General features: G+C 70.3%; 38 protein-coding genes and 2 pseudogenes (2 of these 40 running past the window's edge). 27 read left to right on the forward strand and 13 right to left on the reverse strand.

From position 1 onward, the window contains the following. The 3 genes from ACFONC_RS09495 to radC all read right to left on the reverse strand — a co-directional run. Positions 1-10: the 5' end (the start) of an SPOR domain-containing protein gene (locus tag ACFONC_RS09495; protein ID WP_386743497.1), read on the reverse strand. 716 nt of this gene lie to the left of the window's left edge; the window shows 10 of its 726 coding nt (coding positions 1-10); the start codon lies at positions 8-10; the stop codon falls past the left edge of the window. Further along, a complete protein-coding gene (argS, locus tag ACFONC_RS09500; protein WP_386743499.1) occupies positions 11-1699 on the reverse strand; it encodes an arginine--tRNA ligase in 1689 nt (562 codons plus the stop codon). A 180-nt stretch (positions 1700-1879) separates the two neighbouring features. Continuing rightward, entirely contained in the window at positions 1880-2554 is a 675-nt protein-coding gene (gene radC / locus ACFONC_RS09505; protein ID WP_386743501.1) for a RadC family protein, read from the reverse strand. A gap of 183 nt (positions 2555-2737) precedes the next feature. Here radC and coaBC point away from each other — a divergent pair. The 3 genes and pseudogenes from coaBC to ACFONC_RS09520 all read left to right on the forward strand — a co-directional run bounded on the left by coaBC (position 2738) and on the right by ACFONC_RS09520 (position 6980). After that, positions 2738-3954: pseudogene (gene coaBC / locus ACFONC_RS09510) on the forward strand (bifunctional phosphopantothenoylcysteine decarboxylase/phosphopantothenate--cysteine ligase CoaBC). Between the two features lie 220 nt (positions 3955-4174). Next, positions 4175-4633 carry a dUTP diphosphatase gene (gene dut / locus ACFONC_RS09515; protein WP_386743503.1) on the forward strand — a complete coding sequence of 153 codons (459 nt, stop codon included), beginning with the start codon at positions 4175-4177 and terminating at the stop codon, positions 4631-4633. 25 nt (positions 4634-4658) lie between these two features. Next, complete coding sequence (locus tag ACFONC_RS09520; RefSeq protein WP_386743505.1) at positions 4659-6980, forward strand: phosphomannomutase/phosphoglucomutase; 2322 nt, start codon at positions 4659-4661, stop codon at positions 6978-6980. A gap of 207 nt (positions 6981-7187) precedes the next feature. Here ACFONC_RS09520 and ACFONC_RS09525 read toward each other — a convergent pair whose 3' ends face one another. Then, complete coding sequence (locus ACFONC_RS09525; protein ID WP_386743507.1) at positions 7188-8978, reverse strand: DUF885 domain-containing protein; 1791 nt, start codon at positions 8976-8978, stop codon at positions 7188-7190. Positions 8979-9151: 173 nt separating this feature from the next. On the opposite strand from ACFONC_RS09525, the gene ACFONC_RS09530 reads away from it, so the two are divergent. The 5 genes from ACFONC_RS09530 to uvrD all read left to right on the forward strand — a co-directional run bounded on the left by ACFONC_RS09530 (position 9152) and on the right by uvrD (position 15589). Next, entirely contained in the window at positions 9152-11467 is a 2316-nt protein-coding gene (locus ACFONC_RS09530) for a S9 family peptidase (RefSeq protein ID WP_386744629.1), read from the forward strand. A gap of 18 nt (positions 11468-11485) precedes the next feature. Continuing rightward, positions 11486-12142 (forward strand): alpha/beta hydrolase, encoded by a 657-nt coding sequence (locus ACFONC_RS09535; protein WP_386743509.1) that lies wholly within the window; start codon positions 11486-11488, stop codon positions 12140-12142. Between the two features lie 34 nt (positions 12143-12176). After that, the gene (locus tag ACFONC_RS09540) at positions 12177-12605 is read left to right on the forward strand and encodes a hypothetical protein (RefSeq protein ID WP_386743511.1); all 429 of its coding nucleotides are present in this window, start codon (positions 12177-12179) and stop codon (positions 12603-12605) included. Positions 12606-12694: 89 nt separating this feature from the next. Further along, complete coding sequence (locus ACFONC_RS09545; RefSeq protein ID WP_386743513.1) at positions 12695-13297, forward strand: TIGR00645 family protein; 603 nt, start codon at positions 12695-12697, stop codon at positions 13295-13297. A 111-nt stretch (positions 13298-13408) separates the two neighbouring features. After that, on the forward strand, positions 13409-15589 hold the full coding sequence (gene uvrD / locus ACFONC_RS09550) for a DNA helicase II (RefSeq protein WP_386743515.1): 2181 nt from the start codon (positions 13409-13411) through the stop codon (positions 15587-15589). A gap of 144 nt (positions 15590-15733) precedes the next feature. Here uvrD and chaB read toward each other — a convergent pair whose 3' ends face one another. Then, a complete protein-coding gene (chaB, locus tag ACFONC_RS09555) occupies positions 15734-15961 on the reverse strand; it encodes a putative cation transport regulator ChaB (RefSeq protein ID WP_386743517.1) in 228 nt (75 codons plus the stop codon). A gap of 100 nt (positions 15962-16061) precedes the next feature. Beyond that, complete coding sequence (locus tag ACFONC_RS09560; protein ID WP_386743519.1) at positions 16062-16307, reverse strand: hypothetical protein; 246 nt, start codon at positions 16305-16307, stop codon at positions 16062-16064. Between the two features lie 279 nt (positions 16308-16586). Here ACFONC_RS09560 and ligD point away from each other — a divergent pair. Continuing rightward, a pseudogene (gene ligD / locus ACFONC_RS09565) lies at positions 16587-17468 on the forward strand (non-homologous end-joining DNA ligase); the annotation flags it as partial. Between the two features lie 146 nt (positions 17469-17614). Here the strand turns inward: ligD and ACFONC_RS09570 are convergent. Then, the gene (locus tag ACFONC_RS09570; protein ID WP_386743521.1) at positions 17615-17956 is read right to left on the reverse strand and encodes a DUF2782 domain-containing protein; all 342 of its coding nucleotides are present in this window, start codon (positions 17954-17956) and stop codon (positions 17615-17617) included. 2 nt (positions 17957-17958) lie between these two features. Then, positions 17959-19809: an ABC transporter ATP-binding protein gene (locus ACFONC_RS09575; RefSeq protein WP_386743523.1), complete on the reverse strand. Its 1851-nt coding sequence runs from the start codon at positions 19807-19809 to the stop codon at positions 17959-17961. Between the two features lie 82 nt (positions 19810-19891). On the opposite strand from ACFONC_RS09575, the gene polA reads away from it, so the two are divergent. Next, complete coding sequence (gene polA / locus ACFONC_RS09580) at positions 19892-22654, forward strand: DNA polymerase I (protein ID WP_386743525.1); 2763 nt, start codon at positions 19892-19894, stop codon at positions 22652-22654. Between the two features lie 380 nt (positions 22655-23034). Here the strand turns inward: polA and hemF are convergent, their stop codons facing one another. Further along, positions 23035-23946, reverse strand: a complete 912-nt coding sequence (hemF, locus tag ACFONC_RS09585; protein ID WP_386743527.1) for an oxygen-dependent coproporphyrinogen oxidase — start codon at positions 23944-23946, stop codon at positions 23035-23037. Positions 23947-24547: 601 nt separating this feature from the next. Here hemF and ACFONC_RS09590 point away from each other — a divergent pair. After that, the gene (locus ACFONC_RS09590; RefSeq protein WP_386743529.1) at positions 24548-25099 is read left to right on the forward strand and encodes a hypothetical protein; all 552 of its coding nucleotides are present in this window, start codon (positions 24548-24550) and stop codon (positions 25097-25099) included. A 186-nt stretch (positions 25100-25285) separates the two neighbouring features. Here ACFONC_RS09590 and ACFONC_RS09595 read toward each other — a convergent pair whose 3' ends face one another. Continuing rightward, the gene (locus ACFONC_RS09595; protein ID WP_386744631.1) at positions 25286-27652 is read right to left on the reverse strand and encodes a S9 family peptidase; all 2367 of its coding nucleotides are present in this window, start codon (positions 27650-27652) and stop codon (positions 25286-25288) included. Between the two features lie 340 nt (positions 27653-27992). Here ACFONC_RS09595 and ACFONC_RS09600 point away from each other — a divergent pair, with 340 nt between their 5' ends. From ACFONC_RS09600 to ACFONC_RS09615, 4 genes are all read left to right on the forward strand, one after another. After that, the gene (locus ACFONC_RS09600) at positions 27993-29429 is read left to right on the forward strand and encodes a cytochrome ubiquinol oxidase subunit I (protein ID WP_386744633.1); all 1437 of its coding nucleotides are present in this window, start codon (positions 27993-27995) and stop codon (positions 29427-29429) included. An 87-nt stretch (positions 29430-29516) separates the two neighbouring features. Further along, entirely contained in the window at positions 29517-30530 is a 1014-nt protein-coding gene (gene cydB / locus ACFONC_RS09605; RefSeq protein WP_386743531.1) for a cytochrome d ubiquinol oxidase subunit II, read from the forward strand. A gap of 146 nt (positions 30531-30676) precedes the next feature. After that, a complete protein-coding gene (locus tag ACFONC_RS09610) occupies positions 30677-30949 on the forward strand; it encodes a YcgL domain-containing protein (RefSeq protein ID WP_386743533.1) in 273 nt (90 codons plus the stop codon). Continuing rightward, positions 30942-34217 carry an ankyrin repeat domain-containing protein gene (locus ACFONC_RS09615; RefSeq protein WP_386743535.1) on the forward strand — a complete coding sequence of 1092 codons (3276 nt, stop codon included), beginning with the start codon at positions 30942-30944 and terminating at the stop codon, positions 34215-34217. The genes ACFONC_RS09610 and ACFONC_RS09615 overlap by 8 nt, the downstream gene beginning before the upstream one ends. 222 nt (positions 34218-34439) lie before the next feature. Here ACFONC_RS09615 and ACFONC_RS09620 read toward each other — a convergent pair whose 3' ends face one another. Further along, a complete protein-coding gene (locus tag ACFONC_RS09620; protein ID WP_386743537.1) occupies positions 34440-36269 on the reverse strand; it encodes a monovalent cation:proton antiporter-2 (CPA2) family protein in 1830 nt (609 codons plus the stop codon). Positions 36270-36438: 169 nt separating this feature from the next. Here ACFONC_RS09620 and ACFONC_RS09625 point away from each other — a divergent pair, with 169 nt between their 5' ends. From ACFONC_RS09625 to ACFONC_RS09635, 3 genes are all read left to right on the forward strand, one after another. After that, complete coding sequence (locus tag ACFONC_RS09625) at positions 36439-37251, forward strand: hypothetical protein (RefSeq protein WP_386743539.1); 813 nt, start codon at positions 36439-36441, stop codon at positions 37249-37251. Positions 37252-37379: 128 nt separating this feature from the next. Further along, positions 37380-38606, forward strand: a complete 1227-nt coding sequence (locus tag ACFONC_RS09630; RefSeq protein ID WP_386743540.1) for a hypothetical protein — start codon at positions 37380-37382, stop codon at positions 38604-38606. A 110-nt stretch (positions 38607-38716) separates the two neighbouring features. After that, on the forward strand, positions 38717-39574 hold the full coding sequence (locus ACFONC_RS09635; protein WP_386743542.1) for a protein tonB: 858 nt from the start codon (positions 38717-38719) through the stop codon (positions 39572-39574). Between the two features lie 72 nt (positions 39575-39646). Here the strand turns inward: ACFONC_RS09635 and rho are convergent, their stop codons facing one another. Both rho and trxA read right to left on the reverse strand, forming a co-directional pair. Beyond that, positions 39647-41329 (reverse strand): transcription termination factor Rho, encoded by a 1683-nt coding sequence (rho, locus tag ACFONC_RS09640; RefSeq protein ID WP_386743544.1) that lies wholly within the window; start codon positions 41327-41329, stop codon positions 39647-39649. A 250-nt stretch (positions 41330-41579) separates the two neighbouring features. Then, positions 41580-41906, reverse strand: coding sequence for a thioredoxin TrxA (gene trxA, locus ACFONC_RS09645; RefSeq protein WP_386743546.1), 327 nt, complete (start codon positions 41904-41906; stop codon positions 41580-41582). Between the two features lie 225 nt (positions 41907-42131). Here trxA and rhlB point away from each other — a divergent pair, with 225 nt between their 5' ends. The 9 genes from rhlB to ACFONC_RS09690 all read left to right on the forward strand — a co-directional run. After that, positions 42132-43868, forward strand: coding sequence for an ATP-dependent RNA helicase RhlB (gene rhlB, locus ACFONC_RS09650; protein WP_386743548.1), 1737 nt, complete (start codon positions 42132-42134; stop codon positions 43866-43868). Positions 43869-44066: 198 nt separating this feature from the next. Beyond that, a complete protein-coding gene (ftsE, locus tag ACFONC_RS09655) occupies positions 44067-44756 on the forward strand; it encodes a cell division ATP-binding protein FtsE (RefSeq protein WP_386743550.1) in 690 nt (229 codons plus the stop codon). Next, complete coding sequence (gene ftsX, locus ACFONC_RS09660; protein ID WP_386743552.1) at positions 44749-45678, forward strand: permease-like cell division protein FtsX; 930 nt, start codon at positions 44749-44751, stop codon at positions 45676-45678. The genes ftsE and ftsX overlap by 8 nt, the downstream gene beginning before the upstream one ends. After that, positions 45675-46532: a response regulator gene (locus ACFONC_RS09665; RefSeq protein ID WP_386743554.1), complete on the forward strand. Its 858-nt coding sequence runs from the start codon at positions 45675-45677 to the stop codon at positions 46530-46532. Before ftsX ends, ACFONC_RS09665 begins: the two co-directional genes overlap by 4 nt. A gap of 211 nt (positions 46533-46743) precedes the next feature. Further along, on the forward strand, positions 46744-47454 hold the full coding sequence (gene ung, locus ACFONC_RS09670) for a uracil-DNA glycosylase (protein WP_386743556.1): 711 nt from the start codon (positions 46744-46746) through the stop codon (positions 47452-47454). After that, entirely contained in the window at positions 47451-48224 is a 774-nt protein-coding gene (locus ACFONC_RS09675) for a HipA family kinase (RefSeq protein ID WP_386743558.1), read from the forward strand. Before ung ends, ACFONC_RS09675 begins: the two co-directional genes overlap by 4 nt. After that, complete coding sequence (locus ACFONC_RS09680) at positions 48205-48615, forward strand: DUF3037 domain-containing protein (protein ID WP_386743560.1); 411 nt, start codon at positions 48205-48207, stop codon at positions 48613-48615. The genes ACFONC_RS09675 and ACFONC_RS09680 overlap by 20 nt, the downstream gene beginning before the upstream one ends. Before the next feature lie 135 nt (positions 48616-48750). Beyond that, complete coding sequence (locus tag ACFONC_RS09685; RefSeq protein ID WP_386743562.1) at positions 48751-51138, forward strand: winged helix-turn-helix domain-containing protein; 2388 nt, start codon at positions 48751-48753, stop codon at positions 51136-51138. A gap of 156 nt (positions 51139-51294) precedes the next feature. Next, on the forward strand, positions 51295-57671 hold the 5' portion of the coding sequence (locus ACFONC_RS09690) for a YadA-like family protein (protein ID WP_386743564.1). Its footprint extends 94 nt past the window's final position; the window shows 6377 of its 6471 coding nt (coding positions 1-6377); the start codon lies at positions 51295-51297; its stop codon lies off the right edge, out of view.

Consider the following 57671-nt stretch of genomic DNA (forward strand, 5'->3'; position numbering starts at 1 on the left):
GTGCAGCCACTTACATCTTCTCCGGAGCTTGGACACCAACCAGGTCCAGGCCGTTGGCCAGCACCTGGCGCACCGCCAGGGCCAGCGCCAGGCGCGCGTCGCGCGTGCCGGCGTCTTCGACCAGGAACTGGTGGTCGTTGTAGTACGTCTGGAACGCCTGCGCCAGTTCGAGCAGGTACGTCGTCACCTGGTGCGGCTCGAGTTGCTCGCCGGCGGCTTCCACCACGTCCGGCCAGCGCGCCAGGTCCGTGAGCAGGTCGCGGCCGGCGGAGTCGCCCATGTCGAGCGGCTGCGCCAGGCCGTTGTCCAGGTCGAACGCCAGCCCGCGCTCGTCCACCTGCCGCAGCAGGCCGCAGATGCGCGCGTGCGAGAGCTGCACGTAGTAGACCGGGTTGTCGAGCGACTGCGAGCGGGCAAGGTCGATGTCGAACACCAGCTGCGAATCGGGCCGCCGCGCGACCAGGAACCAGCGCGTCGCATCGCGTCCGGCCTCGTCGACCAGGTCGCGCAGGGTCAGGTAGCTGCCGGCGCGCTTGGACAGCTTCACTTCCTCGCCGCCGCGCATCACCGTGACCATCTGGTGCAGCACGTATTCGGGGTAACCGGCGGGGATGCCGGCATCGAGCGCCTGCAGCCCGGCCTTCACCCGCGCCAGCGAGCCGTGGTGGTCGGCGCCCAGTTCGGTGATCGCGCGCTCGTAGCCGCGCTGCCACTTGCTCATGTGATAGGCGACGTCCGGCACGAAATACGTGTAGGTGCCGTCGGACTTGCGCATCACGCGGTCCTTGTCGTCGCCGAAATCGGTGGTGCGCAGCCACAGCGCGCCGCCTTCCTCGTAGGTGTGGCCGTGGGCGACGAGCTCGCGCACGGTTTCCTCGACCTTGTCGTCGGCGTACAGCGACGACTCGAGGAAATACACGTCGAAGGCCACGCCGAACGCGGCCAGGTCGCCGTTCTGTTCGTTGCGCAGCCAGGCCACGGCGAAGCGGCGGATCGCGTCGAGGTCGTCCGCGTCGCCGTTGCCGGTCACCACCTGGCCCTCGACCTCGACGCTGGCGCCGTCGAGGAACGCACGCGCCACGTCGGCGATGTAGTCGCCGCGGTAGCCGTCCTCGGGCCAGCCGGCGTCGTCGGGCGTCAGGCCCCTGGCGCGCGCCTGCACCGAGCGGGCGAGGTTCTCGATCTGCACGCCGGCGTCGTTGTAGTAGAACTCGCGGCGCACCTGCCAGCCGTTGGCGTCGAGCACGCGCGCGATGCAGTCGCCGATCACCGCCGCGCGGCCGTGGCCGACGTGCAGCGGGCCGGTGGGATTGGCCGAGACGTATTCGACGCCGGCCATGCGGCCGCTGCCGCTGTCGTTGCGCCCGTAGGCCGCGCCCTGTGCATGCACTTCGCGCAGCTGGCGCTGCCACGCCACGGGTGCGAGGCGGAAATTCAGGAACCCGGGGCCGGCGATCTCGACCGCTGCGATGTCCTCGCTGGGCGGCAGCGCGTCGACCAGCGCCTGCGCCAGCGCGCGCGGATTCGATTTCGCCGGCCGGGCGAGCAGCATCGCGGCGTTGGTGGAGAAGTCGCCGTGGCCACGGTCCTTCGGCCGCTCGACGACGAAGTCGGGCGTGGCGAGGTCGGCGGGCAGGGTTCCGGCGGCGCGGAGGGCATCGATGCCCTGTGCGATCAGGGCGCGGAGCTGGGATTTCACGGTGACGTGGTGTCGCGGTTCAACGGCCCCGCATTGTACGTGAGCGCGATGAAGGCACGCGTCGCGGGCGCCGGGGCAAGGGGTGGCACATCCTTGTGCCGCACGTCCGTGTGCTTTCGTCCGTGAGCCAAAAAGGTTGCCGTGCGCGGGCTTCAGGCCAGGCCGCCCGCGCCCGCCCGCTCAGACCCAGCCGCGCGCGGCCAGCGAGACCGGCGCGCCGTCGCCGATCACGAAGTGGTCCAGCAGGCGCACGTCCACCAGCGCCAGCGATTGCTTGAGCCGGGCGGTGACGGCGCGGTCGGCGGCGCTGGGTTCGGCGCTGCCGCTGGGATGGTTGTGGCCGACGATCAGCGCCGCGGCGTTGTGCGCCAGCGCCCTGCGCACGACTTCGCGCGGGTGCACCTCGGCGCCGTCGACGGTGCCGCGGAACAGTTCCTCGAAGGCCAGCGCGCGGTGGCGGGTGTCGAGGAACAGCGCGGCGAAGATCTCGCTGGGGTGGCCGCGCAGGCGCTGGGCGAAGTAGCGGCCGGCGGCGGACGGGTCGGTCAGCGCCTCGCCGCGCTCCAGTCCGGCGGCCAGGTAGCGGTTGCACAGTTCCAGCGCCGCCGATAGCTGGCAGGCGCGTGCAGGGCCGAGCCCGGGCAGTTTCGCCAGTTCCGGCGGGCTGTGCTCCAGCAGCCGGCGCAGCGGGCCGTGTTCGGCCAACAGCTGGCGGGCGGTGGCCACCGCGTCCAGGCCACGCAGGCCGGAACCGAGGAAGATCGCCAGCAGCTCGGCGTCGGACAGCACCGTGGCGCCGCGCTTGAGCAGTTTTTCGCGGGGACGTTCGCCGGCGGGCCAGTCGCGGATGTGCATGGGAGGGCTCCAGGGGAGGGGTTCGCCGGCGACGGCAACGGATGCACCGCATCAGGGAAAGATGCCTCCGCCGCTGCCGCCGGCGATGGATGTATTGCAGCGCGGCGCGCGGCCCGGCGCAGTCGGGCGGCGACACCCGTTCGGGTAAGCTGTTGCCCCGATCGCGCGTAGGGTTTTCCTGACATGGCCGAGGCCGGCGACAAACTCCGGGGGCGCAAGATCCTGCTGTGCGTGTGCGGCGGGATCGCCGCCTACAAGGCGGCCGAACTGGTGCGGCGGCTGCGCGATGCCGGCGCCACGGTGCAGGTGGCGATGACCGAAGGCGCGCTGCATTTCGTCGGCACCGCCACCTTCCAGGCCGTGTCCGGACTGCCGGTGCGCACCAGCCTGTGGGACGCCGCCGCCGAGGCCGCGATGGGCCACATCGAACTCGCCCGCTGGGCCGACCGCATCGTGGTCGCACCGGCCACCGCCGACACCCTGGCCAGGCTCGCGCACGGCTTCGCCGACGACCTGGTCACCACCCTGTGCCTGGCCACCACCGCGCCGATCACGGTCGCCCCGGCGATGAACCACCGCATGTGGCTGCACCCGGCCACCCAGGCCAACATCGCCACCCTGCGCGAGCGCGGGGTGCAGGTGGTCGGCCCCGATGACGGTCCGCTGGCCGAGGGCGAGTCCGGTCCCGGTCGCCTGCGCGAGCCCGGGGCGATCGTGGCCGAACTGGCCGCGGCGATGCCGTGATGGCCGGAGGCGATCTCGCCGGCCTGCGCATCGTGGTCAGCGCCGGGCCCACGTACGAAGACATCGATCCGGTCCGCTTCATCGGCAACCGCAGCAGCGGCAAGACGGGTTTCGCCATTGCCGCGTCCGCCGCGAAGCGCGGCGCGGACGTGGTGCTTGTCGCGGGGCCGGTTTCGCTGGCCACGCCCGATGGCGCGCGGCGCATCGACGTGCGCTCGGCCGCGCAGATGCACGACGCGGTCCTGTCGCAGCTGCCGGCCGACGCCTACGTCGCCGCAGCCGCCGTGGCCGACTTCACCCCGCGTACGGTTGCCGCCGGCAAGATCAAGAAGCGTGACGGCGAAGACGGGCTCACGCTCGAACTGGTGCGCACGCGCGACATCCTCGCCGACGTCGCCGGCCATGCGCGGCGGCCGCGGCTGGTGGTCGGCTTCGCCGCCGAAACCGGCGACGTGGAAGCCAACGCGCGCGCCAAGCTGGCGAAGAAGAAGCTCGACCTGATCGCCGCCAACCGCGTCGGTGTCGAAGGCAGCGGCTTCGAGAGCGACGACAACGCGCTGGTCGTGTACTGGAACGACGGCCAGCGCGCGCTGGGGCCCGCGCCGAAGACCGAACTGGCCGACCAACTGCTCGACCTGGTCGCCGAACGCCTGTAGGTCGGGGCTACGCCCCCGACGGCTTCGATGCGGCGCGTGGTTTCGGAGGTCGAGGATCAAAGCTTCGGATCTTCGCCATTGATTCCGGGTTCCGAACGCATGCACAGCGGCACCGGAAAGCCGTCGGGGGCGTAGCCCCGACCCACGGCCGCCACCCCGGCCCGGCCGCTTGCGTTACCCTCGCACGCTGCGCCGGCCGGCGGCTGTTCCGGGACGTTCGATGCACCACACCCTGCAACTGAAGATCCTCGACCCGCGCATGGGCAGCGAGTGGCCGCTGCCGGCCTACGCCACGCAGGCCAGCGCCGGGCTGGACCTGCGCGCCGCGCTGGATTCGACGCTCGTGCTGGAGCCCGGCGACGCTGCGCTGGTGCCGTCGGGGCTTGCGATCCACATCGACGACCCGACGCTGTGCGCGCTGGTGCTGCCGCGCTCGGGGCTTGGCCACAAGCACGGCATCGTGCTCGGCAACGGCACCGGCCTGATCGACGCCGACTACCAGGGGCCGCTGATGATCAGCGTCTTCAACCGCGGCCGCGAGGCCTACACGATCGAACCGGGCGACCGGATCGCGCAGCTTGTTGTGACGCCGATCGTGCGGGCGACGCTGCAAGTAGTGGATACTTTCACCCAGAGCGCGCGCGGGGCGGGTGGCTTCGGCCACACCGGCGTGCGTTGAACTTGTGGCAGTCGGGGGGCAGGCCATGAACACTGAACAAGAACCGGGCAAGGCGCGCGTTGCGCTGGCGCACGCGCGGCCGTACCTGCCGGTCGTGGCAGCCATCCTCGCGCTGCTGGCGCTGTGGCTAGGCTGGAGCGGCTGGCAGCAGATGCAGGACGACAGCCGGCGCGCGACCCTGGAGCAGGGCCGCGACATGGCCGCGCAGTCCACGCAGCGCGTGCTCAAGGGCGACCTGGACAAGCTCGTCGAACGCCTGGCGTCGGATGACGTGCAGGCAGCGCTGGCCGCCGGCGACCTGGCGGCGGCCGGCACCGCGCTGGGCGAAGGCTGGAACGGCGTGCAGGAGTCGTCGGTGTTTCCGCCCGACCTGCAGCACGCATACGAAGGCTTGCCGAAGACCGGCTTCGGGCGCATCGCCGTGCTCGAGGCGGCGGTGACGGAAGACAAGCCGGTGCTGTGGGCGATCCGCGCCGACGGCAAGCCGGCAATCGCGCTGGCCGCCCCGGCCAGGGCCGGCGACACGGTGGCCGGGATCGCACTGGTGCGCCTGCCGCTGGCGCGCGCCACGCTGGGGCTGCAGAACGCCACCCTGCCCGACGACAGCTACCTGGCGCTGCGCCAGGGCAGCTTCACCCTGTTCGAGCGCGGCGACGCCTCGCTGTCGCAGGGCGCCGAGCGCCGTGCGGTGCCGATCATGGGCACCGGCCTGCGCGTCGCCGCCGCGGTTCCCGCGCCGGTGATCAGCCCGTTCGGACTCGGCGTGCTCGGTTCGTTCATCGCCGCGCTGGTGCTGTTGCTGCTGGGCTACATCCTGTGGCGCCTGCCGAGCCGGATCGGCGACCTGCACGTGGCCGACGACGGCACCGCGCCGACGCTGTCGCAGGTGCTGGTCGACGGCCCGCCGCCGGAGGAAGACGCGGGCAAGGCCCAGGTGGCGGTGCGCGACGCGCCCAAGCCCGCGCCGGTACGCATCGACCGCGGCATCTTCCGCGCCTACGACATCCGCGGCGTGGTCGGGCAGACGCTCGACACCGGCGTGGCGGAGCTGATCGGGCAGTCGATCGGTTCACTGATGCAGGAGAAGGGCCTGGAGGACATCGTCGTCGGCCGCGATGGCCGGCTGTCCGGGCCGGACCTGGTCGAAGGCCTCTCGCGCGGCCTGCGCAAGGCCGGCCGCAACGTCATCGACATCGGGATGGTGCCGACGCCAGTGGTGTACTTCGGCGCCTTCCACCTCAAGACCGGCTGCTGCATTTCGGTCACCGGCAGCCACAACCCGCCCGACTACAACGGCTTCAAGATCGTGGTCGGCGGCGAGACACTGCACGGCGACGCCATCACCGACCTGCACTCGCGCGTTGCCGAGAACCGCATGCACGAGTCGCTGTCGCCGGGTGGCCACAGCGAACGCGACATCTCCGAGGACTACGTGCAGCGCATCGCAGAGGACGTGCAGATCGCGCGGCCGCTCAAGGTCGTCGTCGATGCCGGCAACGGCGTGGCCGGCGACATTGGCCCGCGCGTGCTCGAGGCGATCGGCGCGGAAGTCATCCCCCTGTTCTGCGAGATCGACGGCAACTTCCCCAACCACCATCCCGACCCGAGCGAGCCGCACAACCTCAAGGACCTGATCGACACGGTCGCGCGCTTCGAGGCCGACCTGGGCATCGCGTTCGACGGCGACGGCGACCGCCTCGGCGTGGTCACGCGCGACGGCCAGAACATCTTCGCCGACCGCCTGCTGATGCTGTTCGCCGCCGACGTGCTCGAACGCAACCCGGGCGCGGTGATCCTGTTCGACGTCAAGTGCACCGGGCGCCTGCCGGGACACATCCTGCGCCACGGCGGCAGCCCGCTGATGTGGAAGACCGGGCACTCGCTGGTCAAGGCCAAGATGCGCGAGACCGAAGCCGAGCTTGCCGGCGAGATGAGCGGCCACTTCTTCTTCGGCGAGCGCTGGTACGGCTTCGACGACGGCATCTATGCCGCCGCGCGGCTGCTGGAAATCCTCGCCACCGAACAGCAGACGCCCAGCGAAGTACTCAACGCGCTGCCCAACGGCGTGTCGACGCCGGAAATCAAGGTCGACGCGCCCGACGGCGACCCGCATACGTTCGTCGAACGCTTCGTCGCCCGGTCGCACTTCGACGGCGCGCGACTGTCGACCATCGATGGCCTGCGCGTGGACTGGCCCGACGGCTGGGGCCTGGTGCGCGCGTCCAACACCACGCCGGTGCTGGTGCTGCGCTTCGACGGTGATTCCGAGGAGGCGCTCGCGCGCATCCAGCAGGCGTTCCGTGAGCAGCTGCTGGCGCTGGATCCGGAGCTGTCGCTGCCGTTCTGATCGCCTTGGCTCTGGCTCCCTCCCCTGCGAAGGCAGGGGGTGAGGAGGCGCGCTTGCGAGCCATTGGCTCGCGCGCCGACAAACGCACGCCAGCTGTGCTGGCGGGCCGGACGGGTTGGGGAGGGGTGTCTTTCGGATCAACCCGAACCGTGGGCACCCCCTCCCAGCCTCCCCCTGCCGCCGCAGGGGGAGGAGCAAGAGCCGCGGCTACTTGTGCGCCGGAATGAACTCCTCCTCCACCGCTTTCGCCAGCAGGTCCGGCGGCAGCAGCCCCTGGTCGAGCAGGAAGTTGTTGAACGCCAGGCGGTCGAACTTCGGCCCCAGCGCCAGCTCGGTATCCATGCGCAGCTGCAGGATCCGGCTGTAGCCGTAGAAATAGCTGCCGGCCTGCCCCGGCGCGTTGAACATGTAGCGGTCCAGTTCCTGCTTGGCCATCGCCGGCGACACGCCGACTTCCTCTTCCAGCACCCGGCGCGCGCTTTCGCGGTCGATCAGGCCCAGGTTGAGCATCGGGTCGAGCACCGCGCGCGCGCCGCGCAGCAGGCGCAGCTGCAGGGCGATCATCTGCCCGTCGATCGGTTCGTACGGCAGCATCTGCGCCTCGGCGTACAGCGCCCAGCCTTCGACGTTGACCGAGTTGAACGCGAACAGCGTGCGCGCCAGCGAGATGCCGCGCTCGACCATGGCGGTGAACTGCAGCTCGTGGCCGGGACGGCCTTCGTGCGCCGACAGCGTCCACGCCGCGGATTCGAAGTTGAAGTCGTCGTACTGCAGCGACGAACCGTCCGGGTTGGGCACAGACACCGGCAGCACGAACTGGCCCTGCTGTCCGGTGTTGCCCACCAGCGGTGCCGGCAGGAAGTGCGGCGCGGGCGAGGCCGCCGATTCGGCTTCGGTGCCCAGGCGCATCACCATCGGCCGGTTCGGCACGTCGACGATGCCCTGCTTGCGGATGATCGGGTCGATCGCGTCGATCACCGTGCGGTAGCGCGCCTCGAGCTGGTCGTTGGGGATCGTGTCCTGCTTCAGCGCGCGGATCACGGCGATGTAGTCGCCCTCGTCGATGCCCTCCAGTCCCTTCGCCTTCGCCACCAGCGGCGCGAGCTGCGTCATCGCCGCGCGCGTCTCCATGAACTCGACCTGGGCGCGGTCGATCAGCAACTGCGGGTCGATGTCGATGCCGAACTGCTTGAGTTGGAACGCATACAGCTCCGGCGGCAGCGTCGCGTCGGTGCGCGCCTCTGGCAGCACCGTGGCGCGCGCCCAGGCTTCGTAATCCTCCAGCTGCTTCGCCAGCGCGTCGAGCGCCGGCTGGGCGCCTTCGATGTCGTACTTGGCGAACAGCTTGCCGATGCCGGCGATGTAGGTGTCGACGTTGCCCAGCGCCTGTTCGACCTCCAGCTTCGTCGGCCGCAGCAGGGCCTTGTCGCCGGCGCGCTCCTCGTAGCGCTCGCGCGCCAGCCGGGTGATCGGCGTGGTGCCCGGCGCCATGCCGACGTAGGCCTCGAGCCGGTCGAGTGCCTTTGCGCGGCGCTCCGGCGGCGTCTGGTCGGACAGCAGGCCCTGCAGGCCGGAGAACACCAGCTGCGGCGCGTCGGTCCACGGCAGCATCAGGCGCTCGCGCAGCGCGCTGCCCTCGATGGCCTCGTCGGCGGCCTTGATCATGATCTGCAGGTCCTGGCGCACGTTGGGGTCGCGCTCGGCCTGCAGCTTCTGTTCCAGCGTCGCCTTCGCATCGGCCATCGCCGCGCGGAAGCGCTTGCCGTTGCCGGGCCCCAGGTCGGACACCTTGTCGTCGTAGCCGGGGATGCCGAAGAACGAGAAGCCTTCGGGCTGGAACTTCGCCTGCGCCGCGATCAGCACCTGCGCGTCGGCGTTGCTCTTCTCCACCCACGCCGGGCTGGCGGGCGTCGCCGATGCGGTCGGTGTCGCGGGGGCCTGCGCGAGCGCGGCGGGCGTGGCGAGTGCGAGGACGATGGCGAGCACGAGCGGTTTCATGGCGAAGTCCGTTGTGGTGATGTCCGCGTGACCCTACGCCGCGGGCCGCGGGTGGGCAATCGGCCGCAAGTCACGTCGGCAGTCCCGGTCGGCGCGGGTTAGCATGGCCTGCGACGGCGCGCGGCGGTCGCGGGCGCGTCACTTTCGACAAGGGACGGGGCTGCATGCATTCGATGATTGTTGGCAAGGGCGCGCGAGCGCTGGTGCTGGCCTGCGGGCTGGCGGCGGGGCTGGCGGGCACGGCATTCGCGCAGGCGCCGGCGGTGACGGGGGATGACTACGCGCGCGCGGAGAAATTCCTGCCGCACAACACCGCGCCGCTGGTGGACCACGTGCCGGCGATGCTGGCTTGGATCGACGACGGCCAGTTCACCTACCGCGACCACGACGCCGGCGGCGACCGATTCCTGCGCGTGGGCGCGGCCCACGGCGGCGTGGTGCCCGCCTTCGACCATGTCAAGCTCGCCCGAGCGCTGGGCGATGCCGCCGGCAAGCCGGTGAAGGCGGAGAACCTGCCGATCAAGCGCTGGTCGATCGAAGACGATGGCCGCATCGCGCTGTCCGCGTTCGGCAAGGACTGGCGCTGCGACTTGTCCGGCGGCGGCGAGTGCATGGAGAAGACCGGCGAGCCGGGTGTGGCGTCGCCCGACGGCAAGCTCGAAGCCTTCATCCGCGACTGGAACCTGTGGGTGCGCGACCTTTCCACCGGCAGCGAGACGCAGCTGACCACCGACGGCGCGACCGACTACGGTTACGCCACCGACAACGCCGGCTGGAAGCACACCGACAAGGCGATCCTGGTGTGGTCGCCTGATTCGACGAAGATCGCCACGTTCCAGCAGGACCAGCGCAGGACCAGCGAGATGGTGCTGGTGCACACCAACGTCGGCGCGCCCAAGGTCGAGCGCTGGAAGTATCCGTTCGTCGGCGACGAGCACGTCACCATGATCGAGCGCGTGGTCATCGACGTGCCGTCGCGCAAGGTCGTGCGCCTGGACATGCCACCCGACCAGCACCGTTCGACCCTGTGCGACGACGTCAGCTGCAGCGGCGGCTGGGAGGACGTGCAGTGGGCGCCGGACGGCCGCACGCTGGCCTTCGCCTCGACTTCGCGCAACCACCGCGAGAGCTGGCTGCGCATCGCCGACGTCGATACCGGCGCGGTGCGCACGGTGTTCGACGAGAAGGTGAAGACCTGGTTCGAGAGCGGGAACGGCGCGGTCAACTGGCGCTACCTGCCGCGTTCGAACGAGATCCTGTGGTTCAGCGAACGCGACAACTGGGGCAACCTGTACCTGTACGACGCAACCAGCGGCAGGCTCAAGCACGCCGTGACCACCGGCGAAGGCAACGTCACCGAAGTGCTGCGCGTGGATCCCGACACGCGCACGGTGTGGTTCCGCGGCGTCGGCATGGAAGGCGGGCGCAACCCGTATTACCAGCACTTCTACAAGGTCTCGCTCGACGGCGGCGAACCGGTGCTGCTCACGCCCGAGGACGCCGACCACAAGGTGAAGCTGTCGCCCGGCGGCACGTACTTCGTCGACACGTATTCCACCACTGACACCGCGCCTGTAACGCTGCTGCGCAATGCCGTTGATGGCGCGCTGGTGCGCGAAGTCGCGCGCGGCGACATCTCGCGGCTGCGCGCGGCCGGCTGGGTGGCGCCGGAGCCGTTCACGGTCAAGGCGCGCGACGGCAAGACGGATCTCTACGGGCTGATGTTCAAGCCGACCAACTTCGATCCGTCGAAGCAGTACCCGATCATCAACTACGTCTACCCCGGCCCGCAGGTCGGCTCGGTGCGCAGCCGCAGTTTCCTCGCCTCGCACGGCGACAACCAGGCGCTGGCGGAGCTGGGCTTCATCGTCGTCGCCATCGACGGCATGGGCACGCCCTGGCGCTCGAAGGCCTTCCACGACGCCTACTTCGGCGACATCGGCGACAACACGCTGCCCGACCAGGTCACGGGGATGAAGCAGCTGGCCGAACGCCACCCCTGGATCGACCTCGATCGCGCCGGCATCTGGGGCCACTCCGGCGGCGGCAACGCCACCGCGGGCGCGATGTTCCGTTACCCGGATTTCTTCAAGGTCGGCATCGCCGAGAGCGGCAACCACGACAACCGCAGCTACGAGGACGACTGGGCCGAGAAGTGGCAGGGCCTGCCGGTGATCGCCAAGGACGGGTCGAGCAACTACGACGACCAAGCCAACCAGAACCACGCCGACAAGCTCAAGGGTCACCTGCTGCTGATCCACGGCCTGATGGACGACAACGTCCCGCCGCAGAACACTTTGCTGGTAGTGCAGGCGCTGATCGAGGCCAACAAGGACTTCGACCTGCTGCTGCTGCCCGAGGCGCGCCACGGTTACGGCAGCGGCGAAGTGGGCATGTACGTTACGCGCAAGCGTTGGGATTATTTCGTGCGGCACCTGCTGGGGGCGGAGCCGCCGACGGGGTACGAGATCGAGCCGGCCAAACAGTAGCTAGCCCCCGGAGATCGCATGAAAGCCTGGTTCGCCTTGCTGTTCGGTGTTGTCGCCACTCCTGTCTTCGCACAGCAGCCAGCTGCTGTTCTTCCCCCCGTTCCCGACCCCGCTGAGACATATCTCATATACCTGCATGGCCGGATCGTCGAGGATCTCGGGCCCCGCCCGACTGACCCGCGTTTCGGCTTGTATGACTACCCCGCCATCCTCGAAGCACTTGCCAGAAGGGGCGCCACGGTCATTTCTTCGCAGCGCCCCCCGGATACCAACGTAAATGAGTATGCCGGCATCGTGGTTGCCCAGGTCGAAAGCCTGATCCATCGAGGTGTACCACCCGGGAACATCGTGGTCGCGGGCTTCTCCAAGGGCGGAGACATCGCCATCCATGTGTCCAGCTTCCTGCGCCGCTCCGAGGTGCGTTTCGTCCTCCTCGCCGCGTGCTGGCCGCGGCCTGGAGAGCCTCAACTACGCCTGACCGGCCGGGTCCTATCCATCTACGAGACCAGCGATTCCCTTGCCGGCTCCAGTTGCGAGCCCTTGGCGCGGCACCCGGAGAAGCCCCGGTCGTTCAGAGAGATTTCCATCTCCACGGGGCTTTCCCATGGAGCGTTCTACACACCCACCAAAGACTGGGTGGACCCTGTGCTGGATTGGGTCCACGGGGGCGGCTGACAATCCATTCCAGTCGACGACGACCATGCGTCACATGAAAGTCATCACGCTTTCCGGCGTTGCGATCTTTGCCATCTGGTCACTCGCATCCGGCGCCGCCTACCTGGAGTGGGGCCTGCGCGGCGGCCTTCCGCTCGGCAACGTGCTGGCTGCCGCCGGGCTAGCGAGCCTCGCTGGTATCGCGGTTGAGTTCAGCCGGCAGCGCTCCGTGTTACGGAACGCGTCGTGGGTCGCGCTTGGTCTAGCCCTTGCGTGGCTTCCTGTTTCCATTGCGCTGGCGGGGAACCTGATGCTCACGTTCTCAGGTGGCAGGGGCACGCTGTGGGTCGGACTGACCCTCGGCATCGCGGTGGTAGTGCTCGGGTGTGTCGCCGCGACCGTCTTTTCGTGGATCGGGGCCAGACTTCGGCGCGCAGCGGTGCGCCGGCGATTCGTTCAGAGGGGCACCCGATCGGCAGAGTGAGGCGGCGGCCGACGGGAAGCCGGAACCGCGCTCGCGCCGTCATCCCGGGGTGTTAACCTGCGCGCCCTTTTTCTTCGCCAGACCCCCGCATGACCCAGGTCCGCTCGACCCGCCTCACCCCCATGTCCGCCCTGATTTTCAGCTCCCGCTGGCTGCAGCTGCCGCTGTACCTGGGGCTGATCGTCGCGCAGGCGATCTACGTCTGGCAGTTCGGCGTGGAGCTGGTGCACCTGGTCGACCAGGTGTTTCTCGGCGGCCACGCGCCCGAGGGCGGACCCGGCGCCGGGCAGTCGGCCGAGGTGGTGATCATGCTGATCGTGCTCGGCCTGATCGACGTGGTGATGATCTCCAACCTGCTGGTGATGGTGATCGTCGGCGGCTACGAGACCTTCGTGTCAAGGCTCGGGCTGCAGGGCCATCCGGACCAGCCGGAATGGCTGAGCCACGTCAATGCCAGCGTGCTGAAGGTGAAGCTGGCGATGGCGATCATCGGCATCAGCTCGATCCACCTGCTCAAGACCTTCATCGAGATCGGCACACTCGGCACGCCGGGCAGCCGCTTCACCGAGGCCGGGGTGATGTGGCAGACGATCATCCACTGCGTGTTCATCCTCTCGGCGATCGGCATCGCGTGGACGGACAAGCTGATGACGGGGACGTCGAGCAAGCGCGAACAGGTCGCCGCGCACTGACGCGCTCGCGCGGGGCTTGTGGGAGCGGCTTCCGCCGCTCCTACGGAGGGACTCTGCGAGGTACGCGCGCCATCGCCGGGGCTGCGACCGGCCCTCGCGTAGAATGCCGCGATGGATGTTTCCCACCTTCTCGACGGGCTCAACGACGCCCAGCGCGAGGCCATTTCCGCGCCACCCGGGCACTACCTGGTGCTCGCCGGTGCCGGGTCCGGCAAGACCCGCGTGCTCACCCATCGCATCGCCTGGTTGAACGAGGTGTTCGGCGTGCCGGTGCACGGCATCTTCGCGGTGACCTTCACCAACAAAGCCGCCGGCGAAATGCGCCATCGTGCCGACGCGCTGCTGCGCAACGGTTCGCGCGGACTGTGGATCGGCACCTTCCACGGCCTCGCGCACCGACTGCTGCGCCTGCACTGGCAGGACGCGAAGCTGCCCGAAAGCTTCCAGATCCTCGACAGCGACGACCAGCTGCGCCTGGTCAAGCGCGTGGTCAAGCAGCTCGAACTCGACGAGGCGCGCTTCCCGCCGCGGCAGATCGCGTGGTGGATCAACGCGCAGAAGGACGAGGGCCGGCGCCCGCAGCACATCCAGAGCGACCGCGACGAATGGTCGGACGTGATGCTGAAAAGCTACGCGCTGTACCAGGAGCGCTGCGACCGCGCCGGGCTGGTCGACTTCGCCGAGATCCTGCTGCGCGCGCACGAACTGCTGCGCGACACGCCGGCGCTGCTGGCGCACTACCGCCAGCGTTTCGGCCAGCTGCTGGTGGACGAATTCCAGGACACCAACAGCATCCAGTACGGCTTCGTGCGCCTGCTCGCCGGCGACACAGGGCAGGTCTTCGTGGTCGGCGACGACGACCAGGCGATCTACGGCTGGCGCGGCGCGAAGGTCGAGAACGTTTCGAGGTTCCTGCAGGATTTCCCCGGCGCGCAAACCATCCGTCTCGAGCAGAACTACCGCTCCAGCGCCAACATCCTCAATGCCGCAAACGCGGTGATCGCGCACAACCCGGCGCGCATGGGCAAGCAGTTGTGGACCGACAGCGGCGAGGGCGAGCCGGTCGACCTGTACGCGGCCTACAACGAGGTCGACGAGGCGCGCTTCGTGGTCGAACGCATCGGCCAGTGGGTGCGCGACGGCGGCAGCCACGGCGACTGCGCGATCCTGTACCGCAGCAACGCGCAGTCGCGCGCGTTCGAAGAGACGCTGCTGGCCGAACAGATCCCGTACCGCGTCTACGGCGGCGTGCGCTTCTTCGAGCGCGCCGAAATCAAGGACACGCTGGCCTACCTGCGGCTTGTGGCGAACCGCGCTGACGACGCGGCATTCGAGCGCGCGGTCAACACGCCCGCGCGGGGCATCGGCGAGCGCACGCTCGACGAGGTGCGCAAGCGCGCGCGCACCGATGCCGTGTCGCTGTGGGAGGCTTCGATCCGCGTCTCCCGCGGGAACGGGCTGGCGGCCCGCGCGCGCAACGCGCTGGCGGGCTTCCACGCCCTGGTCGACGCGCTCGACGGCGAGGTTGCCGAGCTTCCGCTCAAGGACAAGATCGACCACGTGCTGGTGCGCTCGGGCCTGCGCGAGCACTACGCCAACGAATCGAAGGGCGCGCTGGAATCAAGGGTCGAGAACCTCGACGAACTTGTTTCGGTCGCCTCGCGCTTCGTTCGCGGCGATGAGGACGAGAGTGCAGGCCTCACCGAACTGGTCGCCTTCCTCGCCTACGCCGCGCTGGAAGCCGGCGAAGGCCAGGCCCAGGCCGGCGAGGATGGGGTGCAGCTGATGACGCTGCACAGTGCCAAGGGGCTGGAATTCCCGCTCGTGTTCCTCGCAGGGATGGAAGAAGGCCTGTTCCCCAACGCGCGCTCGGTGGAGGAAAGCGGGCGGCTGGAAGAGGAGCGCCGGCTCGCGTACGTGGGCATCACCCGCGCGCGGCAGAAGCTGGTGCTCAGCTACGCCGAATCGCGGCGCCTGCACGGCCAGGACATGTACGGCATTCCCTCGCGCTTCCTGCGCGAGATTCCCGCGACGCTGCTGCACGAGGTGCGGCCGAAGGTGCAGGTGTCGCGGCCGATGTACGCCAATGCACCGCGGCGCAACCTCGGCCATGCCGTTGTCGACGAGACGCCGGGCATCGGGCTGGGCCAGAACGTGATGCACGCAAAGTTCGGCAGCGGCATCGTCACCGACATCGAAGGCGCCGGTGCGCACGCGCGCGTGCAGGTGAACTTCGAGGAGGTGGGCAGCAAGTGGCTGGTGCTGGCGTACGCGAACCTGCAGCCGGCGTAGTGGCAGCGTCTGCCGGGACCGCCGCCAGAATCCCCGTGGGAGCGGCTTCAGCCGCGAGTTTTTCGTGCAGCGCCTGCCCCCGGGAAAAATCTCGCGGCTGAAGCCGCTCCCACAGCAGCGGATTACGCAGAGGGTTGTTGGCGGTTACTTCGCGTGCCAGTCGCCATCGTCGCCCTTCTCGTACTTCTCCTTCACCGCCGACCACGCGACCTTGTGCGCTGTTTCCTCGCGCGAAGCGTCGCCGCGGCGGTCGTCGGGATCCTTGTACTCGTCCCAGGCGCTGTTGAAGGCTTCCTTGTAGATCTCCTGCGCATGCTTCGGCACGTGGTCGCGCACCGAGTCGGGCAGTTCGCTGATGCGGTCATAGGGCATGGGGCACCTCCATCGTTGCGGCTTGCGCGCAAGGTGCGCCGGCGGCGGTTAACGCCGTGGCAAGCCTCCGTGATGCGGAGTGCCGCGACCCATCCAGCCGCTAGTCGCGGATCTTGATATCCGGTGCCTCGTTCAGCGTTCCGTCGGCTTCCAGCACCACGAAGCGCTTGCCGTCGCGGTGGAACAGCACCGGGATCGGATCGCGGAACATCGGCCGGCGCACGAAGCGCAGCGTCCAGCCGAAGTGTTCCAGCGTCCCGAGTGCATTCAGCTGCGCAGGCGTCAAACCCGCGCGTAGCGCGGCGGTGTCCAGTTCTCCGGATTGGCGTCGTTCGCGACCGTACATCGTCTCGTGTTCCCGGCGTGTCGCGCAGCATCCTTGCACCGACGCCTTGCATGCCGCGTGAACCACGAGGCTTGCGCGCCGGCACGCTTCACCGCGATCTCACCGCTGCCGCCGTAGCGTCGCAGGCCCTGCAGCCGGAAGTGGCCGTGGACACGTTCCCGCAACCCGATGCCCGCGCCGCGCGACGATCGTTGCCGGCGTCGGAGGAGGCCTGACATGGCGCGTCCAGCCCGGGCCGGGACCCCTGTCGTTCGGCCTGCTCGACGTGCCGGTGCCGCTGATGTCGGGCGAGCGCACGCGGACAACGCGCGCATCACCCATCCCGACCGCGTCGTGTTCGAGGGCGCTTCCTGCACGAAGGGCGACGTGGCCGATTACTACCGCAGCGTGGCGAAATGGCTGCTGCCGGAGCTGGGCGGTCGCCCGCTGTCGCTGCTGCGCTGCCCGGACGGAACCAAGGGCGAATGCTTCTTCCAGAAGCACCACGCCGACAGCCTCGGCGACGACGTGCACGCCGTTGCGCTGGCGCAGAAGAGCGGGCGCGAGCAGTACCTGTACGTCGACGACATCGAGGGCGTGATCGACCTGGTGCAGATGAACACGCTGGAGTTCCACCCCTGGGGCGCGCGCGTGGACGATCCCGAACACCCGGACCGGATGGTCTTCGACCTCGATCCCGGTGAAGGCGTGCGCTGGCCGGCGGTGGTCGCCGCCGCGCGCGACGTGCGCGGCAAGCTGAAGCAGGCCGGGCTGCAGTCGTTCGTGCGCCTGACCGGCGGCAAGGGGCTGCACGTGGTGGTGCCGGTCGCGCGCGGTCCGTCGTGGGACCAGGTGCGTACCTTCTGTGGCGCGTTCGCCGGCGCGATGGCCGAACACGCGCCGGAGCGCTACGTGTCGACCATGTCGAAGGCCAAGCGGCCCGGGAAGATCTTCATCGACTGGCTGCGCAACGCGCGCGGCGCCACCAGCGTTGCGTCATGGTCGCTGCGCGCGCGCAAGGGCGCGCCGGTGGCGGTGCCGCTGCGCTGGGAGGACCTGGGCCGGATCAAGCGCGCGGATGCCTTCGACCTGGCGAAGGCGAAGCAGCGTGCGGAGCGCATGCGCAAGGATCCGTGGGAGGGGTTTGACGGGCTCCGGCAGACATTGCCGGTCGCCGCGTAGGCCGAAGGCGCACGCACCTTGCCGTAATCCGTAGGATGGGTAGAGCGCAGCGAAACCCATCGTCACGCAGAACAGTCTGCCGGGATGGCGCCGATGACATTACGGACACCACGATGGGTTTCGCTGCGCTCTACCCATCCTACTTCCTACCACTCGAAGAGCTTGAAGTAGGTCTGCGGCGGATTGTCGCCTTCCTTGTCGGGCAGGCCGTCGCCGTCGCGGTCGTAGAGGTAGTAGGTCGGGCCGCGCGAAGGCTCGACCCGGACCACGCGCAGCTGGCCGGCGACGCGGTATTCGGTGATGACGTCGCCGTTGGCCTCGGTGCGGGTGGTGGGCACCGCGTCGGGCGGGAGGTCGGCGGTGGGGTCCATCGGCTGGCTGGCGCAGGCGGCCAGCAGGCCCGTGGCGATCAGGAGCGTGGCAAGGCGCATGGCGGCGTCCTCGGGGGAGACGCCGGCAGTATGCGCGATGCCACGTGCAGGAGGCATGGTCAGGTGTCGTCGCCGGCCGTCGGTTCCAGCTCCAGGAAGCCGCCCGACTGCCGCTGCCACAGCTGCGCGTAGAGGCCGCCGCGCGCCAGCAGCTGTTCGTGCGTACCCTGCTCGACGATGCGCCCGGCGTCCATCACCACCAGCCGGTCCATCGCGGCGATGGTCGAAAGCCGGTGCGCGATGGCGATCACGGTCTTGCCGCGCATCAGCCGGTACAGGTTTTCCTGGATCACCGACTCGACCTCGGAATCCAGCGCCGAAGTCGCCTCGTCCAACACCAGGATCGGCGCGTTCTTGAGCAGCACGCGGGCGATCGCGATGCGCTGGCGCTGGCCGCCGGACAGCTTCACCCCGCGCTCGCCCACTTGTGCGTCGTAACCGCGGCGGCCGTGCGAATCGACCAGCTCGTCGATGAAGCCCTCTGCATCGGCCTGGCGCGCGGCCTCGCGCATTTCCTCCTCGCTGGCGTCGGGACGCCCGTACAGGATGTTGTCGCGCACCGAGCGGTGCAGCAGCGAGGTGTCCTGGGTGACCACGCCGACCTGCGCGCGCAGCGAATCCTGCTGCACGCCGGCGATGTCGATGCCGTCGACGGTGATCCGCCCGGCCTCGACGTCGTGGAAGCGCAGCAGCAGGTTCGCCAGCGTCGACTTGCCGGCGCCGGAGCGGCCGACCACGCCGATCTTCTCGCCGGCGTGCACGTGCAGGTCCAGGTGCTCGATCACGCCGCTGCCCTTTCCGTAGTGGAAGGCCACGTTCTCGAAGCGGACGTCGCCGCGCACCTGCGGCAGCGGCGGCGCGCCCGGCGCGTCGTCCACCGTCGGCGGCAGCGAGATCGAGTTGATGCCGTCATGCACGGTGCCGATGTTCTCGAACAGCGCCGAAAGCTCCCACATGATCCAGTGCGACAGGCCCAGCAGGCGCAGTGCAAGCGCCAGCGCGACCGCCACCGCGCCGACGCTGGCCGCCTCGTGCAACCACAGCCACAGGCCCAGGGCGGCCACCGCGGCCACCAGCGCCATGTTCAGCGCGTAGAGCGCGCTGTAGGTGCGCGTGGCCAGCCGCATCTGCCGGTACGCGGTGTCCAGGAAGCCGTCCATCGCCTCGCGTGCGTAGGCCTGTTCGCGCTGCGAATGCGAGAACAGCTTGACCGTGGCGATGTTGGTGTAGCTGTCGACGATGCGGCCGGTCATGGTCGAGCGCGCGTCCGCCTGCTCCTGCGACACCTTGCCCATGCGCGGCACGAACCAGCGCATCAGCAGCGCATAGCCCAGCAGCCAGCCGGCGAACGGCAGCATCAGTCGCCAGTCCGCGCTGGCCGCGACCACCACGGTGCCGCCGAAATACACCAGCACGTAGTTGCCGATGTCGACCAGCTTGATCACCGTCTCGCGCACCGCCAGCGAGGTCTGCATCAGCTTGGTGGCGATGCGCCCGGCGAACTCGTCCTGGAAATAGCCCATCGACTGCCGCAGCAGGTAGCGGTGGACCTTCCAGCGGATCCGCATCGGGAAGTTGCCGAGCAGGGTCTGGTGCTGCACCAGCGAGTTGAGCAGCACCAGCAGCGGCAGGCCGGCCAGCACCAGCGCCGCCATCCATGCCAGCCGCGTGCCTTCGATGGCGAGGAAGTCCGCCATGCCGATCGCGTTCATGCGATCCACCAGCGTGCCCACGTAGGCGTACAGCGCCACTTCGGCCAGCGCGGTCAGGCCGGTGGTCGCCGCAAGCAGCGCCAGCCACGGCTCCGCGCCGCGGGTGTAGTGGCGGCAGAACGCGTACAGGCTCGCCGGCGGCTGCGCCGGCGGATCGGCGGGGAAGGGATCGAGCCGGGTTTCGAACCAGCGCAGCATCTGCGGGCCTCGGGCGGGGCCGCGCCGTGGCGCGGCGCGGCGGGCGGCCATTGTGCCAGCGCCGGCCGCGTAGAATCGCCCCATGACACGACTGGTCCTGATCGACGGCTCCTCCTACCTGTACCGCGCCTTCCACGCGCTGCCGCCGCTGAGCAATGCGGCCGGCGAGCCGACCGGCGCGCTGTTCGGCGTGGTCAACATGCTGCGCGCGCACCTCAAGGAGCGCCCGGAGCACATCGCCTTCGTGGTCGATGCGCCGGGCAAGACCTTCCGCGACAAGATGTACCCCGAATACAAGGCCACGCGCGCGCCGATGCCCGACGACCTGCGCGCGCAGGTCGAGCCGATGATGGAGCTGGTGCAGGCGCTGGGCATCCCGATCCTGCGGGTGCCGGGCGTGGAGGCCGACGACGTGATCGGCACGCTGGCGCTGCAGGGCGCCGACGCGGGCATGGACGTGACCATTTCCACCGGCGACAAGGACTTCGCGCAGCTCGTGCGCCCCGGCGTGGCCCTGGTCAACACCATGAGCGGCAGCCGCATGGATTCGGACGACGCGGTGGTGGCCAAGTTCGGCGTGCGCGCCGACCAGATCGTCGACCTGCTGGCGCTGATGGGCGACACGGTCGACAACGTCGTCGGCGTGCCCAAGTGCGGCCCGAAGACCGCGGCCAAGTGGCTGGGCGAACACGGCACGCTCGACGGCGTGATCGCCGCCGCGCCCGGCATCAAGGGCAAGATCGGCGACAACCTGCGCGAGGCGCTGGAGCGTCTGCCGCTCAACCGCGACCTGGTGACGATCAAGACCGACGTCGCCCTCGACGGCGGTCCGGAAACTTTGGCGCTGCGCGAGCGCGACGTCGACACCCTGCGCGCGCTGTTCACCCGTTACGCCATGAACCAGGCACTGCGCGAACTCGACGGCGGCGCGGCCGAGGCGCCGGCGGCCGGGGCGCGCGCCGGCAAGCCCGCGCGCGCGGCGTCGTTCGTCACCGCGCCGCTGCCCGAAGGCGCGCCCGATCCGGCCCTGTCCGCGCCGGGTGTCTACGAGATGGTGACGACGCAGGCGCAGCTCGATGCCTGGATCGCGCGCCTGCAGGCCGCCGACGAGTTCGCCGTCGACACCGAGACCGATTCGCTCGACGCGATGCGCGCCAACCTGGTCGGCATGAGTTTCTGCATCGAGCCGGGCACGGCCTGCTACCTCCCGCTCGCGCACGACTACCCGGGCATGCCGGCGCAGCTCGACCGCGCACAGGCGCTGGCCGCGCTCGCGCCACTGTTCGCCGACGCCTCGATAAAGAAGCTCGGCCAGCACGGCAAGTACGACCTGCACGTGTTGCGCCGCCACGGCGTCGAGGTGGCCGGCTACGCCGACGACACCATGCTCGAGAGCTTCGTGCTCGAATCCGGGCGCACCCGCCACGACATGGATTCGCTGGCCGCGCGCTACCTCGGCTACACGACGATGAAATACGAGGACGTGGCAGGCAAGGGCAGCAAGAAGATCCTGTTCTCGCAGGTCGCGCTCGACGACGCCACGCGCTATGCCGCCGAGGACGCCGACGTGACCATGCGCCTGCACCGCGCGCTGGCGCCGAAGCTCGCGGCCGAGCCGGCGCTGGAATCCGTCTACCGCGACATCGAGATGCCGCTGGTGCCGGTGCTGGCGCGGGTCGAGGCCAACGGCGTGATGGTCGACGCCGACGAGCTGCGCCGGCAGAGCGCCGACCTGTCCCGGCGCATGCTGGCCGCGCAGCAGCGCGCCACGGAACTTGCCGGGCGCACCTTCAACCTCGACTCGCCCAAGCAGCTGCAGGCGCTGCTGTTCGACGAGCTGGGCCTGCCGGCGCTGGTGAAGACGCCCAAGGGCCAGCCGTCGACGAACGAAGAAGCGCTGGAGGCGATCGCCGACCAGCACGAACTGCCGCGCGTGATCCTCGACTACCGCGCGCTGGCGAAACTGCGCAGCACCTACACCGACAAGCTGCCGGAGATGGTCAACCCGGAAACCGGCCGCGTGCACACCAGCTACCACCAGGCGGGCGCGGCGACCGGGCGGCTGGCGTCGAGCGACCCGAACCTGCAGAACATCCCGATCCGCAGCGACGATGGCCGCCGCATCCGCAAGGCCTTCGTCGCGCCGCCGGGACGCAAGCTGCTCGCGTGCGACTACTCGCAGATCGAGCTGCGGATCATGGCCCACCTGTCGGAGGATCCCGGGTTGCTGTCCGCGTTTGCCTCGGGTGCCGACATCCACCGCGCGACCGCGGCGGAAGTGTTCGGCCGCAAGCTCGACGAGGTGACCGCCAACGAGCGCCGTGCGGCCAAGGCGATCAACTTCGGCCTGATGTACGGCATGAGCGCGTTCGGCCTGGCCCGCAACCTCGGGATCGGCCGCGGCGAGGCCCAGGACTACATCGCGCTGTATTTCTCGCGCTACCCCGGCGTGCGCGATTTCATGGAGCGCACCCGCAACGAGGCGCGCGAGCGCGGCTATGTCGAGACCGTGTTCGGCCGCCGCCTGTACCTGGAGTACATCCAGAAGGGCACCCAGGGCCAGCGCGCCGGCGCCGAGCGCGCCGCGATCAACGCGCCGATGCAGGGCACCGCGGCCGACATCATCAAGCGTGCGATGGTGGCCGTCGACGCCTGGCTGGCGCCGCATGCGGACCGGGCGAAGATGATCCTGCAGGTGCACGACGAGCTGGTGTTCGAGGCCGACGATGACTTCATCGACACGCTGCTGGCGCAGGTCCCGGTGATGATGTCTGCAGCGGCGGAACTGCGTGTTCCACTGGTGGTCGACAGCGGCGTCGGAAAGGACTGGGACGAGGCCCATTGAGGCCTTTTGGAGGGCCGGAAGTGGCGTTTTCTGAACGGAGTAAACGCCGGCTGAATCCAACAGAAACTTAACCCCGGGCTTCACGAACTATCCATGCGCGGGGTGGTCATATAGCCCGTGACGGATGCAATGTCCGTCACTGATCTCTCCCTCCCCTGGAGTGATCCCCGGGAACGAAGACCACTCCCCAGGTCCCGTTCCCACGAGCCCCGCCGGCCCCCCCTGCCTGCGGGGCTTTTTTTGTCTTCCACCCTCTGGGGGACGCACGACCGACTGGTCGCTCATGCGGGCTACGGTGGGAGGCCGTGCCCTGGCGGGCGGGAGCCGCTTTTCCCTCGGCAGGAACACCGCTGCGCGGCTCCCCCGGCCCGGCGGCCTTCTCAGTCGGCGAGTCCGGCCAGCCAGTCCCGCGGATGCAGGTAGTCCTGCAGGCGGGCTTCCGGGCTATCGGGTTCCGGCGCGAAGCCGTACTCCCAGCGCACCAGCGGCGGCAGGCTCATCAGGATCGATTCGCTGCGGCCGCCGGACTGGATCCCGAACAACGTGCCACGGTCCCAGAGCAGGTTGAACTCGACGTAGCGGCCGCGCCGGTACAGCTGGAACTGGCGCTCGCGCTCGCCGTATGGCGCGTCGCGGCGGCGTTCGACGATCGGCAGGTAGGCGTCGAGGAAGCCGTCGCCGACCGCGCGCAGGTAGTCGAAATCGCGCGCGAAGTCCGTGTGCAGGTCGTCGAAGAACAGCCCGCCCACGCCGCGCGTCTCGCCGCGGTGCTTCAGGAAGAAGTACTCGTCGCACCAGCGCTTGTGCGCGGCGTAGCGGTCGTCGCCAAACGGCGCGCACAGGTCGCGCGCGGTGCGGTGCCAGTGCAGCACGTCCCCGTCGACCGGATAGAAGGGGGTCAGGTCGAAGCCGCCGCCGAACCACCATGCCACCGTTTCGCCGTCGCGCACCGCGCGGAAGTGGCGCACGTTGGCATGCGTGGTCGGCACGTGCGGGTTGCGCGGGTGGAACACCAGCGACACTCCCACCGCACGCCACGACGCGCCGGCCAGTTCCGGCCGGGCCGCGGTTGCAGAGGGCGGCAGTTTCGTGCCGGACACGTCGGAGAAGCCGATACCGGCCTGCTCGAACACCGCGCCCTCGCGCAGCACGCGGGTGCGGCCGCCGCCGCCTTCGTCACGGGTCCAGCTGTCCTCGACGAACGTGGCCTTGCCGTCGGCGGTTTCGATGGCGGTGCAGATGCGGTCCTGCAGGCCGGTGAGGTAGTCGCGGACGCGGTCGATGTCTTCCATGGCGCGCATTGTAGGCGGGCGCGACGTGGCGCCGGTTGATCCGGGTCAGGCGCGTGCCGGGAAGGAGGCGTCGCAGGTCGGGGCGACGCCCCCGACGCGCTCTTCGCGTTGCCGCCTGAGGCATCGTAGGGCGGGTCTTGACCCGCCTGCTGTTCGGTGGAAATCAACGTCAAGAGCTTTCGCGCCGTGACGGCGCGAGCCACCTTTCTTTGCTTGTGCAAAGAAACCTGGCGCAAAGAAACACACCCCGCCTTCGCGCCCGGCGCTGTGCACCGGGTCCGCGGAGCCGGCGGGATTTTTCGAAGGGGCATCCTGCCCCTGCGAAAAACGCCGCACATCCCTGTGCGGCGCCCTGCGGGTCTTGTCCGCCGTCTCCGCCGCTACGGAGGGGCCCGGAGTCAAGATCAAGATCAAGATCAAGATCAAGGGCAACAGCAACAGCAACAGAGACCGCCTTGCACCCCGCGAATCCTGCTGGCTTGGCTGAAGCCGCTTCGACGGGAGTCCGGCAAACCCTCGCGCGTATTCATGCAGCACCCACAGTTTTTTACATGCAGGGCGCTATACCGTTCCGCGTTGCAAGGGTTGAGCGGAGGTCGATATGTCCTTTTACAGGCACTTGCTGGTTGCGCTGCTCGTCGGCGCGTGCGGTCAGGTCCATGCCTTGCCCGGCCATCCCGGGGCCGAACCGGCGGCGCGGATCATGACGCCGATGTTCTACGGCATCGAGATGTCGGACGAGGCGGTTGTCGAACTGGCCGCGAAGGCGCCGGTTGCGGCGGCGGTGCTGTCGTCGTTCCGTGCGCGACCCACTATCGATCCGATCGACATGTACCAGGGCGTGAGCTACTTCTCCGCAAGGCCGAACGCCCGGTCCGTCCGGGCCCTGCTTGACGGGGACGAGCAGGCCAACCTGCGGCAGGTGGATCCGCTTGCCCCGGGAGAGCGCTTGCGCGCGATCTTTCGCACGGTCGACGATGCAAGCGTGCAGGACGGGCGGATGACGCTTTCCATCGAAGCCATCGGTGACAACACGGCGGAGCGGACCACGCTTGTCGAGCTGGAGAAGGTGGAAGGCGCCACCGTTTCCGTAGACATCGTGGATCGGCCGGCGCCCGTCTATCGGGTGGCCGGCATCAGCTTCGTGGACTGAAGGCCGAAACTTCGGGGTGTCCTGGAACAACACGAAGCCCGTAGGATGGGTAGAGCCAACGGCGAAACCCATCGCGACACGGCCGGGTGATGGGTTGACCAGCTTCGCTGTTGAAAGCCGCTACGCTCTACCCATCCTACGGACTGCCATCGACACCGTGCCGTAGTGTCCGAGGGGAAAGGCGGGTCAAGACCCGCCCTGCTTCAGGGTGTCCTCGAACAGCTCGAAGATCCGCCGGTATTCGTCGTACCACGCGTCCGGATGGGTGAAGCCGTGCCGCTCCATCGGGTACGGCGCGATCTCCCACTTGTCCTTGCGCAGTTCGATCAGGCGCTGGGCCATCATCACCGAGTCCTTGAAGAACACGTTGTCGTCGATCATGCCGTGGGCGATCAGCAGGTGGTCCTGCAGGCCCTCGGCGTATTCGATCGGCGATGACTTCGCGTACGCCTCCGGGTCGATGTCGGGCGTGTTGAGGATGTTCGACGTGTACTCGTGGTTGTACTGCGACCAGTCCGACACCGGGCGCAGCGCGGCGCCGGCCTTGAACGTGCCCGGCTCGCGGAACAGCGCCATGAAGGCCATGAAGCCGCCGTAGCTGCCGCCGTAGATGCCGACGTGGTCGCGGTCGCCCTGCTTGTTGGCGACGATCCAGTCCAGGCCGTCGAGGTAGTCCTCCAGCTCCGGGTGGCCCATCTGCCGGTAGATCGCGGTGCGCCAGTCGCGGCCGTAGCCTTCGCTGGCGCGGTAGTCCAGGTCGAGCACGAGGTAGCCGTGCTGGACCAGCAGGTTGTGGAACATCTGCTCGCGGAAATAGTTCGGATAGCGCGCGCTGACGTTCTGCAGGTAGCCGGCGCCGTGGACGAACATCACCACCGGGTACTCGCGGCCGGGCTCCAGCTGCTCCGGACCGTAGTACTTGCCCCAGATCGTGCCGGCGCCGTGTTTGGAGGGCACCTGCACGTACTCGGGTTCGATCCAGTCGATCGCCTTGAACCCGGGCTTGCGCGTGTCGGTGAGCGTGCGCAGGCCGCTGCCGTCGGCGTTGGCCACGGCCAGCTGGATCGGCAGGTAGCTGGCCGAGTGCGTGACCAGCAGGCGGTCGCCGCGCGGCGACAGCTCGAAGCCCTCGACGCCGTCGAGCGCGGTGATCTCGCGCACGTCGCCGCCCGCGGCCGGCACCGCGCAGACTTCGTAGTCGCCCGGCCACTGCCGGTTGCAGACGAAGTGGAACGTGCGGCCGTCCGGCGACAGCGCCGGCTGCGACACTTCCCACTTGCCCGAGGTCAGCGCGCGCGCCTTGCCGTTTGCGCCGGCCAGGTACAGGTGCGAGTAGCCGGACTGTTCGGACAGCAGCCACAGCGTGCGGTTGTCGGGCATCCAGCCGAAGTCGTTGTAGTTCCAGTTGATCCAGGCCTCGTCGTGCAGGCGGTGGCGCGACTGCAGCTTCGCGTTCGCGAGGTCGACGGTGGCGATCCAGCGGTCCTTGTTGTCGACCGCGCGCACCAGCATCGCGACGTTGCCGCCGTCGGCGCTCCAGTGGATCGCGGGGCCGCGGCCGTCGCCGTCGGTCTCGATGCGCACCGCGCGGTTGCCTTCCAGCGGCTCCTTGCCGGCGGCCTTGCGCAGGTCGGCGAGCGGGTCGTCGGCGATGCCGGGCAGCGTGTCGTACCTGAGTTCGCGCACGCCGGCGTTGGCGACGTCGACCAGCCACACCTTCTGCGGCAGCGGCGGCTCGTGGCCGACGCGGGTGCGGACTTCCTCGAACTCCTCGTAGCCCGATTCGGTGACGTACTTCGGCATCTTGCCGGCCTGGCCGCCGTCGGCGTCCTTGGCCTGGGTCACCGCGATCAGCCAGCGGCCGTCGGGCGAGAGCGCGCTGTCGACGATGTCCACGTCCTTGCCGAGGTACGCCGGCGCCGGCGCGCGCGTGGGATCGGCGCGCCGCCACTGCTCGTTCTGCTCGCGCACCGCGTCGCGGCGGGCGCGGTCGTCGCGCAGGGTGCGCAGCATGTCGAACTGGCGGTCGCGCAGGGCGTCGTCCTTCGGCGCCTTGTCCGGATCGTCCTCGGCCTTGAGCAGCGAGGCCTGCGCGGCGCCGGCGGCGGCGGTCCAGCGGAACCAGTCGTTGCCCGCGCGCCACACCAGCGCGCCGTTGCTGCCCCACTGCGGGCGTGATTCGCCGGCGTCGGTGCGGGTGAGCTGGGTCAGCGCGCCGCTGGACAGGTCGCGCACGAAGATGTCGCCGTTGCGCACGAAGGCCATGCGAGTGCGTTGCGGGTCGACCACCTGCTGTCCGCCGTCGATGCCGGCCAGCGCCGCGCCGTCCAGTCGCGTCGCCGCGCCCCCATCGACCGCCTGCGAGAACGTGTCGCGGATGTTGCCGCCGTCGCGCTTGCGCGTGTAGTAGGCGGTCCTGCCGTCCCACGACCACCACGCGTCCTCGACGCCGTTGCCGATCCAGTCGGGGTCGGCCATGACCTGGTCCAGGGTCAGTGGCTGCGCCGGTTGCGCGTGGGCGGCGGCGAACGGCGCGACGGCGAGCGGGAGCAGGGCGAGGCAGGCGAGCAGATGGCGCATCTTGTGGATTCCGCGGAAATATCCGGAGCAGCGTAGCAGGCGGGGCGTTCCACGCATGGGCCACGGGTCATGGGGGCGCTGCCTCCCGAAGCTCTTGCAGGAGCGGCGGAAGTCGCGAGCTTTTCATGCGGCGCGTGAAACCGCCTGTTGTCATGCGCGCAACAAAAGAGCCCGCGGCTTCCGCCACTCCGGCAAGGATCAGGCAATCAAGCCGCGATCTTCCTTTTGCGAACGCCACCACTGCAGGCGCACAATGCGCGCTGCGGCGATCCCCCCGGCGCCGCGGAGTCCGCGCCTGATGGAAGATGCTCTGCTGACGCCGCTGTTCCTTTCGCGCGTGCAGTTCGCGTTCGTGATCTCATTCCACATCCTGTTCCCGGCCTTCACCATCGGCCTGGCGCACTGGCTGGCGTTCCTCGAATGGCGCTGGCTGCGCACGCGCGAGTCGCTGTGGCGCGACCTGTATTTCTTCTGGCTGAAGATCTTCGCGGTGTCGTTCGGCATGGGCGTGGTTTCGGGCATCGTGATGAGCTTCCAGTTCGGCACCAACTGGGCGGTGCTCAGCGAGCGTGCCGGCGCCATCCTCGGGCCGCTGCTGAGCTACGAGGTGCTGACCGCGTTCTTCCTCGAAGCCACGTTCCTGGGCGTGATGCTGTTCGGCTGGAAGCGGGTCTCGCACAAGGTGCATTTCCTGGCCACCTGCATGGTCGCGCTGGGCACGCTGCTGTCCACGTTCTGGATCATCTCGGCCAACAGCTGGATGCAGACGCCGCAGGGTTACGAGATCGTCGACGGCATGTTCGTGCCGGTGGACTGGTGGGCGGTGATCTTCAACCCGTCGTTCCCGTACCGGCTCGCGCACATGGTGCTGGCGGCGTTCATCACCACCTGCTTCGTGATCGGCGGGGTGAGCGCGTGGTACCTGGTGCGCGGCGACCACTTCGCCGCCGGCAGGCGCGGGCTGAAGCTGGCGGTGGCGTTCGCGGCGATCGCGGTGCCGCTGCAGATCTTCGTTGGCGACCTGCATGGCCTGAACGTCGGCAAGCACCAGCCGGTGAAACTGGCGGCGATGGAAGGGCACTGGCACGAGGGCGAGCCGGGCGAGGGCGTGCCGCTCGTGCTGTTCGCGATGCCCGACCAGGATGGCGAGCGCAACCGCTTCGAGGTTGCCGTGCCGCGCCTGGGCAGCGTGATCCTGACCCACAGCTGGGACGGCACGATCCAGCCGCTGACCGCGGTGCCTGCCGACGAGCGCCCGCCGGTCGCGCCGGTGTTCTGGGGCTTCCGGATCATGGTCGGCCTGGGCGTGCTGATGCTGCTGCTCACGCTGGCCTCGCTGTGGGCGTGGTGGCGCGGCTGGATGTTCGACGAGTCCGGCCGTGCGCGCTGGCTGTGGCAGGGCTGGAGATTGCTCAGCCCGGCGGGTTTCGTCGCGCTGCTGGCGGGCTGGTACGTGGTCGAGATCGGCCGCCAGCCCTACGTGGTCTACGGCCTGCTGCGCACCAGCGAGGCGGTCAGCCCCAACATCACCGCCGCGGCGGTGATGTCGTCGCTGATCACCTACGCCTGCGCCTATGCGGTGATCTTCGGCGCCGGCATCTGGTACCTGCTGAAGATGATCCGCCGCGGCCCGCATCCGGACGAGACGCCGCCCGAACACGGCGGCGGCGACAAGACCCCGGCGCGGCCGCTGTCGGTGGGCGACGACGAATCCGATGGCGCGGCCGCCGCGCCGCAGGAGCCGACGTGAGGTTGTTCCTGCCATGCGCTGGTCTCCCCTCTTTTTCAAAGAGGGGAGCAACTGCGTGAGGGCGCCCAACATGCAAAGGAGTCGGTCATGACCCTCGAACTCGTGCTGCCGGTGGTCTGGTTCGGCGTGATCGGCTTCGGCGTGCTGATGTACGTGCTGCTCGACGGCTTCGTGCTCGGCCTGGGCATCCTCGCGCCGTTCGCCGAGGACGAGGGCCAGCTCGACCACATGATGAACACCGCCGCGCCCATCTGGGACGGCAACGAGACCTGGCTGGTGCTCGGCGGCGCCGGGCTGCTGGCGGCGTTCCCGAAGGCGTACTCACTGGTGCTTTCGGCGCTGTACCTGCCGGTGCTGCTGATGCTGATCGCGCTGATCTTCCGCGGCGTGGCGTTCGAGTTCCGCTTCAAGGCCACGCGTGCCAAGCGCTTCTGGGGCGCGGCGTTCGCGCTGGGGTCGATCCTGGCCGCGTTTTCGCAGGGCCTGATCCTCGGCGCGCTGGTCGAGGGCATGCCGCTGACCGACGGCAAGTACCTGGGCGGGGCGTTCGGCTGGTTCAGCCCGTTCTCGATGCTGACCGGGGTGGCGGTGGTGTTCGGCTACGCGCTGCTGGGGTCGTGCTGGCTGATCCTGAAGACGGAAGGGCCGACGCAGCGGACCGCGCGCGCGCTGACCCGGCCGCTGGTGCTGGTGGTGGTCGCGTTCATGGGCCTGGTCAGCGCGTGGCTGCCGTTCCTGGATTCGCACATCATGGCGCGCTGGTTCGAGAGCGGGAATTTCTGGTGGCTGGCGCCGGTGCCGCTGCTGGCGCTGGCGAACGCCTTCGCGCTGTGGCGCGCGGCGATGCGCGAGGGCCGCGATTCGGCGCCGTTCGTGCTCACGCTGTGCTTCTTTGCGCTGGGCTTCGCCGGGCTGGTGCTGGGCATCTGGCCCAACATCGTGCCGCCGTCGCTGTCGATCTGGGATGCCGCCTCGCCGCCGTCGTCGCAGGTCTTCCTGCTGGTCGGCATCGCGGTCCTGCTGCCGGCGATCCTGGGCTACACGTACTGGTCGTACTCGGTGTTCCGCGGCAAGGTCGCGGCGGATTCGGGGTATCACTGAGGGGGCGGGATTCGGAATTCGGGATCCGGGATTCGAAAAATCCCGGCGTGCGGTGGCTTATGCTTCACCGGCGGATGCGGAAACCGTGGCTTTTGCCGTTCCGAGTCCCCAATCCCGAATCCCGAATCCCGAATCCCGGCTCCACCATGCACGCCTACGTCTACAAGAGCCTGCGCAAGGCCGATACCTACGTCTACCTGGCTGAACGCGAGGACTTCGGGCGCCTGCCCGAGCCGCTGCGGGCGCAGCTGGAACCGCTGCGGTTCGTGCTCGACGTGGCCCTGGTTCCCGGGCGCAAGCTGGCCCGCGAGGACGTGGAGGCCGTGCGCGAGAACCTGGTGATGCGCGGTTTCCACCTGCAGCTGCCGCCGGGCACCGACGTCGACCCGATGACGCAGGACTGGGGCACCGATGCCTGAGTCCGCGCTGCCGCGACGGCGGTTCGCGCTCGCGCTGGGCGCCGGCATCGTGCTGGCGGGTGTCGCCGGCTTCGGCGGCGTGGTCGCGGCGCTCGGCGGCTGGCTGGCGCAGCCGGCGTTCGCGCTGGCGATGCGCTGGCGGCGCGGCGGCGCGGCGCCGGACCGGGCCGCGTTGAAGACCGACGCCACCGCGCTCGCGCTGCTGTGGGGCGGCGGATTGGCGGCCTTCGCGCTGCTGGTGGCCTGGCCCCTGTCGGCGCTGCTGGAAAGCGGCGGCCTGGGCGCTGCCGTGGCGCTGAGCACGGTGGTCGGCATCTGCGTGATCGGCCTGTGGCGGACCTGGCCGCTGTGGCGCGCGGCCGAACACGAGGGCGGGCCGCTGCCCGGCCACTGGCAGACGCTGGGCGACGCCGACACCAGCGGCTGGCGCGGCGTGGCCGCGGCCGCCTGCGTTGCCGCGCTGCTGGCGATGGTGCTGCTGCAGGCCTGGCCGGGGCTGCTGTCGCCGGCGGGGCACTGGGTGCTTGCCGCGGCTTCGGCCGTGCTATGGCCGCTGCTGCACGCCGGCTTGCAGCGCATGCCGGCGCCGGAGCAGCTGCCCGAGGCGATGCCGATCGTCGAGATGGGCAGTGCCGACGCTGACGTGCCGGTCGAATTCGAAGGCGACCTGCCGACGATGCTCTACGACGCCGCGCGCCGCGGCCGCGTCGACCGCGCGCTGGAGCTGCTCGACGCCGGCGCCGACCCGGCCGCGCTGCCGGCCGACGACGAGCGCGACCAGCGCAGCCTGCCGGTGCTGGCCGCGGTGCTGCCCGACCTGCGCCTGCTGCGCGCCCTGATCGCCAACCGCGTCGACGTCAACGCCGCGCACCACGGCATGACCCCGCTGCTGGCCGCCACCCGCGACAGCTGGCACGGCCGTCCGGAAGCGGTGATGACCCTACTGGCCAACGGCGCCGACCCGCGCGCCGCCGACGCCGACGGCAACACGCCGCTGCACCACGCCGCGCGCAGCTCCGACCCGAGCGTGGCCGCGCTGCTGCGCGATGCGGCCGCGGAGATGACCGCGCTCAACCACGACGGACTGACCCCGCTGGGCGTGGCCTGCGCTGCCGGCAACTGGCGGCTGGCGCGCTTCCTGCTCGAACGCGGCGCCTATCCCGAGCCCGCCGACGCCACGCCCGCCCTGCTCGCCGCGGCCGGCAGCGACGAGGACGACCCGGCCGGCGTCGCCCTGCTGCTCAAGCACAAGGCCAAGGCCGATGCGCGCGACCGCAACGGCCGCGGCGCCCTGCACGAGGCCGCGCTTGCCGGCCACGCGGAAATCGCCGTCGCGCTGCTCGACGCCGGTGCCGATGCCAACGCCCGCGACGCCGCCGACCGCACCCCGCTGCTCGAAGCCGCGCGCGGCGGCCACCTGGCCGCGCTCGAGGCGCTGGTGGCCGCGCGCGCCGATGCCGCCGCCGTCGACGGCGAGGGCAACGACGCGCTGCAGCTGGCCTGCCGCGCCGAACTCGTCTCCTCGCCGCTGGTGCGGCGCCTGCTCGAACTCGGCGTCGATCCCGCCCGCACCGACGCGGCCGGCAAGCGCGCGATCGACCACGCCGCCGCCGCGGGGCGCTGGTCGCTGGTGGCGGTGCTCGATCCGGACTATCCGCTGCCGTCGACCGTGGCCGCGGACGCCGGCGACACGCCGCCGCCGGACCGCGCGCCGCTGGCGCTGCTGCGCGACGCGCTGCGCGAAGGCCGCTTCGACGGCCACGAGCGGCTGCTGTCGCTGCTGTCGCCGCAGGAACTCGGCGGCCTGCTGCTCGACGACGAAGCGCCGCTTTCGTTGCCACGGATCGAATGGCTGCTCGACCACGGCGCCGACCCGGAGGTGCGCGTGGACGGCGGCGACACGCCGGTGTTCACGCTGCTCGCACTGGGCCACGGCGCGCTGCCGGCGCTGCAACTGCTGCTGCGCCGCGGCGCCTCGCCGGCGGGCGCGGGCGGGTTGGCGCGCTTCCTCGAAGCCTGCGCCGGTGGCGACCAGGCCGGGCGCGCGCTGGAGCGGTGCGCGCTGGACCTGCTCGACCACGGCGCCGACCCGTTCGCATCGTCGGTGTCGGGCGATCCGCCGCTGGCGCTCGCGGTGCGGCTGGGCTGGATGCGGCTGCTCGAACGCCTGGTCGACTGCGGCGTCGACCTCGACGCGCGTGACGGCCACGGCATGACCGCGCTGCACCTGTGCGCGGCGCTGTCACGCGAGGCGGCGCTGAAGCTGCTGGTCAGCCGCGGCGCGTCGCCGGCGGTGCGCGCGGCCGACGGCCAGACGCCGCTGGGCGTGGCGCTGTCGGGCGGACGCCGGGACCTGGCCGACTGGCTCGACTGGCGCGGCTGGCCGCTGCCCCGGCGCGCGCTGCGCGACACCGACCTGCCGGCCGCGGCCATCGTCGGCGACACCGACGCGGTGCGGCGCCTGCTCGACTTCGGCCTGGCGGTGGACACCGTCGACGTGCAGGGCTGCACCGCGCTGCTGCGTGCGGCCGGCGGCGGCCATCGCGACACGGTCGAACTGCTGCTCGAACGCGGCGCCGACCCGCAGCAGGCCGCGCACACCGGCGCCACCCCGCTGTCTGCGGCGGTGAGCATGCGCCAAGGCGACATCGTCGAACGCCTGCTCGCGGCCGGCGCCACCCTCGAGCAGCGCCTGCCCGGCGACGTCACCGTGCTGATGCTGGCCGCCGCGCTCGGCCTGCCGGACCTGTGCGCGCGCTTGCTCACCGCCGGCGCCAACGTGCAGGCCGCCGACGCGCAGGGCCTGACGCCGCTGCACTGCGCCGCGCTCTACGGCTTCACCAGCCGCGACCGCGCGCGCCTGCTGGCCCTGTTCGACACCCTGCTGCTGGCCGGCGCCGACACCGACACCGCGGCGGCCAGCGGCGTCACCCCGCTGCTGCTGCTGCTGGGCGCGCGCGCCGAGCCCGGCACCGCCTGCGACGAGGACGTGGTGATGGCCGCCCTCGACCACCTGCTCGACGAGGACGTCAGCCTCGACGCGCAGGACCCGCGCGGCTTCGGCCCGCTGCACCTGGCCGCGCTGCACGGCCAGCTGCGCATGGCCCAGCGCCTGCTGCGCGCCGGCTGCGACCCCGACCTGCGCGATGCCCTCAACCGCACCCCGCGCGAGATCGCGGTGATGCGCGGCTTCGTCGACGTCGCCGCCGAGTTCGCGCCCCTGCAGTCGGGCGTGTCGATGGCGCGGTTCCTGCGCGACCGGGGTTAGGGGCTGGGGGGCAAGGGGCTGGGAATCGCAGGGAGCTGTTGCTTTTGCCCCCTTTGAAAAAGGGGGTATGGGGGATTTGCTTTTCGCGCTCTGCCTCGCCCGGCATCTGGTAGGAACGGCTGAAGCCGCGATGCTTTTGGGGCAGGACCACAGAAGCAAGAGCAAATCCCCCAAACCCCCTTTTTCAAAGGGGGCAAAAGCCAAAAAAGCTTCCAGAGCCCCTCACCCGCGCGTCGGCGGCTCAGGCAGCGGCGCCTGTTCCGGTTCGTCCGAGCCGCTGGAATCGGCGGCGAACAGCTGCATCAGTTCCACCCGCGACTCGCGCGAGGTCTGCCGCAGGGCGACGTCGTCGTCGTACACCAGGTGCTGGGCGCGCAGCAGCTTGTTGTCGTGCTCGCGGAAGCGCCTGGCGTGGTCGGCGGCCTGCTCCGGCGACATGCCCAGCGCGACCAGCACCTCCTCGCCCATCGTCAGGCTGGAGCCGAACAGCTCGCGGAACACCGTAGCGCCCAGGTCCATCAGCCGCCACGCGTGCTGGCGGTCGCGGGCGCGCGCGAACACTTTCGCGTCCGGGTACATGCGCCGCACCAGCCGCACCGCCTTGGTGTTGGTCTCCGGGTTGTCCATCGCCATCACGAACACCTCGATGCGCTCGCCGCCGGCCGCGCGCAGCAGGTCCGGCCGCGTCGGGTCGCCGTAGTACAGCTCGTTGCCGAGCCGGCGCAGGCCCTCGACCGTGTCGAGGTTGTGTTCCAGCGCGACGAAGGGGATGCGCTGCGCCACCAGCAGTCGCGCGACGATCTGGCCGAAGCGGCCCATGCCCGCGACCAGCACCTTCGGCTGGTGGTCGGCGATGTCGTCGAAGTCCGGGCGCGGCGCGGAGGCCGTGCGCGCGGGCATTTCCCGCAGCAGCCGGGTGATGCCGATCAGCAGCAGCGGCGTGAGCGCCATCGAGATGCCCACCATCGCCACCAGCCGGTCGTGCACCACCGAGTCGATCAGGCGCACGCGCGTGGCTTCGTTGAACACCACGAACGCGAACTCGCCGCCCAGCCACAGCACCCCGCCCAGCGCCAGCGCCTCGCGCGACGGCAGCCGCCCCGGCCACAGCCGGCCGACGAAGAACACGATCGAGAACTTCACCAGCAGCAGCGCCAGCACGCCGCCGGCGATCAGCAGCGGCTCTGCGGCCACGCGGTCCAGGTCGATGCCCATGCCCACGGCGATGAAGAACAGGCCCAGCAGCAGGCCTTCGAATGGCTGGATCTGCGATTCGAGCTCGTGCCGGAACTCCGAATCGGCCAGCAGCACGCCGGCGATGAACGCGCCCAGGCCCGCGCTCAGCCCCGCGCCCTGCATGATCCACGCCGAACCCAGCACCGCGAACAGCGCGGTGGCGGTGAATACCTCCGGCATCTTCGTGCGCGCCACCACGCGGAACACATAGCGCAGCAGGTAGCGCCCGCCGATCACCACCAGCGCCACCGTGCCGATCGCCTGCAGCGCGATCGGCCAGGTCAGGGTCTGTTCCTTGGCCCCGCCCAGCAGCGGGATCGCCGCCAGCAGCGGGATCGCCGCCAGGTCCTGGAACAGCAGGATCGCGAACCCCAGCCGCCCGTAGTCGGTGTTGAGCTCCTTGCGCTCGGCCAGCAGCTGCAGGCCGACCGCGGTCGACGACAGGGCCAGGCCGAGGCCGATCACCAGCGCGCTCTTCCAGTGCAGGTGTGCGGCGAAGTACACGATCGCGCCCAGCGCCAGCGCGCTCAGTGCCACCTGCAGCCCGCCGGAGACGAACACCGGCCGCCGCATCACCCGCAGCCGCGACGGCGACAGCTCCAGCCCGATCACGAACAGCAGCATCACCACGCCGATCTCGGCCGCATCGAGGATGCGGTCGGTGTCGCGCACCAAACCGAACCCGTCCGGCCCCAGCACCACGCCCGCTGCCAGGTACGCCAGCACCGCGCCGAGGCCGAGCTTCTTGAACACCGGCACCGCGATCACCGCGGCCAGCAGGAACACCAGCGCCAGTTCGAGTCCACTTCCGTGCATGGAAACCTCCGCGTCGATTATGCATCGTCGCCGCGTGGCGTCCGTGTCCGGCGGCGGACAATTGCATGGGCGCGGTACCGTTCGCTAACCTGCGGCCGGGACGTGCAGGGGATGGACGATGAACAGGGCATGGACAACGAAGGGACTGGTCGCGACGCTGCTGCTGGCGATGGCCGCTGTCGCCATCGCCGCCCCGAAGCACGTGCAGGCGCAGACCGAGGCCAGCATGCTGCTGACCGGAACGATCGAAATCGAAGCCGACGGCAGTGTCCGCGGCTACAGCATCGACAACGAAGACAAGGTGCCCGACCACGTGCTGGCCAACATTGCCGGGATGGTGCCGGAGTGGCGCTTCGAGCCGGTGCTGGTCGACGGCAAGCCGGTTTCGGAACGCGTGAAGATGAGCCTGCGCATGGTGGCGGAACCGTTGCAGGGCGGAAAGTTCGCGATCTACATCGCGAGCGCGGGCTTCGGCCGGAAGAGCGCGGCCAGGCCGACCGATTCCGTTTCGGTACGGGAAATGAATCCGCCCGTGTTCCCGGAGGAGATCGTCCGGATGGGTGGGAAAGGCATCGTTTACCTCATCCTGAAGATTGGCCGGCAGGGCATGGTCGAGGACGTGGCGGTCGAGCAGGTGAATCTCACCGCCTATGCCAGCAGCGAGACGAGGATGCGACGCATCCGGTTGCGGCTCGCCGAGGCGGCGCTGGAGGCGGCGCGCGGATGGACCTTCAACGCGCCGAGCACGGGCGAGCTGGCCGACGATGAATTCTGGTTGGCCCGGGTGCCGGTCGATTTCGCATACGTGGGCGACAAGCAGGTGGCGTACGGCGAGTGGGACGCCTACCTGCCGGGGCAGCGCGTGCGCGCGCCGTGGCTGCATGGCGACGACGACATGACCGGCGGCGACGCCCTTGCCGGCGGCGAACTGCAAACGCTCGGCATCGGGCCGAGGCTGCTGACGCCGCTCAAGCAGGGCTGAGCCCCGAACGGACGTAAAGGCCCCGCAACGCGGGGCTTCTTCGATCTTGCAGGAGCGGCTGAAGCCGCACCTACAAGGGCTTGGCGAGTCGAACCCGTGGCAATCAGGCACGAGACAAGGACATTCCCATGGGCTTTTCAACGCCAGCCAGGAAAAACGCAGCGCTGATCGCGGTGTCAGGCGCGATCTGCCTGCTCGCGCTGCTGTTCGCGCAATCGGCGACCCGGCTCGTGGCCGACGAAAGCGTGCATGTTCCGCAGATCCAGTGGTTGCTGCAGGGGCGGTTCGATGCACATCCCATGCTGACCACCATCCCCGGCTTCCATCTGGCAGTGGCTGGCGTGCTGAAGCTGCTTGCGATCGATTCGGTCGTCGGCATGCGGGCGATCGGACTGTCCTTCGGCATCGTGGCGGCGCTGGTGTTCTGGCGCATCAGGAGGAAGCTCGGGGACGCGAGCGCCGTCCGGTCGGCGGCGCTGCTGTTCTTCTTGCCGTTCCTGTATCCGTATTACTTCCTGGCCTACACCGACGTGCTGTCGCTGGCGTTCGTCCTGGGCGCGATGCTGGCGACGCTGGAACGCCGGCACGTGCTGGCGGCGCTGGCGCTGCTGCTCGCGATCGCGGTGCGCCAGAACAACGTGCTGTGGGCGGGCTTCATGCCGTTGTTCGCCCTGTGGCCGACGCTCCGGGAAGCGAACTGGCGCCCGTGGCGCTGCGCCGGGGAATGCGCGCGCGTCGTCTGGCCGTACTTGCTGCCGGTGGCCGCGTTCCTGGCCTACTGGGCATGGAACGGGACGATTTCCCTGTCCAAGCAGGTGGCCGCCGGGCACCCGGACCTCAGGCTGCACGTGGGCAACATCCATTTCTCGCTGTTCCTGTTCTTCGTGTTCTTTCCGCAGGATGTGTGGATGGGCGCAAAGCGCTTCGCTACTGCGCTGCGCCGGAATCCGTGGTGGCTGCTGGTCCCGGTCGTCATCATCGCGTTCGCGAAGCTCAAGGGCAGCTACGACAACACCCAGTTCACCGACTACTTCATCCGCAACTGGATCATCCAGACCGTCCGTCACGGCGGCTGGGAACGGTGGGCATTTGCCGTGGTGGTCGCGCTGTCGGCGTGCAGCATCGCGTTCGTCAGGTTCTCGGTCAGGCAGGCCTGGCTGGTCTATCCGTTCTCGATCCTCTACCTGGCCTCGTCATGGCTGATCGAGAACCGGTACTCGATCATTCCCTTCGCCCTGTGGATGGCGCTGCGCACGACCGGCAGCGACCGCGCGGATCGCATCCGGCTGGTGGCGTGGATCCTGGTGTCCCAGTTCTTCGTGTGGGGCATCTTCAGCGGACGGTTCATGCTGTAGGCCACGGGGGATGGCTGCAGCGGATTTGCTAGAGTCGCGTCGTCGGCGACAGGCACCCGTTCCGCGGTGCGCGTGGCGGCTGCCGCCGACAGACCAGGGAGATCAAGGCAATGAAGAACGCATGCCGCATGCTGCTCGTCGTGTCGCTGCTGGGGCTGGTCGCCACGGCCACAGCCGGGATCAGGAGGATGGCACCGGAATCGGTACGCAACCAGGTCGAAGTCAGCATGTTGCTGACCGGGACCATCGACATCGAGCCCGACGGTTCGGTGAGCGGCTACGTGCTGGACGATCGCGAGAAGGTGCCGGATTACGTAGCGGCCATTCTCGATCGCCGCGTGCCCGCGTGGCGGTTCGAGCCCACGCTGCGCGACGGCCAGGCGGTGCCGGTGCGCAGCCCGATGAGCCTGCGCATGGTGGGTTCGCCGGTGGGCGAGGACAGCTTCCAGCTCTCGATCACCGGCGTCAGTTTCGGCGGGTATAGCGACGAAGCCACCGACTACGTCACGCGCGATCGCCTCGATCCGCCGAGCTACCCGGTGGCCATGGCAAGGATCGGCGGCAAGGGCATCGTGTACCTGGTGCTGCAGATCGACCGCGAGGGTCGGGTCGCGGACCTGTTCGTCGAACAGGTCAACCTCACCTCGCTCGGTACCGAGGACCAGATGGCGAAGATTCGCGAGCAACTGAGCAAGGCCGCGACCGAGGCCGCCTGGAAATGGACCTTCCACCCGCCGACGAGCGGCGAGTCCGTGGACGACGAGCACTGGGCGGTGCGCGTGCCGGTCGAGTTCACGCTTTACGACGACAAGCCGGTGGCATACGGCCAATGGGAGGCCTACCTGCCCGGCCCGCGCGCGGCCGCGGCATGGGCGCAGGACGGCGTGAGCCCGGATGCGATCGCCGGCAGCGGCCTGCATCCGGTCGGCGGTGGCCTGAAGCTGCTGACGCCGCTGCAGGATGGCTGAGTCGGGAGACGGATGAAGAAGCCCCGCATCGCGGGGCTTCCTGTTTCATGCAGGAGCGATGGCTCCTCGAGCTCAGCGCTTCATCGAAGCGAAAAACTCATCATTCGACTTCGTGCTCTTCATCTTGTCGAGCAGGAATTCCATCGCCGCGATCTCGTCCATCGGGTGCAGCAGCTTGCGCAGGATCCAGATCTTCTGCAGCAGCTCCGGTTCGATCAGCAGGTCCTCGCGGCGGGTGCCGGACTGGTTGACGTTGATCGCCGGGTAGACGCGCTTTTCGGTGATGCGGCGGTCGAGGTGGATTTCGCTGTTGCCGGTGCCCTTGAACTCCTCGTAGATCACCTTGTCCATCGCGCTACCGGTGTCGACCAGCGCGGTGGCGATGATGGTCAGCGAACCGCCTTCCTCGACGTTGCGCGCGGCGCCGAAGAAGCGCTTCGGGCGGTGCATGGCGTTGGCGTCGACGCCGCCGGTGAGCACCTTGCCGGAAGACGGCACGACGTTGTTGTAGGCGCGGGCCAGGCGGGTGATCGAGTCGAGCAGGATCACCACGTCCTTCTTGTGCTCGACCAGGCGCTTGGCGCGCTCGATCACCATCTCGGCCACCTGTACGTGGCGCGCGGCCGGCTCGTCGAAGGTCGAGCTGATGACCTCGCCGCGCACGGTGCGCTGCATCTCGGTGACTTCCTCGGGCCGCTCGTCGATGAGCAGCACGATCATGTGCACGTCGGGATGGTTGGTGGTGATGGCGGTGGCGATCTGCTGCATCATGATCGTCTTGCCCGCCTTGGGCGGCGACACGATCAGCGCGCGCTGGCCCTTGCCCTGCGGCGCCATCAGGTCGAGGATGCGGCCGGCGATGTCCTCGGATGAGCCGTCGCCGCGCTCGAGCTTGAAGCGCCTGCGCGGGAACAGCGGCGTCAGGTTCTCGAACAGCACCTTGTTCTTCGATGCTTCCAGCGGCTCGCCGTTGATGGTGTCGACCACGTTCAGCGCGAAGTAGCGCTCGCCGTCCTTGGGCCAGCGGATGCGGCCGGACAGGTGGTCGCCGGTGCGCAGGTTGAAGCGGCGGATCTGGCTGGGCGAGATGTAGGTGTCGTCCGGGCCGGCGAGGTAGCTCGCCTCGGCCGCGCGCAGGAAGCCGAAGCCGTCGGGCAGGATTTCCAGCACGCCATCGGCCTGCACGCCCTCGCTGGTGCGGGTGAGCACCTTGAGCAGGGCGAAGATCACGTCCTGCTTGCGGGCGCGGGCGACGGCGTCGGAGATGCCCAGTTGTTCGGCGATGTCGAGCAGCTTGTGCGCCGGCATGCGCTTGAGGTCGCCGAGCGAATACTGCGGGAAGCCTTCGGGGATGCTGGGCGGCGGCAGGCGCTGGCCCTGGTCGTTGCCGTTGTCGTCGCGCGGCAGGCCGTCGTCGCGGTTGCCGCGGTCGCGGTCGCGGTTGCGGTCGCGACGATTGCGGAAGCGCTCGCGGCGGTTGTTGTTCTGGTTGCCGCCGCCGTGTTGCTGCTGGCGCGGCTCGCCGCCGTCCTGCGACTGCGACTGCGGCTGGCCGCCGCCGGATTCGGTGGCCGCGGGCGCCGGAGGCGGCGCTTCGGCGGCCGGTGCCGGCGGCGGAGCGGGGGGCGGTGGTGTCGGCGCTGCCGGCGCGGCGGCAGCGTCAGGCGTGGCGGGGGCCTTGGCGGCCTTGGTCGCGCGCGGCTTGCGCACGCGCTTCTCGGCGGTATCGCCGGAATCGGGGGTGTTGTCGGACAAGTGCGAATTCCTCGCTAGCTGCGAGCGCCCGCGGAGCGCGGGCGGGATGGGTAGAGTGGGGTCTTCAGAAGGGTGCGGCGGGCCTGGAGCAGGCAGCAATCACGCCGGGTCGGATAGAAACTAGCACTGCACCGGGGGCCGCGGCAAGCGGTCCGGGTTGCGCGTTGGCGGCGGTGCCCAAGGCCGCGGCCGGTTCGCGCAGCCCGAGGCAGCGGCGTGGTCGCCCACGCCGGGGTGCCTGGATGGCGCGTCAGAGCGCCTTGTCGATCATCTGCGCCAGCTGCGCCTTGCCCACGGCGCCGATCTGCGTGGCCTGGACCTGGCCGTCCTTGAACAGCAGCAGCATCGGGATCGAGCGCACGTGGTACTTCATCGCCGTGTTGCGGTTCTCGTCCACGTTCACCTTGGCGATCCTGACCTTGCCGTCGTAGGCCTCGGCCAGTTCATCCAGGGCCGGCGCGATCATCTTGCAGGGGCCGCACCACTCGGCCCAGAAATCGACCAGGACCGGTTCGGATGACTGCAGGACGGTGCTGTCGAAGTCGGCGTCGGTGGCATGGATGACCTTCTCGCTCACGAAATTCTCCTGATGGACCAAATCTGCTGTTCGGGTGCCCGGCGGGGCCATGGCGGCGCCGGTTAACTGTTAAACTGGGGCGATTCGCGGTCGATTCAAGGACACGCCCAGGGCCCGCAAGGGGACCGATCCGGGCCGCGACCGCACTCCCTTCCGGTGCCGGCAGTCTGCTCGGCCACCGCATCCCACGCAAGCGCGCATTGCCGCGCGGACCTGATCTGACGCATGAGCGACAAGCCCCTTACCGACATCACCTTCTCCTCCTTCGAGCTGCAACCGGCGCTGCTGGCCGGGCTCGAATCGGCCGGATTCACCCGCTGCACCCCGATCCAGGCGCTGACCCTGCCGATCACCCTGGCCGGGCGCGACGTCGCCGGCCAGGCCCAGACCGGCACCGGCAAGACCCTGGCCTTCCTGGTCACGGTGATGAACCGGCTGCTGGCCAGCCCGGCACTGGCCGAGCGCAAGCCCGAGGACCCGCGCGCGCTGATCCTGGCGCCGACCCGCGAGCTTGCGATCCAGATCCACAAGGACGCGGTGAAGTTCGGTTCCGAGCTGGGCCTGAGGTTCGCCCTGGTCTACGGCGGCGTCGACTACGACAAGCAGCGCCAGCTGCTGCAGGAAGGCGTCGACGTCATCATCGCCACGCCCGGCCGCCTGATCGACTACGTCAAGCAGCACAAGGTGGTCTCGCTGCACGCCTGCGAGGTGTGCGTGCTGGACGAGGCCGACCGCATGTTCGACCTGGGCTTCATCAAGGACATCCGCTTCCTGCTGCGGCGCATGCCCGCGCGCACCGAGCGCCAGACATTGCTGTTCTCGGCCACGCTCAGCCACCGCGTGCTGGAGCTCGCCTACGAGCACATGAACGAGCCGGAGAAGATCGTCGTCGAGACCGAGACGATCACCGCCGCGCGCGTGCGCCAGAAGCTGTACTACCCGGCGGACGAGGAAAAACTGCCGCTGCTGCTGGGCCTGCTGTCGCGCAGCGAAGGCGCGCGGACGATGATTTTCGTCAACACCAAGGCCTTCGTCGAGCGCGTTGCGCGCGCCTTGGAGCGCGCCGGCTACCGGGTCGGCGTATTGAGCGGCGACGTGCCGCAGAAGAAGCGCGAGACGCTGCTGAAGAAGTTCCAGGCTGGCCAGCTCGAGATCCTGGTCGCCACCGACGTCGCCGCGCGCGGCCTGCACATCGACGGCGTGCAGTACGTCTACAACTACGACCTGCCGTTCGACGCCGAGGACTACGTGCACCGCATCGGCCGCACCGCGCGCCTGGGCGCCGAGGGCGACGCGATCAGCTTCGCCTGCGAGCGCTACGCGATGGGCCTGCCGGACATCGAGGCCTACATCGACCAGAAGATCCCGTCCGAACCGGTCACCGAGGACCTGCTGGTCGCGATGCCGCGCAAGCCGCGCGAAGGCGTGGAGCGGGAAGCGGCCGAAGGCGAGAGCGTCAGCGAGATCTTCCGCGAAGCGCGCGAGCAGCGTGCCGCCGAGGATGCGCGTCGCGGCGTCAAGCCGCGCGGCCGCAGCGGCGGACGCACCGGCTCCGGTGAAGGCCGGCGCGAGCGCGGCCCGAGGCCGCCGCGTCCCGCGCGCCCGGCCGCGGAAGGCAGTGACGCCGCGCGCAAGCCTGTCGCGGCGACCGCAGCCGCGGAAACCGTGAACGGCGCGCCGCAAGGCGAGGCCAAGCCGCCGCGCAAGCGCCGTCGCCGTCGCGGCGGTCGTCGCGTCGACGGTGGCGAGGCGGTCCAGCAGGCCGCAGGCGCCGAGCGCCAGCAGGCCGCGCCGGCCAAGCCCGCCGGCCCGCGCCACGTCCAGGCCAAGCCGGCCCGTGGTGCGAACAAGCAGCCGCTCCCCGCGGCTTCCGCGTCGCAGGACAAGCAGTCCTCGCTGATCTCGCGCATCGGCCGCGGGCTGAAGAAGCTGGTGACGCGGGCGCCGCATACGCAGCACTGAGGGCGTTGATGCCGGGAATCGGGAATCGGGAATGGGGAATCGAAAAAGCCGGAAGGTGACCCGTTTTCCGGTAAAGCCCTGTGTCGATTGCGAGTTGTTGGCGCAGCTGAATCGCAAAGTCCGGATGACGATGGCAGATCGGCCCGGGAAGCTTTAGCCTTTCCGAATCCCCGATCCCGACTCCCGAATCCCGGCCCCATGAGCGTCCTGCGCTTCGACAACGTCAGCAAGCAGTATCCGGGCGGCCACGTCGCGCTGTCGGACGTGAGTTTCGATGTCGAGGCGGGCGAGATGCTGTTCGTCACCGGCCATTCGGGCGCCGGCAAGAGCACCCTGCTCAAGCTGATCCACCTGTCCGAGCGGCCCAGCCGCGGCGCGGTGCTGTTCGCCGAGCGCAACCTGATGAAGGTGCGCGGCCGCCGCGTCGCGCTGCACCGGCGCGACGTGGGCGTGGTGTTCCAGGACCACCGCCTGCTCACCGACCGCAGCGTGTTCGACAACATCGCCCTGCCGCTGATCCTGCGCGGCATGCGCCGCGGCGAGATCGGCAGGCGCGTGCGCAGCGTGCTCGAGCAGCTGGGCCTGGGCGAACGCGAGCGCGCGTTGCCCACGCAACTGTCGGCCGGCGAGCAGCAGCGCATCGGCATCGCCCGCGCGGTGGTCAGCGAGCCGCGCCTGCTGGTGGCCGACGAGCCGACCGGCAACCTCGACCCCACCCTGTCGGCCGAGATCATGGCGCTGTTCGCCTCGCTGCCCGAGCGCGGCACCAGCGTGCTGATCGCCAGCCACGACCTGGGCCTGGTCAAGCGCATGAAAAAACGCGTGCTGGTGCTCGACCACGGCGTGCTTGCCGACGACATCTCGCCGGAGGACCTGGCCGATGAGTAGCAAGGGCGGCAACTCGCGCATCGGCACCTGGTTCGACCACCACGTCTACAGCTTCGTCGCCAGCCTCGGCCGCGTGCTGCGCAAGCCGTGGGCGACCGCGCTGACCGTCGGCGTGATGGCCGTGGCGCTGGCGCTGCCGCTGGGGCTGTGGCTGGTGCTGGGCAACGTGGAACGGTTCTCCGGCAGCGTGCAGCAGTCGCGCGAGATCAGCGTGTTCCTCAAGCAGGACGTGGCCGGCGACCGTGCCACCGCACTGGCCGAAGAGCTGCGCGACCGCCGCAACGTCGGCGACGTGCAGCTGCTGACGCCCGAGCAGGGCCTGCAGTCGCTGCGCGACAAGGGCGTGCCGGCCACCGCCATCGACGCGGCCGGCGACAACCCGCTGCCCTACGTGCTGGTCGTGACCCCCGCCGGCGACGAGATGATGCTCGCCGCGGGCCTGGAGCAACTGCCCGAGGCCGAGCTGGTGCAGCACGACACCCAGTGGCGCGAGCGCCTGGACGGCTGGCTGCGCTTCGGCAGCCGCGTGGCGTGGGTGCTGGCCTTCCTGCTCGGCCTGGGCGCGCTGCTGGTGGTGGGCAACACGGTGCGCCTGGACATCCAGTCGCGGCGCGAGGAGATCGGCGTGCTGCAGCTGCTCGGCGCCACCGACGGTTTCATCCGCCGGCCGTTCCTGTACCTCGGTGCGTGGTACGGCATCGGCGCCGGCGTGATCGCGCTGGGCCTGCTGGCAGCCGCCGGCCATGCGCTGCGCGAACCGCTGGCGCAGCTGGCTGCCAGCTACGGCAGCAGCTTCGAGCTCACCGGGTTCACTCCGCAGGTCGCGCTGGCGGTGCTGGCCGGCGCGGTCGTGCTCGGCTGGCTCGGCGCGGGATTCGTCACCGGCCACTACTTGCGCCAGACGCGCCCGACGCAGACATGAGCGAGGCCGGCGACAAGCGCAGGCACGACCTGCGCCACGTGGCCAGCGACGCGCCGCGGGTGATGGTGGTCGACGGCTCGAAGCTGGTGCGCAGGCTGATCGGCGACGTGCTGCACAAGGAGCTGCCCAACGTCGAGGTCGTCGGCTGCAGTGGGCTGGCCGAGGCCGGCGAGGCGCTGCGGGAGGCGGAGGTCGACCTGGTCACCACCGCGCTGGTGCTGCCCGACGGCGACGGCATGCAGCTGGCGAAGGCGGTGCGCGAGGCCGCGGCGCAGCGCTACGTGCCGGTGATCGTGGTCTCCGGCGATGCGCAGTCGCGCCTGGAGTCGCGCAGCTTCACCGACGACGTCACCGACTACTTCGACAAGTCCCACGGCCACCAGGCGCTGGCCGCGTTCATCCGCGGCTACGTGCAGCCGGCGCCGATCCCCGACGCGCACGTGCTCTACGTCGAGGACAGCCGCACGGTGGCGATTGCTACCACCCGCATGCTCCAGGCCCAGCAGATGCGGGTCACGCACGTGCCCAGCGTCGAGGACGCGCTTGAGTTCCTGCGCGCGCAGGCGGCAAGCGACGATGCCCCCGGCGTCGACCTGGTGTTGACCGACGTGTACCTGAAGGGCGAGCTGGACGGACACGACCTGCTGCGCGCGATCCGCAACGAGTTCGGCTACGGCAAGCGCCGCTTGCCGGTGCTGGTGATGACCGGCGACGCCAATCCCGACAACCAGTCGGTCCTGCTGCGCGAGGGCGCCAACGACCTGGTGCTCAAGCCGATCGAGGAGCGGCTGCTGGTGACCAAGGCGCTGTTCCAGCTGCGGCTGGCGGGATTGCACGGACGGGGAACGAAGTAGTGCGCCCGTGCTCCCCATTCCTCGTGGAAGCGGCTCCGGCCGCGAGCTTTGGCTCCCTCACCTGCGAGGGAGGGTTGGGGAGGGGTGCCTTTGGGATCAGCCCGAACCGTGGCAACCCCCTCCCAACCTCCCCCTGCCTTCGCAGGGGGAGGGGCCAAGGCAAAAGCTCGCGGCTGAAGTCGTTCCTGCAAGGATGCATGCGGGGATCCTGATGCCCGGTGACCGCATCAAGCTCGAGCCATCCTGGAAGTCGCGCATCGGCGACTACCTGCAGCGCGATGACATGCAGGCGCTGTCGGGCTTCCTGCGCGAGCGCCACGCCGCCGGCGCGCGGATCTTCCCGCCGGCGCGGCAGATCTTCGCCGCCTTCGACGCCACGCCGTTCGACGCGGTGAAGGTCGTCGTCCTGGGCCAGGACCCGTACCACGGCGCCGGCCAGGCGCACGGGCTGTGCTTCTCGGTGCGGCCGGGCGTGCCGGTGCCGCCGTCGCTGGACAACATGTTCAAGGAAATCCGGCGCGACCTCGGCATCGAACGGCCCGACCACGGCTACCTGATGCCGTGGGCGCGGCAGGGCGTGCTGCTGCTCAACTCCGTGCTCACCGTCGAGGAAGGCCGCGCCGGCTCGCACCAGGGCAAGGGCTGGGAGGGTTTCACCGATCACGTCGTCGAAACCCTGAACCGCGAGCGCGAGGGCCTGGTGTTCCTGCTCTGGGGCAGCTACGCGCAGAAGAAGGGCGCCGTGATCGACCCGCGCCGGCACCGCGTGCTGAAAACCACGCATCCCTCGCCGCTGTCGGCGCACCGCGGCTTCCTCGGCTGTGGGCATTTCTCTGCGGCCAACGCGTACCTCGCGCGCAGCGGCCAGGCGCCGATCGACTGGTCGCTGCCGCCGCGCGCGCAGCTCGAAGAAGCCACATGAGGACGGTCACCGCCACCCGCTACGTCACCCCGCTGCGCGAGGGCGGTTCGCTGCCGGCGGTGATCGAGGCCGACGACGACGGCATGTACGTGATGAAGTTCCGCGGCGCGGGGCAGGGCGCCAAGGCGCTGGTCGCGGAAGTCATCGCCGGAGAACTGGCGCGCCTGCTCGGCCTGCCGATCCCGGAGATCGTGCTGGTCGAACTCGACCCCGACCTGGCGCGCACCGAGCCGGACCCCGAGATCCAGGACCTGATCCGCGCCAGCGGCGGCACCAACGTCGCGCTCGACTACCTGCCCGGCGCGATCAACTTCGATCCGCTGGTCGAGCAGCCCGATGCGCTGCTGGCATCGTCGATCGTCTGGTTCGACGCCCTGGTCGCCAACGTCGACCGCACCGCGCGCAACACCAACCTGCTGCTGTGGCACCGCAGGCTGCACCTGATCGACCACGGCGCGGCGCTGTACTTCCACCACGACTGGGCGAGCGCGGGGAACGCCGCCGCGTCGCCGTTCGCGCGCATCGCCGACCACGTGCTGCTGCCGCTGGCCGCGCGGCTGCGCGAAGCCGACGCGGCACTCGCCGCGCGCATCGGCGACGACGACATCGAACGCATCGTCGCGCAGGTGCCCGACGCCTGGCTGGCCGGCGAACCGATGTTCGCCGACGCGGCCGCGTACCGGCAGGCCTATGCCGACCATCTCCGCGCGCGGCTGCGCCAGCGCGACGCATTCGTCGAGGAGGCGATCCGTGCCCACGGCCATCTATGACTACGCGGTGATCCGCGCGGTGCCGCGGGTCGAGCGCGAGGAGTTCGTCAACGTCGGCGTGATCGTGTCGTGCCAGTCGACGGGCCTGCTCGAAGCGGGCATCGAACTCGACCCGGCGCGCGTGCGCGCGCTCGACCCGCATGTCGACCTCGACGCCCTGCGTGCGCACCTGGACGCGATTGCCACGATCTGCCGCGGCGGCCCCGGCAGCGGCCCGATCGGCGCCCTGCCGCCGCGTGCGCGCTTCCACTGGCTGACCGCGCGGCGCAGCTCGATCATCCAGGTCTCGCCGGTGCATACCGGGCGCAGTGATGATCCCGCGTCGATCCTCGAGGGGTTGCTGCAGCGCATGGTGCGGGTGGGCCGAGCCGGGATTCGGGATCCGGGATGACAACAAGGAGCGGGCACCGCACGCTCTTCCCGAATCCCGAATCCCAGCCTGAACGCTCCCGCCAACGCCGGCCCGACGGATGGGCGATGATGTCCGGCCCATGCGCGCGCAGGCCCGGTCCGCCATCCTGATTCCATGACGAACGTGCGTTATCGCTTCGGGCGCCACGCGCTGGACCTGGCCAAGCGCGAGCTGCTGCACGACGACGCGGCGGTGGCGCTGCCGGCGCGGGTGTTCGAGTGCCTGGTGCACCTGATCGAGCACCGCGAGCGCGCGGTGGACCGTGACGAGCTGGCGCAGGCGGTGTTCTCGCGCAGCGACGTGTCCGACGCGCAGCTGGCGCAGATCATCCTGCGCAGCCGGCGCGCGATCGGCGACGACGGCCAGGAGCAGCGCGCGATCCGCACGGTGCCGCGCTTCGGCTTCCGCTGGGTGGCCGACACCACCGTCGAACATGAGCCACCCGAACCTGGTGCGATCGCGGCGATCGAGGCTGCGCCAACGGATGTGATGCCAGCGGACGCAGCTGCGCCTCCGGCGCGGCCCCACGCACCGGAGTCCGTCGCCGACGCTTCTCCCGTGCCGGTCGCGCAGCTCCCTTCCACGCCACGTCACGGCCGCCGCATCGCGTTCGCAATCGCCGCGCTGCTGCTGGCGGTGCTGGTCGCGGCGTTCGCCTGGCAGCGTCGTGCGACACAGGCGCCGGGACCCGCGACGGCCGCCGCGACCGGCCAGCGCGCGATCATGGTGCTGCCCACGCGCGTCGAAGGCCCCGGCGACGTGGCCTGGGCGCGGCTCGGGCTGATGGACTACCTGGCCGACCGCATCCGCCGCGGCGGCCTGCCGGCGCTGTCGAGCGACACCACGCTGAGCCTGTTGCGCGACGCCGGTGACGCGGCGCACGCACCGGACGTACAGCAGCTGCGCGACAGCGCGCGCGTGGACTGGATCGTCGAAAGTCGCGCCAGCGGCGACGACGGCCGCTGGACGGTGCGCCTGCGCGCGACCGATCGCCACGGCCTGGTGCAGCGCGGCCAGGCGCAGGGCGAGGAGTTGCTCGATGCCGCACGCATCGCCGGCGACCGCCTGCTGGCAGCGCTTGGCGGCGACGCGATTGCCGCCGGTGACGAACCGGCGCCGGACCTGGAGGAACGCCTGCAGCGCGCGCGCTCGGCGATGCTGGCCAACGAGCTCGACACCGCACGCAGGATCCTCAACGAGGCGCCCGAGCTGCAGCGTTCGCGGCCGCAGCTGCGCTACCGGCTGGCGCAGGTCGACTTCCGCGCCGGCCAGTACCAGCGCGGGCTGGCCACGCTCGGCGACCTGCTCGATGGCGGCGCGGCGCGCGACGACCCGATGTTCCGCGCGCGGCTGCTCGGTTCGCGCGGTGCGATGCTGATCCGGCTCGACCGCTACGCGGACGCCGAGAAGGACTACGACGCCTCGATCGCGCTGCTCGAACGCCACGGTTCGCCGGTGGAGCTGGGCAACGCGCTCAACGGCCGCGGCGTGACGCGCTCATCGCAGGGGCGCTTCGAGCAGGCGCTGGCCGACCTCGGCCGCGCCCGCGTGCAATTGCTGCGCGGCGGCGACGCGCTGGCGGTGGCGCGCGTGGACGCCAACCTGGGCAACCTGGAGATGGACCGCGAGCGGCCGGCGCAGGCGGTGGGCTACTTCGAGAAGGCCGCGCGCGATTTCGAATCGATGGGCGCGGTCAACGAGCTGGCCGGGATCAGCGGCATGCTGGTCACCGCGCAGCTGCAGCTGCTGCAGCCCGAGGCCGCGCTGGAAGAAAGCGGCCGCGCCTGGGCACTGCTGCCGCGGATCCGCGACCCGGCCCAGCGCGCCAACATCCTGCTCGGCCGCGCCGAGGCTTTGCTCGCCGTCGGCCGCCTGGCGGAGGCGGGCGCGCTGCTGGCCAAGCCGGAAGCCGCGCGGGTGGTGCCGGGAGACTACAAGCGCCGCGACTACCTGCGCATGGAGCTGGCGCGCCAGTCCGGCGACCCGCGCGCGGTGCTGGAGATCGCCGACGCCGCACTCGACGACTGGCCGCCCGAACGCCGCCCGCGCCTGCGCGCCTGGCTGCAGCTGCGGCGCGGGCAGGCCGCGCACGCGCTCGGGCTGCCGTTCGCCGACGACGCATTGACCGGCGACGCCATCCCGCGCCAGATCCTGCGTGCGCTCCGTGCCGGCGACGCCGGCGAGCCCGGCTACCGCGCCGCGCTGGAATCGGCCGAGCAGCGCGCGATCCCGATGGAAATCGCCGAAGCCGTCGGCGCCTACGCGCGCTGGCGCCTGGCGCAGGGCCGCACGGCCGAAGCCGGTGGCCTGGTCGGCCGCGCCGCGCCCTGGGCCGAGCGCGACTTCGGCCTCGCCCTGCTGCAGGTCGAGCTGTACGCCCGGCTCGGCCAGCACGAGCAGTGGGAAGCGGCGCTGGCGCGCGCGCGGGCGCTGGCCGGAGAGCGGCCGATCCCGCCAGCGCTGCTGGCGCCACTGCCGCCGGCCGCCGTAGCCGGCCCGTAAACCGCTGATCCAACTCGGGAAATCTCCCGGAAACAAGATCGTCATCGAACTGGAATGACAGCGCGGCGACCGCCGTTGCAGCGTCCGGTGGCTGGCATCCGTTCCAGTCCCGCCTGCCCCCGCAGGTCCCTGACGTTCCGTTCCGAGGGAGAAACGATGATCCGTACGCCGCTGTACGCCGCGCTGCTCGTGGCCCTGTCCCAGCCTGCCTTCGCCCAGTCCCCCGCTTCTTCCTCGCAGCCCGCGCGCGTCGACGTCTCCCCCGCGTCCGCGCCGGTCGCCGAGGCACCTGCCGACGCCGACTGCCGCGCCCGCCGCGACGAACGTGGATCGCCGCGTGCGACCGCCGCGGCGGATGCCTGCACCGCGGCCCTCGAATCCGCGCGCGGCCCCGCCGACCGCCTGCCGCCCAGGCGCGCAGCCGGCGACGCCGACCACTACTTCGCCGCCGACGGCGCCGCCGACGGCAGCGACGACGCGCAGGCGACCGGCGAGAATGCCGTCGCCAGCGGCGCAGGCAGCGTCGCCGGCGGCTACCGCTCGGTTGCCACCGGCCACCACGCGCAGGCCGGCGACCAGTGGGGCATTGCGGTCGGCAGCGAAAGCACCGCGGCGGGGCTCGGCGACGTGGCGATGGGCGCCAAGGCGAAGGCCGAGGGCGGCTCCAGCGTCGCGATTGGCGGCGCCTTCAACACCTTCGCCGGCTGGGAATACACCGCCGCCACCGGCACCCAGGGCGTGGCGGTCGGCGCCGGCGCCAAGGCCAGCGGCGACTACGGCACGGCCGTGGGCCCGGTCGCGCGCGCCACTGCGTTCGCCACCACTGCGATGGGCAACTTCGCCCTGGCCAGCGGCGAGAACGCCACGGCGCTGGGTGCCGCTTCGTATGCCAGCGGTGACTTCGGTGTCGCCGTGGGCATCGCCAGCACCGCCGAAGGCGCTGCCAGCGTCGCGGTCGGCCCGGGCGCCACCGCCATCGGCGTGCGTGCCAACGCGCTGGGCAGCGATGCGGTCGCCGCGCGCGACTACAGCACCGCGGTGGGCGACGAAGCCGTCGCCGCCGGCCACGCCGCCACGGCCGTGGGTACCGGCTCGCGGGCGGAGAGCGCCAACAGCACCGCGCTCGGCGGCGCCTATTTCGTCGGCGTCGAGGACGACGGCAGCGGCGGGACGGGAGAGTTCGTGCAGACCACCGCCAGCGCACAGGGCGCGACCGCGGTCGGCGCCGGCGCCCGCGCCAGCGGCGAGAACGCCTCGGCCACCGGCACGCTCAGCGTCGCCGAAGGCATCGACAGCACCGCCAACGGTTTCCAGGCCGCGGCCCAGGGCGAGGACAGCACCGCGCTGGGCTCGGACGCTCTGGCCGAGGGCGACTACACCACCGCGATCGGCGCCACCAGCAGTGCGCTCGGGCTCGGCGCCTCGGCGTTCGGCAGCGGCGCGGTCGCGGTCGGCGAGTTCAGCATCGCCTCCGGCTACGGCAGCGTCGCCAGCGGCACCGACGCCGCGGCCTATGGCGGCAGCGCCGAAGCCAGCGGCGAATCGAGCCTGGCCGTGGGCGGCGTGCGCACCGTCGAGGACGAGGACGGCAACGCCGTCCAGTCGAACACGGCGGCGTCCGGCGAGGACGCCACCGCGCTCGGTGCCGGCGCCAGCGCGTCCGGCACCTGGACCATCGCGGCCGGCGCCGGCGCGCAGGCCGGCGGCGAGTACGCCAGCGCCTTCGGCGTGGAGTCCGTGGCCACCGGCATCCAGTCCACCGCCATCGGCTACCGCAGCAGCGCCGCGGACCTGGGCACCGCCACTGGCGGCTACGCGCTGGCTTCCGGCGTCGGCGCGTCCGCCTACGGCTACGGCAGCAATACCAGCGGCGACTATTCGGTCGCGGTCGGCGGCCCCGGCGACATCGTGCTGTTCCAGAGCGGCGGCGGTTTCCCGAGCGGCAACCTGGTCGGCACCACCGCGGTCGGCATGGGCGCGAGCGCCTTCGGCCCGGCTGCCTACGCCAACGGCGCGCTGGTGACTGCGCTGGGCGCCGGCGCGGTTGCGCAGGGGCACATGGCCATGGCGCTGGGTGCGATCAGCGCGGTCGACGCCGACTACGCCACCGCCATCGGCAGCCGCAGCATGGTCGGCGCCAACTACGGCATCGCGATCGGTTACGCGACCAGCGTGGCCGCCACCCATGGCGTTGCGATCGGCACCGGGTCGGCGGTCGCCGCCGACGGCGGCGTCGCGCTCGGCGTCGGCAGCCGGGTGGAGGGCGCGAACGCGATCGCACTGGGCGCGGGATCGCTGGCCGATCGCGATGATGCGGTTTCGGTCGGCGGCGCCGGCCACGAGCGCCAGATCACCAATGTCGCCGCTGGCACGCAGGACACCGACGCGGTGAACCTCGCGCAGCTGGACGAAGTGGCGAAGACGGCCGACAACACCGACTACTTCTTCAAGGCCAGCGACGATCCTGATTCCGACAGCGTCGGCGCCTGGGTCGAAGGTGCCAACGCCACTGCCGCCGGCGAGGCGGCCAGCGCGATCGGCTTCGGCGCCACCGCGTTCGGCAGCGGCGCGATGGCGCTGGGCGAACTGGCCACCGCCAGCGGCTACGGCGCGGTCGCGTCGCAGAAGTGGAGCGTGGCCTACGGCGTGGGCAGCCAGTCCACCGGGCAGAGTGCGACCGCCATCGGCGGGCAGATGGTGGTGATCAACGGCGACACCTGGGAGGACGAGATCTGGTCGACGACCGCCTCCGGGCAGGAATCGACCGCGATCGGCACCGCCGCACGCGCCACGCAGTACGGCAGCACCGCGGTCGGCGTGGTCTCCGAAGCCAGTGGCGAAAGCTCGACCGCCATCGGCCAGGCAGCGACCGCGCGCGGCGACTGGAGCGCGGCCCTGGGCGGCGGCGCACGCGCGTACGGCGTGTTCAGCACTGCGCTCGGCAATCGCGCGCAGGCGCGAGGCGACCGCACCATCGCCATGGGCGGGTTGTCCGTGGCCGAAGGCACGGAGAGCCTGGCGTTCGGCGGCCTGTCGGCCACCGGCGGCGTGCAGAGCGTCGCGCTGGGCTGGAACAGCATCGTGTTCCCCGACGCCAACGGCAGCATGGCGCTGGGCGCCAACAGCGAGGTCGCGCCGGGCGTGACCAACGCGGTGGCGCTGGGGGCCGGTTCGTACGCCGACCGCGACAACAGCATTTCGGTCGGCTCGCCGGCGCGCAACCACAACGGCCAGCTGCCGGGCGACATCGCCGCCATCGACCGCCAGATCACCCACGTCGCCGCGGGCACCGAGGACACCGACGCGGTGAACCTGGCCCAGCTGCAGGAAGTGGCCAAGACCGCGGACAACACCGACTACTTCTTCAAGGCCAGCGACGACCCGGACAGCGACAGCGTCGGCGCATACGTTGAAGGCGCCAACGCCACCGCGGCCGGCGAGGCGGCCAATGCGATCGGCTTCGGTGCCACCGCCTTCGGCAGCGGCGCGAACGCAATCGGTGAACTGGCCACCGCCAGCGGCTACGGCAGCGTCGCCAGCGAGAAGTGGGCGACGGCCTACGGCGTCGGCAGCCAGGCCACCGGGCAGAGCGCGACCGCCATCGGCGGGCAGATGACGGTGATCAACGGCGATACCTGGGAAGAGGAAACCTGGTCGACCGAGGCCTCCGGGCAGGAGTCGACCGCGATCGGGGTCGCCGCGCGCGCCACCAACTACGGTTCGGTCGCGATCGGAGCCGTGTCGGAAGCCAGCGGCGAAAGCTCCACCGCCATCGGCCCGGCCAGCACCGCGCGCGGCGACTGGAGCGTGGCGATCGGCGAACAGACCCGCAGCTACGGCGTCTTCAGCACCGCGGTCGGCAACTGGTCCGAAGCGCATGGCGACCGCAGCGTGGCGATCGGCGGCATCGCTCTGGGTGAAGAAAACACCGCGGTCGGGCAGATGTCGGGTAGCGACGGCGTCGGCGCCAGTGCGTTCGGCCGCCAGGCCCGTGCGCGCGTCGACTACAGCACCGGCCTGGGCTACGAGAGCGACGCCTACGGGCAGAACAGCGTCGCGCTCGGTGCGTACTCGGTCGCCGACCGCGACAACACCGTGTCGGTCGGCAGCTCGGTAAGCGATCCGGCCAGCGGCGTGGCGCCGTTCGACCGCCAGATCACCAACGTCGCCGCCGGCACGCAGGACACCGACGCGGTGAACCTCGCGCAGCTCAACGAAGTGGCCGACGGTGCGGCGGAAACCGGCAAGTACTTCCAGGCCAGTGGCAGCGCCGACAGCGACGCCGGTGCGTACGTAGAGGGCGACAACGCGGTCGCCGCAGGCGAGGCCACCAACGCCACCGGCGCGGGCGCCTCGGCGTTCGGCGGCGGCGCCAACGCGATCGCCGATAACGCCACTGCGCTGGGCTTCAACGCATTGGCCGCGGGCGATTCGTCCACCGCCGCCGGCGGCGACCTGCACTACACCTACTACGACGCCGAGCTGCAGGAGGAGGTCACCATCGAGGGCACCACCGCGGCCACCGGCGTCGGTGCGGCGGCGTTCGGCGCCGGCGCGCAGGCCACCGGTGATCTGACCACCGCGCTCGGCGCCAACGCCAGCGCCAGTGGCATGTGGGCGACCGGACTCGGCTCGCGCGCCAACGCCGCAGGCGAAAGCGCGGTGGCCGTCGGCGACAGCGCCCAGGCCACCGGCGACCAGAGCACCGCGGTCGGCGGCAGCCGCCCGGCCGGCCCGAACCTGGGCCACGTCGCCACGGTTGCCTCGGGCGTGCGCGCCTCGGCGTTCGGCGCGGCGTCGCAGGCGACCGGCATCCAGTCCACCGCGCTGGGGTGGAACAGCTTCGCCACCGAAGCCAACGCCACCGCCGTGGGCGAATCGGCCTTCGCCAACGCGCGCTGGTCGACCGCGATCGGTGGCTCGACCTTCGCCGACGGCGAGAACGCGGTCGCGCTCGGCTTCTACGCCAAGGCCATGGGCGACAACAGTGTTGCCCTGGGCACCGGTTCGGTGGCCGATCGCGCCAACGCGGTTTCGGTCGGCGCCGGCCCCAACATCGACGGCTTCGCCGAGGAGCGACAGATCACGCACGTCGCCGCCGGCACCGAGGACACCGACGCGGTGAACAAGGCGCAGCTGGACGAGCTCGCCGGGCAGGTGGGCGAAACCAACCACTACTTCGCCGCCAGCGGTGCGCAGGACGGCAGCGACGACGCCACCGTCAACGGCGAAGGAACGCTCGCGGCCGGGAGCAACGCGGTTGCCGGCGCCAACGGTACGACCGCCGTCGGTGCGAACAGCAAGGCGGCGAAGGTCAGCGGGTCGGCGTTCGGCAGCAATGCCCACGCCGCCGGCACCAACGCCACCGCGCTGGGCGCCAACACCCAGGCGCTGGCGGCCACGGCCTCGGCGCTGGGTTCCAACGCACAGGCGCGCTCGAACGGTTCCACAGCCGCCGGCTACGACGCACGCGTGCTGGAAGCCGCGACGGACGGCACCGCGCTCGGCGCACGGGCACAGGCCACGGCCGCCAATGCGGTCGCGCTGGGCGCGGGCTCGGTCGCCGACCGTGCCGACAGCGTCTCGGTCGGCAGCGTTGGCGGCGAGCGGCAGGTCACCAACGTCGCCGCCGGCACGCAGGACACCGACGCGGTCAACCTGGGCCAGTTCAACGCCGCGCTCGAGGACGTCGACGCGGGCCTGGCCGGTGCGGTGAAGTACGACGACGAAGACAAGTCGACCCTGACCCTTGCCGGCGACGGCGGCACCACCATCGCCAACGTGGCGCCGGGCATGCTGTCGACGACCAGCACCGAGGCGGTCAACGGCGCGCAGCTGTTCGGCATGGGCGATTCGATGGCCCAGTTCCTGGGCGGCGGGGCGTCGATGGGCGCGGACGGCTTCAGCGGTCCGTCCTACATGATCCAGGGCGGCAGCTACTACAGCGTCGGCGACGCGCTCGGTGCCATCGACGGTGCGATCAGCGGCATCGACAGCCGCCTGAGCGCGCTGGAAACCGGAGCCGGCTCGACGGATGCCACCACGCCTGCAACCGCCGCCAGCGGAGGCGCCCGGCAGCCGGTCGACGACCGTGTCGCCGGCGGTGACACGCCGGCCGGTCCGTCCCGCGACGCCGGCACGACCGGGACCCCGGCGCCGTCGGGCGGCACCGGCCCGGTCACCGGCGGCCAGTCGGCTCCCGTGGCGCAGGCCCCGGTGCCGGCGGCGCTCGACCAGGAGACCCTGGACTCGGCCAACGCCTACACCGACACCACCGCCACCAAGACGCTGGCGTCGGCCAATGCCTACACCGACACGAAGTTCAATGCACTGGACGACCAGTTCCAGCAGCTGAGCGACAACCTCGGTGCGCGGCTGAGCCAGCAGGACGAGCGCATCGACCGCATGGGCGCGATGAGCTCGGCGATGATGAACATGGCGATGAACGCCGCCGGCGGACGCAGCGAACGCGGCCGAGTGGCGGTCGGTGCCGGCTGGCAGAACGGCGAAAGCGCCCTGTCGGTGGGCTACTC

It is taken from the genome of Luteimonas soli (assembly GCF_042648865.1).
Taxonomy (GTDB): domain Bacteria; phylum Pseudomonadota; class Gammaproteobacteria; order Xanthomonadales; family Xanthomonadaceae; genus Luteimonas; species Luteimonas soli.

Bases quoted from the DNA above. Each gene is read 5' to 3' on its own strand.
- radC (WP_386743501.1), bottom strand. From the start codon at position 2,554: ATGCACATCCGCGACTGGCCCGCCGGCGAACGTCCCCGCGAAAAACTG.
- dut (WP_386743503.1), top strand. From the start codon at position 4,175: ATGCACCACACCCTGCAACTGAAGATCCTCGACCCGCGCATGGGCAGC.
- ACFONC_RS09520 (WP_386743505.1), top strand. From the start codon at position 4,659: ATGAACACTGAACAAGAACCGGGCAAGGCGCGCGTTGCGCTGGCGCAC.
- ACFONC_RS09525 (WP_386743507.1), bottom strand. From the start codon at position 8,978: ATGAAACCGCTCGTGCTCGCCATCGTCCTCGCACTCGCCACGCCCGCC.
- ACFONC_RS09530 (WP_386744629.1), top strand. From the start codon at position 9,152: ATGATTGTTGGCAAGGGCGCGCGAGCGCTGGTGCTGGCCTGCGGGCTG.
- ACFONC_RS09535 (WP_386743509.1), top strand. From the start codon at position 11,486: ATGAAAGCCTGGTTCGCCTTGCTGTTCGGTGTTGTCGCCACTCCTGTC.
- ACFONC_RS09540 (WP_386743511.1), top strand. From the start codon at position 12,177: ATGAAAGTCATCACGCTTTCCGGCGTTGCGATCTTTGCCATCTGGTCA.
- ACFONC_RS09545 (WP_386743513.1), top strand. From the start codon at position 12,695: ATGACCCAGGTCCGCTCGACCCGCCTCACCCCCATGTCCGCCCTGATT.
- uvrD (WP_386743515.1), top strand. From the start codon at position 13,409: ATGGATGTTTCCCACCTTCTCGACGGGCTCAACGACGCCCAGCGCGAG.
- chaB (WP_386743517.1), bottom strand. From the start codon at position 15,961: ATGCCCTATGACCGCATCAGCGAACTGCCCGACTCGGTGCGCGACCAC.
- ACFONC_RS09560 (WP_386743519.1), bottom strand. From the start codon at position 16,307: ATGTACGGTCGCGAACGACGCCAATCCGGAGAACTGGACACCGCCGCG.
- ACFONC_RS09570 (WP_386743521.1), bottom strand. From the start codon at position 17,956: ATGCCTCCTGCACGTGGCATCGCGCATACTGCCGGCGTCTCCCCCGAG.
- ACFONC_RS09575 (WP_386743523.1), bottom strand. From the start codon at position 19,809: ATGCTGCGCTGGTTCGAAACCCGGCTCGATCCCTTCCCCGCCGATCCG.
- polA (WP_386743525.1), top strand. From the start codon at position 19,892: ATGACACGACTGGTCCTGATCGACGGCTCCTCCTACCTGTACCGCGCC.
- hemF (WP_386743527.1), bottom strand. From the start codon at position 23,946: ATGGAAGACATCGACCGCGTCCGCGACTACCTCACCGGCCTGCAGGAC.
- ACFONC_RS09590 (WP_386743529.1), top strand. From the start codon at position 24,548: ATGTCCTTTTACAGGCACTTGCTGGTTGCGCTGCTCGTCGGCGCGTGC.
- cydB (WP_386743531.1), top strand. From the start codon at position 29,517: ATGACCCTCGAACTCGTGCTGCCGGTGGTCTGGTTCGGCGTGATCGGC.
- ACFONC_RS09610 (WP_386743533.1), top strand. From the start codon at position 30,677: ATGCACGCCTACGTCTACAAGAGCCTGCGCAAGGCCGATACCTACGTC.
- ACFONC_RS09615 (WP_386743535.1), top strand. From the start codon at position 30,942: ATGCCTGAGTCCGCGCTGCCGCGACGGCGGTTCGCGCTCGCGCTGGGC.
- ACFONC_RS09620 (WP_386743537.1), bottom strand. From the start codon at position 36,269: ATGCACGGAAGTGGACTCGAACTGGCGCTGGTGTTCCTGCTGGCCGCG.
- ACFONC_RS09625 (WP_386743539.1), top strand. From the start codon at position 36,439: ATGGCCGCTGTCGCCATCGCCGCCCCGAAGCACGTGCAGGCGCAGACC.
- ACFONC_RS09630 (WP_386743540.1), top strand. From the start codon at position 37,380: ATGGGCTTTTCAACGCCAGCCAGGAAAAACGCAGCGCTGATCGCGGTG.
- ACFONC_RS09635 (WP_386743542.1), top strand. From the start codon at position 38,717: ATGAAGAACGCATGCCGCATGCTGCTCGTCGTGTCGCTGCTGGGGCTG.
- rhlB (WP_386743548.1), top strand. From the start codon at position 42,132: ATGAGCGACAAGCCCCTTACCGACATCACCTTCTCCTCCTTCGAGCTG.
- ftsE (WP_386743550.1), top strand. From the start codon at position 44,067: ATGAGCGTCCTGCGCTTCGACAACGTCAGCAAGCAGTATCCGGGCGGC.
- ftsX (WP_386743552.1), top strand. From the start codon at position 44,749: ATGAGTAGCAAGGGCGGCAACTCGCGCATCGGCACCTGGTTCGACCAC.
- ACFONC_RS09665 (WP_386743554.1), top strand. From the start codon at position 45,675: ATGAGCGAGGCCGGCGACAAGCGCAGGCACGACCTGCGCCACGTGGCC.
- ung (WP_386743556.1), top strand. From the start codon at position 46,744: ATGCCCGGTGACCGCATCAAGCTCGAGCCATCCTGGAAGTCGCGCATC.
- ACFONC_RS09675 (WP_386743558.1), top strand. From the start codon at position 47,451: ATGAGGACGGTCACCGCCACCCGCTACGTCACCCCGCTGCGCGAGGGC.
- ACFONC_RS09685 (WP_386743562.1), top strand. From the start codon at position 48,751: ATGACGAACGTGCGTTATCGCTTCGGGCGCCACGCGCTGGACCTGGCC.